36 protein-coding genes, 1 tRNA gene and 1 pseudogene are annotated in these 46,120 nt (G+C 42.7%); 28 read left to right on the plus strand and 10 right to left on the minus strand.

The features are described from left to right. The first annotated feature begins 662 nt into the window (after positions 1-662). Positions 663-2,702, plus strand: coding sequence for a hypothetical protein (locus tag N5O98_RS22250; RefSeq protein ID WP_061448596.1), 2,040 nt, complete (start codon positions 663-665; stop codon positions 2,700-2,702). A gap of 81 nt (positions 2,703-2,783) precedes the next feature. Here the strand turns inward: N5O98_RS22250 and N5O98_RS22255 are convergent, their stop codons facing one another. Next, the gene (locus N5O98_RS22255) at positions 2,784-3,650 is read right to left on the minus strand and encodes a formylglycine-generating enzyme family protein (protein WP_061448597.1); all 867 of its coding nucleotides are present in this window, start codon (positions 3,648-3,650) and stop codon (positions 2,784-2,786) included. A 250-nt stretch (positions 3,651-3,900) separates the two neighbouring features. Here N5O98_RS22255 and N5O98_RS22260 point away from each other — a divergent pair, with 250 nt between their 5' ends. Further along, positions 3,901-4,959 carry a linear amide C-N hydrolase gene (locus N5O98_RS22260; RefSeq protein WP_022199491.1) on the plus strand — a complete coding sequence of 353 codons (1,059 nt, stop codon included), beginning with the start codon at positions 3,901-3,903 and terminating at the stop codon, positions 4,957-4,959. A 110-nt stretch (positions 4,960-5,069) separates the two neighbouring features. On the opposite strand, the gene N5O98_RS22265 is transcribed toward N5O98_RS22260, so the two are convergent. Both N5O98_RS22265 and aroC read right to left on the minus strand, forming a co-directional pair. Further along, positions 5,070-6,434: a dipeptidase gene (locus N5O98_RS22265; RefSeq protein ID WP_004299465.1), complete on the minus strand. Its 1,365-nt coding sequence runs from the start codon at positions 6,432-6,434 to the stop codon at positions 5,070-5,072. Continuing rightward, positions 6,434-7,510: a chorismate synthase gene (gene aroC / locus N5O98_RS22270; protein ID WP_004306728.1), complete on the minus strand. Its 1,077-nt coding sequence runs from the start codon at positions 7,508-7,510 to the stop codon at positions 6,434-6,436. The genes N5O98_RS22265 and aroC overlap by 1 nt, the downstream gene beginning before the upstream one ends. 161 nt (positions 7,511-7,671) lie before the next feature. Here aroC and N5O98_RS22275 point away from each other — a divergent pair, with 161 nt between their 5' ends. Further along, complete coding sequence (locus N5O98_RS22275) at positions 7,672-8,238, plus strand: calycin-like domain-containing protein (protein WP_004312410.1); 567 nt, start codon at positions 7,672-7,674, stop codon at positions 8,236-8,238. On the opposite strand, the gene N5O98_RS22280 is transcribed toward N5O98_RS22275, so the two are convergent. Further along, complete coding sequence (locus N5O98_RS22280) at positions 8,235-9,020, minus strand: porin family protein (protein WP_004312411.1); 786 nt, start codon at positions 9,018-9,020, stop codon at positions 8,235-8,237. The two genes, N5O98_RS22275 and N5O98_RS22280, sit on opposite strands and share 4 nt — an antisense overlap. A gap of 32 nt (positions 9,021-9,052) precedes the next feature. Further along, the gene (locus N5O98_RS22285) at positions 9,053-10,138 is read right to left on the minus strand and encodes a PCMD domain-containing protein (protein WP_022199492.1); all 1,086 of its coding nucleotides are present in this window, start codon (positions 10,136-10,138) and stop codon (positions 9,053-9,055) included. A 133-nt stretch (positions 10,139-10,271) separates the two neighbouring features. On the opposite strand from N5O98_RS22285, the gene N5O98_RS22290 reads away from it, so the two are divergent. Then, complete coding sequence (locus N5O98_RS22290) at positions 10,272-11,558, plus strand: L-cysteine desulfidase family protein (protein ID WP_004312413.1); 1,287 nt, start codon at positions 10,272-10,274, stop codon at positions 11,556-11,558. A 127-nt stretch (positions 11,559-11,685) separates the two neighbouring features. Here N5O98_RS22290 and N5O98_RS22295 read toward each other — a convergent pair whose 3' ends face one another. Next, positions 11,686-12,264 carry an FKBP-type peptidyl-prolyl cis-trans isomerase gene (locus tag N5O98_RS22295; RefSeq protein ID WP_004306740.1) on the minus strand — a complete coding sequence of 193 codons (579 nt, stop codon included), beginning with the start codon at positions 12,262-12,264 and terminating at the stop codon, positions 11,686-11,688. Positions 12,265-12,745: 481 nt separating this feature from the next. On the opposite strand from N5O98_RS22295, the gene ilvD reads away from it, so the two are divergent. The 6 genes from ilvD (at position 12,746) to N5O98_RS22325 (ending at position 20,999) form a co-directional block, all read left to right on the plus strand. Beyond that, on the plus strand, positions 12,746-14,545 hold the full coding sequence (gene ilvD, locus N5O98_RS22300; protein ID WP_004312414.1) for a dihydroxy-acid dehydratase: 1,800 nt from the start codon (positions 12,746-12,748) through the stop codon (positions 14,543-14,545). Positions 14,546-14,676: 131 nt separating this feature from the next. Continuing rightward, a complete protein-coding gene (gene ilvB / locus N5O98_RS22305; RefSeq protein ID WP_004299475.1) occupies positions 14,677-16,371 on the plus strand; it encodes a biosynthetic-type acetolactate synthase large subunit in 1,695 nt (564 codons plus the stop codon). A 57-nt stretch (positions 16,372-16,428) separates the two neighbouring features. Continuing rightward, entirely contained in the window at positions 16,429-16,986 is a 558-nt protein-coding gene (gene ilvN, locus N5O98_RS22310) for an acetolactate synthase small subunit (RefSeq protein ID WP_022199791.1), read from the plus strand. 5 nt (positions 16,987-16,991) lie between these two features. Then, positions 16,992-17,735: an acyl-[acyl-carrier-protein] thioesterase gene (locus N5O98_RS22315; RefSeq protein ID WP_004306752.1), complete on the plus strand. Its 744-nt coding sequence runs from the start codon at positions 16,992-16,994 to the stop codon at positions 17,733-17,735. 67 nt (positions 17,736-17,802) lie between these two features. Next, positions 17,803-18,846, plus strand: a complete 1,044-nt coding sequence (gene ilvC / locus N5O98_RS22320) for a ketol-acid reductoisomerase (RefSeq protein WP_004306754.1) — start codon at positions 17,803-17,805, stop codon at positions 18,844-18,846. Between the two features lie 191 nt (positions 18,847-19,037). Next, complete coding sequence (locus tag N5O98_RS22325; protein WP_004312415.1) at positions 19,038-20,999, plus strand: LruC domain-containing protein; 1,962 nt, start codon at positions 19,038-19,040, stop codon at positions 20,997-20,999. Between the two features lie 143 nt (positions 21,000-21,142). Here N5O98_RS22325 and N5O98_RS22330 read toward each other — a convergent pair whose 3' ends face one another. Then, the gene (locus tag N5O98_RS22330) at positions 21,143-23,080 is read right to left on the minus strand and encodes an AAA domain-containing protein (RefSeq protein ID WP_022200168.1); all 1,938 of its coding nucleotides are present in this window, start codon (positions 23,078-23,080) and stop codon (positions 21,143-21,145) included. Between the two features lie 66 nt (positions 23,081-23,146). Between N5O98_RS22330 and N5O98_RS22335 the strand changes: the two genes are divergently transcribed. From N5O98_RS22335 to N5O98_RS22375, 9 genes and pseudogenes are all read left to right on the plus strand, one after another. Beyond that, positions 23,147-25,390 carry an aconitate hydratase gene (locus N5O98_RS22335; RefSeq protein WP_004312417.1) on the plus strand — a complete coding sequence of 748 codons (2,244 nt, stop codon included), beginning with the start codon at positions 23,147-23,149 and terminating at the stop codon, positions 25,388-25,390. Between the two features lie 3 nt (positions 25,391-25,393). Next, a complete protein-coding gene (gene icd / locus N5O98_RS22340) occupies positions 25,394-26,590 on the plus strand; it encodes an NADP-dependent isocitrate dehydrogenase (RefSeq protein WP_004312418.1) in 1,197 nt (398 codons plus the stop codon). 20 nt (positions 26,591-26,610) lie between these two features. Continuing rightward, the gene (locus N5O98_RS22345) at positions 26,611-27,954 is read left to right on the plus strand and encodes a citrate/2-methylcitrate synthase (RefSeq protein WP_004299485.1); all 1,344 of its coding nucleotides are present in this window, start codon (positions 26,611-26,613) and stop codon (positions 27,952-27,954) included. A gap of 193 nt (positions 27,955-28,147) precedes the next feature. Continuing rightward, on the plus strand, positions 28,148-28,909 hold the full coding sequence (locus N5O98_RS22350; protein WP_004312419.1) for a DUF1295 domain-containing protein: 762 nt from the start codon (positions 28,148-28,150) through the stop codon (positions 28,907-28,909). A 51-nt stretch (positions 28,910-28,960) separates the two neighbouring features. Further along, positions 28,961-30,184, plus strand: a complete 1,224-nt coding sequence (locus tag N5O98_RS22355; protein WP_004312420.1) for an NADH:flavin oxidoreductase — start codon at positions 28,961-28,963, stop codon at positions 30,182-30,184. Then, positions 30,181-31,032 carry an SDR family oxidoreductase gene (locus tag N5O98_RS22360; RefSeq protein WP_022200166.1) on the plus strand — a complete coding sequence of 284 codons (852 nt, stop codon included), beginning with the start codon at positions 30,181-30,183 and terminating at the stop codon, positions 31,030-31,032. The genes N5O98_RS22355 and N5O98_RS22360 overlap by 4 nt, the downstream gene beginning before the upstream one ends. Before the next feature lie 192 nt (positions 31,033-31,224). Beyond that, positions 31,225-33,642 (plus strand): annotated as a pseudogene (locus N5O98_RS22365) (TonB-dependent receptor). A gap of 40 nt (positions 33,643-33,682) precedes the next feature. After that, positions 33,683-35,071: a DUF4374 domain-containing protein gene (locus tag N5O98_RS22370; RefSeq protein ID WP_022200164.1), complete on the plus strand. Its 1,389-nt coding sequence runs from the start codon at positions 33,683-33,685 to the stop codon at positions 35,069-35,071. An 89-nt stretch (positions 35,072-35,160) separates the two neighbouring features. Continuing rightward, positions 35,161-36,369, plus strand: coding sequence for a PepSY-associated TM helix domain-containing protein (locus N5O98_RS22375; protein WP_008650288.1), 1,209 nt, complete (start codon positions 35,161-35,163; stop codon positions 36,367-36,369). A gap of 745 nt (positions 36,370-37,114) precedes the next feature. Here the strand turns inward: N5O98_RS22375 and pfkA are convergent. The 3 genes from pfkA to cmk all read right to left on the minus strand — a co-directional run bounded on the left by pfkA (position 37,115) and on the right by cmk (position 39,859). Further along, positions 37,115-38,095: a 6-phosphofructokinase gene (pfkA, locus tag N5O98_RS22380; RefSeq protein ID WP_004297914.1), complete on the minus strand. Its 981-nt coding sequence runs from the start codon at positions 38,093-38,095 to the stop codon at positions 37,115-37,117. Positions 38,096-38,294: 199 nt separating this feature from the next. Continuing rightward, entirely contained in the window at positions 38,295-39,164 is an 870-nt protein-coding gene (locus tag N5O98_RS22385; protein ID WP_004312427.1) for a 4-hydroxy-3-methylbut-2-enyl diphosphate reductase, read from the minus strand. Positions 39,165-39,172: 8 nt separating this feature from the next. After that, positions 39,173-39,859: a (d)CMP kinase gene (gene cmk / locus N5O98_RS22390; RefSeq protein ID WP_085931522.1), complete on the minus strand. Its 687-nt coding sequence runs from the start codon at positions 39,857-39,859 to the stop codon at positions 39,173-39,175. Between the two features lie 216 nt (positions 39,860-40,075). On the opposite strand from cmk, the gene N5O98_RS22395 reads away from it, so the two are divergent. From N5O98_RS22395 to N5O98_RS22435, 9 genes are all read left to right on the plus strand, one after another. Further along, the gene (locus N5O98_RS22395) at positions 40,076-40,759 is read left to right on the plus strand and encodes an energy transducer TonB (RefSeq protein WP_004306792.1); all 684 of its coding nucleotides are present in this window, start codon (positions 40,076-40,078) and stop codon (positions 40,757-40,759) included. 69 nt (positions 40,760-40,828) lie between these two features. Beyond that, positions 40,829-41,803, plus strand: a complete 975-nt coding sequence (locus N5O98_RS22400) for a polyprenyl synthetase family protein (protein ID WP_004306794.1) — start codon at positions 40,829-40,831, stop codon at positions 41,801-41,803. A gap of 15 nt (positions 41,804-41,818) precedes the next feature. After that, positions 41,819-42,535, plus strand: coding sequence for a hypothetical protein (locus tag N5O98_RS22405; protein WP_004297925.1), 717 nt, complete (start codon positions 41,819-41,821; stop codon positions 42,533-42,535). Then, the gene (locus N5O98_RS22410; protein ID WP_004312431.1) at positions 42,529-43,305 is read left to right on the plus strand and encodes a TatD family hydrolase; all 777 of its coding nucleotides are present in this window, start codon (positions 42,529-42,531) and stop codon (positions 43,303-43,305) included. Before N5O98_RS22405 ends, N5O98_RS22410 begins: the two co-directional genes overlap by 7 nt. A 120-nt stretch (positions 43,306-43,425) precedes the next feature. Next, positions 43,426-43,513: transfer RNA gene (locus N5O98_RS22415), tRNA-Ser, on the plus strand. A 74-nt stretch (positions 43,514-43,587) separates the two neighbouring features. After that, positions 43,588-44,388 carry a MotA/TolQ/ExbB proton channel family protein gene (locus N5O98_RS22420; RefSeq protein WP_004312432.1) on the plus strand — a complete coding sequence of 267 codons (801 nt, stop codon included), beginning with the start codon at positions 43,588-43,590 and terminating at the stop codon, positions 44,386-44,388. 6 nt (positions 44,389-44,394) lie between these two features. Further along, the gene (locus N5O98_RS22425) at positions 44,395-44,880 is read left to right on the plus strand and encodes a hypothetical protein (protein WP_004297929.1); all 486 of its coding nucleotides are present in this window, start codon (positions 44,395-44,397) and stop codon (positions 44,878-44,880) included. A gap of 35 nt (positions 44,881-44,915) precedes the next feature. Further along, positions 44,916-45,509 (plus strand): ExbD/TolR family protein, encoded by a 594-nt coding sequence (locus N5O98_RS22430; protein ID WP_004297930.1) that lies wholly within the window; start codon positions 44,916-44,918, stop codon positions 45,507-45,509. A 3-nt stretch (positions 45,510-45,512) separates the two neighbouring features. After that, positions 45,513-45,983, plus strand: coding sequence for an ExbD/TolR family protein (locus N5O98_RS22435; RefSeq protein ID WP_004297931.1), 471 nt, complete (start codon positions 45,513-45,515; stop codon positions 45,981-45,983). The last annotated feature ends 137 nt before the right edge of the window (positions 45,984-46,120 follow it).

Consider the following 46,120-nt stretch of genomic DNA (forward strand, 5'->3'; position numbering starts at 1 on the left):
TATCTTATAAAGATAAGGAAAATAATCGACATTAGCAAATGATAACATGTTAATAACCAACAATATAGTAAGGAAATTACAAACGAGAATATAGTAAAAAATATAATGCGTCTGCCCTGCATCCTTTCAGAGATAGATGGTCACCTTATAAAGTGACATTAGTCATTCTATAAGGTGACCATTGTCCCGTTGTAACGTGACGACTACTCGAGTGCATAAAAGATTCTTAGTTTCTGCATAGAAAATCTTAAATCTATGCACTGAATAATCTTAGATACAATAAAGGTTATGGAGATATTATTTGATGGAAGTAGAATATCTTACTCCATTTTTATACGAATTTTACTTCGTTCCATAGCTGTTATCTTGCGATTAATGTCTTCTTGTACTGGTGAATTTCATTTTATATACTGCCATACGATAACAAGGTAAAGTACACTGCTGAAAATAGTTAAGTGAAAAACTATTTGATTTGTTGAAAAATACTATATTTGTACACAACTCTAAATATTCTATTTATGAAACACGACTGTCAACCAAATCCCATTGATACGGATTATATGGTATTGGTGCATGATATGGTACGATTATCAGAACAAATAGCTCGAAATGTACACAATATGGGCAGGACTTGTATGTTTTGCTATCAATAAGTTATAAGCATGAACCGTTTTATAAACTACTACAAGAAGATATTCTCACAAGAGTATATGGATCGCACCATTTCGGGAGGTATCAAGTCGCAGCTCACCCTGTTACTCGTTACTATTGCTACGGTGCTGGCTATCTTCTTTATCATCGTGATGTTCTTTTCTATCCAATTGTATGGACATGAGGAATGGGGCGAAAGGCTCTGGGTGGTGTACAACAACTTTGTGGATCCTGGTAACCAAATGAACGAGACAGCTTGGTCCAGCAGGCTATTGCTGGGAATTGTTAGCTTTTCGGGATCCATTTTATTGGGCGGTGTGCTCATCTCTACCATTTCCAACATTATAGAGCGGCGTGTGGATGTGGTAAACACGGGGCGAATGACTTACCGCAACATAACTCAACACTATGTATTGATAGGCTTCAATGAACTAACTATCAATATGATACGCGAACTATATAACGAATGTCCTTCGGCACGTATCTTGCTGATGAGCGGTATAGAGGCGGCAACGGTACGCCATCGCATACAGTCTGCCTTGCCCGTCGAAATAGAGCGGCAAGTGCTTGTTTACTTTGGCAACATTGAGTCGATCGAAGAACTTCAGCGGTTGAACATAGCGAGCGCGAGTGAAGTGTATGTACTGGGTGATGAAGAACGTTGCGGACGCGATGCTAAAAATATAGCGATTGTGCATTTGGTGAGTGCTCTGCGTGGCAAATGTTCCGATGGCAAGGTGATGCCTGTATATGTGCAGTTCGACAGTATCCCTTCGTACTCTAACATACAGAAAATGAATCTGCCGCCGGAGGTGTTTTGCATTGAGGGGAAACCTAATATTTTTTTCCGTCCCTTTAACCTCCACGAGAATTTGGCCCGGCAACTATGGAGTCTCTATGCTGCCGATAGTGAAAGATATTATGATCCGCTAGACTATCGCCCCATAAGCATAACGCAACAACCTGATGGAAACTGGACTGCTACTAGTCAAGACTATGTGCATCTGGTTATTGTGGGATTCAATCGGATGGGACGCTCGTTGCTGCTTGAAGCACTACGTATCTGCCATTATGCCAATTACGATGACCGTCTGCCGACAGATGAGCGCATACGTACCCACATCACTTTAGTAGATCGAGAGATGGAATCACAGAAAGACTACTTCAAAGCTCAATTTCCTTATATAGAGAGTCAGATAGGCGATATTGAGGTAGAATATTGCCATGACGACATTTGTAGTACTGCTATGCGCACCCGTCTACAACAATGGGCACAAAATAAACACTGTATGCTTACAGTGGCTATTTGCGTGCATGATCCCGATTTGAGTCTCTCATTAGGACTCAACTTGCCGCATGAGGTTTATCAGCATCAATGTCGTGTACTTATCCGTCAGGATTTCAATAACGATTTGTCGTCGATAGTGGACGATGAGCAAGGGCGTTATCGTTATGTCAAGGTGTTTGGTATGGTAGATAGGGGGATGAAGAAAAATATCTTGCAGGATAAACTGGCTTTGTATGTGAATTACCTCTACGATTGCTGCTATACAGATGAAAGCCTCAAGCAGAAAGAGGTGTTGAAGAAGATGTATGAATCTTATGGCAACCACTCTGCCGATTTCATTTTGATGAATCATCAGGCACAGTTTCTGTGGAACAAATTGAGCGAGCCGTTACGTTGGGCTAACCGCTATCAACTGGATGCCTATAGTGTATTTTGTCGTACGCTAGGCTACGGTATTAAGCGGAGCGACCGTTCGCCGGCACGCATATCCGGATCTATGTTCAATGAGAATCTACCGTCTCAAGTTTTGTATCTACTGGTGCGCATGGAGAAATACCGATGGAATGCCGAACGTACGGTAGCTGGTTGGAGACGTGCCGAGGTGAAAGATAAGGTTTTCTTGCAACATCCTCTCATTATGCCTTTCAACGAATTGCTGCAAAAGTACCCCGAAGAGGTAGAGAAGGATGCCGACGTTATTCTTAATCTGCCTTATGTACTGGCATTGGGAGGATATGAACTCTATAAACTGGCCGATCAATAAGTCGACTTGACATTTGTATATAATAACAGTATTTAGAACAATGAGGAGCTAAAATAATACAGTGAATAATATGCTCCTCTTTTAATTTGGTAGTGACATTACCAACCGTAATCCGTAATCAATATCCCATCGTTGCGGGTTAACTCCGTAGCGGCTGGTGACTTTACAATATTTCTCGAAGGTATAATAACTACCTCCACGCAACACTTTATGCGTATCTTTTTCGCTTATAACCGGAGCGATGTTTCCGGTAAAAGGAACCTTTCTGTCATACCAGTCCATGCACCATTCATATACGTTTCCACTCATGTCATAAAGTCCCAGTTCGTTGGGCTTCTTCGTTCCTGTTTCTTTGGATACGTAAGTATTGTAATATTTTTCTCTAAACCAGGCAACCTGTTCTGCATTATTGCTGCCGGCATAGATGAAATTCTTGGTTTTTAGTCCCCCACGTGCTGCATATTCCCATTCTGCTTCGAAGGGGAGACGGAAGGGTAGACCGCTTAATTGAGAAAGTTTTTGGGTAAATCGTTGAGCGTTGAACCAATTGACTTGGTCTACCGGATAGTTACGTCTGTGTTGGTTAGAAGGATTTTCTCCCATAATGACATACCATTCATCCTGACTAACTTCATATCGGTTGATGAAAAAAGAGGCTACATCCACGGGATAGTTGTTGTTGTCTCCGAGATTGGCTGTACCACCTTCCACATAAACCATATTCCATAGTATATAGCGTATAACCTCTTTTTGTTCTTTATTTATTGTCGGCGACCAATGCAAGGCTTTTTCCAATTTGGAGGGGAGAGTGTCAATAATACTTGCTTCTCTTCGACATTTATCGTGGTATCGTTGCCACATTTGTTGTTCTTGCGCTCTGCTTGATAATGCGATTCCTTGTAATAGAAAGCAAATGATTATAGTTTGTTTGGTGTACCCTTTTATCATGATAATTGTATGTTTATTTATTGGACGAACTAAAGTAGCAATGACTGCAATAGTAACACTTAAATTTATTTAATATTTTTCGCTAAGAAATGATCTTTGTGATGATAACCCTCATACGTTGAAAACCCAAAATTTCTTCCTGCATTGAATAAATGCCTTTTTTTCATTAAAATCCTCTTTCTTTTAGGCAATAATCGTGGCGCGTTTGTTATTTATAAATAAGAAGATCAATTATTTAAATAGAATGAACATGAAGAAAAAATTAGCAGGAGTTGCATTGGTGTTGGCTGCCGTCTCTTTGATGAGTATACAGCCTGTAGAAGCATGTACGCGTGCAGTGTATATAGGCCCTGACCAGATGGTGATAACAGGACGTACAATGGACTGGAAGGAAGATATCATGACGAATATCTATGTATTTCCGCGTGGTATCCAACGTATGGGACATAACAAAGAGAAAACTGTGAACTGGACTTCCAAATATGGAAGTGTGATTGCTACAGGATATGATATAGGTACTTGTGACGGAATGAACGAGAAAGGATTAGTGGCTAGCCTGCTTTTCTTGCCGGAATCCATTTACTCTCTTCCCGGCGATACCCGTCCGGCAATGGGCATCAGCATTTGGACACAGTATGTGCTTGATAACTTTGCCACGGTACGCGAAGCGGTGGATGAATTGAAAAAGGAGACTTTCCGCATTGATGCTCCCCGTATGCCGAATGGAGGACCGGAGTCTACCTTACATCTGGCCATAACCGATGAAACAGGCAATACGGCTGTATTGGAATATCTGGATGGGAAATTAAGTATTCACGAAGGAAAAGAATACCGGGTGATGACAAATTCTCCTCGATATGAACAGCAGTTGGCCATTAATGATTACTGGAAAGAAATCGGTGGCTTACAGATGTTACCCGGAACCAATCGGGCAAGCGACCGTTTTGTACGGGCTTCATTCTACATTCATGCCATTCCCCAAATTGCGGATGCAAAGATTGCAGTTTCCAGCGTATTGAGTGTGATGCGTAATGTTTCCGTGCCATTTGGTATTAATACACCGGAGAAGCCTTATATATCTTCTACCCGTTGGCGTTCCGTATCCGATCAGAAGAATAAGGTATATTATTTCGAATCTACCCTGACTCCGAATTTGTTTTGGCTGGATTTGAAGAAAATTGATTTTAGTCCGAAAGCCGGCATTAAGAAACTGTCTCTGACAAAGGGCGAAATTTATGCAGGTGATGCAGTGAAGGATTTGAAAGACAGCCAATCATTTACCTTCCTTTTCGAGACTCCGGTCATGTAATTTGTCAGTGTGATAGATATATAAAAGAGTGGTGGACAAATGCTTGTAATCAAGCTTGTTCACCACTCTTTTATATGTATCGTTTATAACTTGATTGTTATTTATCCGCTTTATCGTCTGGCATATTCCTGATGAAACTCTATGACTGCCTCTATCCCTTTCCGGAAGATATCCAATGAGCAGTTCTCGTTCGGAGAATGGATCGCATTCGATTCGAGTCCAAATCCCATCAATACGGTTTTGATTCCCAATACCTGTTCGAAAGTAGAGATGATGGGAATACTTCCGCCACGGCGTACCGCCAACGGCTTTTTCCCGAAAGCGATCTCGAAACCTTTCTCTGCTGCCTGATAGGCAGGAAGTGAAATCGGGCACACATATCCTTGTCCCCCGTGCATGGGAGTCACTTTTACCTGTACTGTATCAGGCGCGATACTAAGAATATAATCTGCGAACATTTGCGAAATCTTATGGTGATCCTGATGCGGTACTAACCGGCAAGATACTTTAGCATAAGCCTTTGAAGGCAGTACGGTTTTAGAACCTTCTCCTGTATATCCGCCCCAAATGCCACATACGTCAAAAGACGGACGGCAACTGTTACGTTCCAATGTGCTATATCCTTTTTCTCCGAAAAGCTCTTTTACACCGATTGCTTCTTTGTATTTCTTTTCGTCAAAAGGAATATGGGCTATCATTTCCCGTTCGGTTTGCGGCACTTCTTCCACATCATCGTAGAATCCGGGAACAGTGATACGTCCGTCGGCATCCGTTACTTTGCTAATAATCTGGCAAAGCGCGTTGATCGGATTGGCTACCGCACCCCCGAAATGTCCGGAATGCAAGTCACGATTCGGTCCCGTCACTTCTATTTCCCAATAAGCCAGCCCGCGCAGACCAGTAGTCAATGAGGGCAGTTCAGCTCCTAGCATACTCGTATCCGACACCAGAATAACGTCTGCTTTCAGCAATTCTTTATGTTCTTCGCAGAAAGCTTCCAGACTGGGTGAACCTATTTCTTCTTCACCCTCGAAGATGAACTTCACATTATTCTTCAGTAATCCGTTTTTGACGAGATATTCAAATGCTTTCACCTGAATGAACGATTGTCCTTTGTCATCATCCGCTCCACGTGCCCAGATATGTCCGTCACGTATTTCCGGTTCAAACGGTTCGCTTTTCCAGAGTTCCAATGGTTCGGCCGGCATCACATCGTAATGAGCGTAGATTAATACAGTCTTTGCATCCGGGTTCACGATCTTTTGAGCGAAAACAACCGGATTGCCCTGTGAGGGCATTACCAATGCTTCGTCCACACCTGCTTCCAATAACAGTTGTGCCCAGCGTTCCGCACAAGCCAGCATATCGTCGTGGTGCTCTGGCAGAGCACTGATACTGGGAATGCGAATAAGGCTGAACAAGTCATCCATCATCTTTGGTTCGTGTGCCGCTATGTATTTCTGAATCTCGTTCATTAGAGTTGCGTCGTTTTATCCAGTAAGTAATAATCGAGTATGGTCATGGCAGCCATTGCTTCTACGATAGGTACGGCACGAGGTAATACACAAGCGTCATGACGTCCGCGTGCTTTCAGAGTGGTGTCGACGCCATCAATGTTGACAGTTTCCTGTTCCATCAGCAGCGTGGCAATCGGTTTGAACACTACACGGAAATAGATATCCTGACCATTACTCAATCCTCCCTGAATACCTCCGGAGTGATTGGTGTGCGTCTCGATCCGTCCGTTATTGTTATAGAAAACATCGTTCTGTTCGGAACCTTTCATTTTCAATCCCTTGAATCCTTCACCGTATTCGAATGCTTTGGCAGCGTTGATGCTTAACATGGCGTTACCCAGGGCAGCATGAAGTTTACCGAAAACAGGTTGTCCCAATCCGATGGGGCATCCCTTAATGACACAGGTCAGTGTACCTCCGATGGTATCGCCTTCACCTTTTACCTTATATATAAGGTCTGCCATTTCTTTTGCTTTTTCAGGGTCCGGACAACGTACATCGTTGGTTTCTATCAGGTCGAAATTATAGTCCGAGTAAGTACCCTCAAGCTTGATAGGACCTACCTGTGAGGTATAGGCAGTGATATTGACTCCCAGTTGGCGGAGTGCCAGCTTAGCCAATGCACCGGCTACAACGCGCGAAATCGTTTCGCGTGCAGAGGAACGTCCGCCGCCGCGATGGTCACGGATTCCATACTTCACCGTGTATGTGTAATCAGCGTGTGAAGGACGATATACATTTTTCAGATTGTTGTAGTCATTGGGGTGTTGGTTTTCATTCCAAACGATAAAACCGATAGGACACCCGGTTGATTTCCCCTCAAAAATACCTGAAAGAAACTCTACTTTATCAGCTTCTTTGCGTGGGGTGGTAAGGATTGATTGTCCCGGACGACGGCGATTTAGTTCTTGTTGTACAAATTCTTCGTCGATGGTAATTCCTGATGGGAATCCGTCAATCACTCCTCCAATTCCTTTTCCATGAGACTCACCGAAACTTGTGAGTCGAAAGATATTGCCAAATGAATTAAACATAGTTGTGGCTTTTTTAAAATTACTATATGCAAATATAACAAAGTTTTCGGTAAGAAAGTTGCGAACTCGAAATAACTTCGAAAAAGGAAGCATATTGAACCTTTTTTCTTCTTTTTAGTTTATAAAGGACGAATTTATTGTAATAACTAAACCAAAGACGTATGAAAAAGAATCTATTGTATTTATTGGCATTGGTATGTTCTCTTACTCTCTTTGCTGCTTGTAGCAGTGATGACGACGACAGTGATAACAAGAATAATGAGAATCCTCCTGAAGAGGAAGCTGTGATAACGGCTCCGGATGTAATCGGAACGTATTGGGGAAATCTGGATATATCCATGATACCGGATGGCTCTGACCAGGAAATTGTCATCGGCGACGGAATAGAGAAGTTTATCACGCTCTCGCAGGTCAGCAATACGGAAGTGAAGATTGAACTGAAGGATTTTGAATTGTTCATCAACCAGCAGATATTAAAATTTGGAGATATTGTCATTGATAAATGTGAAGTGAAAAAGGGGGAAGGTGTGTCTACATTCACCGGACAGCAAGATCTTACATTTGAAGGAGATGCTGCCTCTTTGGGTACTTGTCCTGTAACAGTTACGGGAGCTGTAGAAGATGGAAATGCAGACATGACTATTAATGTGAAAGTGCCTGCATTGCAACAGACGGTGAAAGTAACCTACTCTGGAGTGAAGCAGGTGGCAGAGCCTAGCGGGACTTAAAAAGCATACCCGAAACCTATATTCAAGTAGATGGGGTACATGGCAAAAGTGACTGTATTAAAATTGTTTTTAAATATATCATTCAATCCCCAGGTAAGATCGGCATACACATTGAGGTGCTTGAAGGCTCGCCATCCGGCTCCTACCTGTAATCCCCACTGGAAATGTCTTAAATCGTCCGAGAAATCGTATGTTGCAATTTTGCCGTCGGTAAACTCTACTTTCGGACCGGTAGGATCATCTTCCCGCAAATATCCTTCATATACGTGTCCTGAAAATTCTCTTGAAAGTAGATAGGAGAAATAAGGCCCGGCTTTGATGTTCCACCGGTTGGTTAGTTTGTAGGTAGCCATCAGAGGTATTGTCAGTCCGGCAGTATGTACTTTGGTTTTTACTCCGCCTGTCCATACTCCGCTGATTCTTTCACCTCCCTGCCCGAGAATCTCCATATTGTAATTCTTCACGGTGGCTTCGGTAGTCATTGCTTTGTTTTCAAGTCGCAATCCGACTATAATTCCGAGCTTGTTCTGAACGGCAATCCATTTGGTCACTTCACCTCCTATACTGATAGCTAATGTCGGGTTATATCCGTCAATGGAACGGATTTCCACCGGAAGAGGAAGCGGGGCTGTGCCGCCAATGCTGAAACCTGCTTTTATCTCATATTCCAGTCCGTGAAGGGCGGAACGGATCAGTGTTTCATTTCGATCAACCTGTGCATAGCCGGGGAGGGCTATTCCTATACAGGTTAGTAAACTGAATATATACGGATAGATTTTCATCGTTTTTGTTGTTATAAAGTTATTTAGTTCCACTAATCTTCCGAGTGATAGATTAACTCGGCCTCGTCAATGAGCAACGTACTTCCGATTGCTCCGTTAAAATGATCTCCTTCCAGACTTGAGGTGAACACTATGGCTATATTATATTTTCCATCCATTAGCTTTTCCTTATCTATGAATTTGCCGGGGAGAGTGGTGAAAGGAAGCTTAAAGTAAGTCCATTCGTTCGTTTCTTTGGCATTATTAATCCGTGCTGTTGAAATCAGGTTTGGGCTGGTAAATGCGTTCGTTCCGTCAAGGGTTGGAACAGATTCGCTGGTTTCGTACATGATGGCATATATGTCACAGATATCCCGTTTCCCATTTACAGGTTTGCCTCCTTCTGTAAACTGATCTCCCGCTTTGTACTTATAATAGCCAGCCAGATAAGTAGGTACATGCCGGAAAGGAAGACCGAATTTAGTTGCTTTAAGCGGATTACTCATTGCATTGCTTACATCAAAGGAACCGATAAACAGATTTCCTGCCGCGATAGGCATTCCTGCTATTTGTCCAAAGAATCCGGTACTGCGTGTCACTAAAGAAAGGCATTTGCCGGCTTTTCCGTCCGTTATTTGGAAAGTGGGATAGTCATCAGCAGTTTTGGCTACGCCGGTCATGGCATAGCCCGCATTTCCGCTGGCCCATTCCATAACGACTTTACCTCCTTCGCGTTCTACAAATATGTAGTACTTCTTTCCGCCAAGCGTATCTTCGAAATTATAGTTCGTGGCAAGTTCCGTGTCGATAACGGATATGATATACGTTTTCTTCCAAACACCATCGGCAGCTGTAACAGTATATTCTTGTGGAGTATTGAAATTTCGTTCCGTACCGCTAAGAGGATTAATTGTAGCTCCCGGAGTCAATGTAAATTCAGGTGTAAGTTCTGAAATATCAGTTCCCGGACCGACGAAGATAGTGATGGAATTATTGTTAATAATAGGACTGGTTGTCATGGCTACTCCTGGTAGTGCGCAACTTAATATGTCTGCTTCTGCATTGAGAGCTTCTTCGCCGATACAGGAAAAGGAAACAATAGCCAGTAGCAAATAGAGAATCACGTGTTTTGCTTTCATTTTTCTATCAATTCTTTCTGTTAAAGTTTGGTGTATGGGAGATTTTATAACAATATGAGATTTTATTTGTTCATTATAGAATGTTGGAAAAGAAAGATTTTCCTATTTTTGTGGAACCAAAACTTATAAGTCCATGACTGAATCAGAAAGAAGGCAAATTATAGAGTTGATTAAGAAAGAAGTCATTCCGGCTATTGGATGTACGGAACCTATCGCAGTAGCGCTTTGTGTAGCTAAAGCTGCTGAAACGTTGGGAGTGAAACCGGAAAAGATAGACGTCTTGCTAAGTGCTAATATACTAAAGAATGCCATGGGAGTCGGAATCCCGGGAACGGGTATGGTAGGCCTTCCCATAGCTGTGGCTTTAGGTGCGTTGATTGGCAAATCAGACTATCAGTTGGAGGTGTTGAGGGACTGTACGCCGGAAGCAGTGGAACAGGGGAAACGGTTCATTGCAGAAAAACGGATTTGTATTTCTCTGAAAGAAGATATTACGGAAAAGCTTTATATCGAAGTGATTTGTAAAGCGAGAGATAAAACAGCTAAAGCTATCATTGCCGGTGGGCATACTACCTTTATATATATAGCCAAAGATGAACAGACATTGCTCGACAAGCAACATACAGTCAGCGAGGAAGAGGAAGATGCTTCGCTCGAATTAAACTTGCGTAAAGTCTATGACTTTGCACTGACTGCTCCGTTGGATGAGATTCGTTTCATTCTTGATACAGCCCGTTTGAATAAAGCTGCTGCCGAGCAAGCCTTTAAAGGTAATTACGGACATTCTTTAGGTAAAATGCTTCGGGGAACTTACGAACATAAAGTGATGGGTGACAGCGTATTTTCTCATATTCTCTCTTATACATCAGCTGCTTGCGACGCCCGGATGGCGGGTGCAATGATTCCTGTCATGAGTAATTCCGGCAGTGGTAATCAGGGGATATCCGCTACACTCCCTGTCGTTGTCTTTGCCGAAGAGAACGGAAAGAGCGAAGAAGAACTTATCCGTGCTTTAATGTTAAGCCATCTCACTGTTATATATATCAAACAAAGTTTAGGACGTCTGTCAGCTTTGTGTGGCTGCGTGGTAGCTGCTACCGGATCCAGTTGTGGAATCACCTGGTTGATGGGGGGAAACTACAATCAGGTTGCCTTCGCCGTTCAAAACATGATTGCTAATCTGACAGGAATGATTTGTGACGGTGCAAAACCGAGTTGTGCATTGAAAGTAACTACCGGAGTTTCGACAGCCGTATTATCTGCAATGATGGCAATGGAAGACCGTTGTGTGACTTCCGTAGAGGGAATTATCGACGAAGATGTAGATCAAAGTATCCGCAACCTGACAAGGATCGGCTCGCAAGCCATGAACGAAACGGATAAAATGGTGCTTGACATCATGACGCATAAAGGATGCTGATTTCAAGTATTAAGTATCAGGTATTAAGTATTAGCTCAAATAACGGCATAAAAAAAGTATTAAGTATTAAAGCCCGGCTGTGTCCGCACGGAATTAATACTTAATACTTTATAATTTAATACTTTATTTAGTGACAGTGTCCGCCTTCGCAACCGCAGTCGTCGCCACAGCCATCACCGCAGCTGTCGCATCCGCAACCACAGCCATCACCACCACTCATCATTTTCACAAGTTCCTGAATTTCTTCGTTCGTAGCAGGACGGCTTTCCAGTATTTCACCTTCAAAGATCAGGTCGGCACCAGCCAACGGGTGATTGAGGTCAACTACTACAATATCCGGTTTGATTTCTACTACGCTGGCATTTACGCGCTGACCGTCACCAGTCATCAAAGGTACGATGTTACCTTCTTTAATACGTTCGCTGTCAAACTTGCCATCTATTTCAAAAATATTTTTGGGGAGGTCAATAACGTGTTGTTCGTCATATTGTCCGTAAGCCTTATCTGCCGGAATGGTAAAATCAAATTTATCACCTTTAGAAAGAGCAGTTATCTGATTTTCGAAATCTTCGAGTGTTGTTCCTAATCCTGAAATGAATTGAAAGGGATGTTCTGCTTTTGCTTCTTCGAACAACTCTTTTTCACCATCTTCCATTGTATATAGTTTGTATGCAACGGTAATGTACTTGTTTTCTACTGTTTCCATCTGATCTTTTTTGTTTCTGATTAATAATTCCCGTAAATACGGGTCTACAAAGATACGAATTATTTGCTTGTACTCCGGTATAGGGAGGGTAAATTTCAGATTATTAAGTGCTTTTGTCAGAAAAAGAAAGTGAGGTGCGCAGTTAGATAATAGTTGCAAATTCAACCTTTAAGTGATAAAATAGAGAAATAATACCTCTCTTTTCTTACAATTATTCGCTTTTAAGTGATTTTTTTCTTCGATTTGTTTGGATATAATAAAAAAGCCCTTACCTTTGCAGCACGAAAATAAAGAAAAGAAGATATGAATATGTTACATACATCTATTAACCTAGCAGTCCTGCATATTATTCGCGTCGTGGTGGTCCCATCAAGAGCGTGAGAAAGGTTTTTGTGTTGTATGTGTTCGTACCATAAAAGATAGAATTTAGAGCCTTTCTCACTTGTGTGAGGAAGGCTCTTTAATTAAAAGATAGATTGAAATGAAAAAGCAATTACGCAGTTCGTTTAGTACACAAGGCCGTCGGATGGCGGGAGCCCGTGCATTGTGGGCAGCCAACGGCATGAAGAAGAATCAGATGGGTAAACCCATTATCGCTATCGTCAATTCGTTCACACAGTTTGTCCCGGGGCATGTACACCTACATGAAATCGGTCAGCTGGTGAAGGCAGAGATTGAGAAGCTGGGATGCTTCGCTGCGGAATTCAATACAATAGCTATCGACGACGGTATAGCAATGGGACATGACGGTATGCTTTATTCGCTTCCTTCACGTGACATCATTGCAGACAGCGTAGAATATATGGTTAATGCGCACAAAGCGGATGCAATGGTATGTATCAGTAATTGCGATAAGATCACTCCCGGAATGTTGATGGCGGCTATGCGTCTGAATATTCCTGCCGTATTTGTATCGGGTGGTCCGATGGAAGCGGGAGAATGGAATGGCCAGCACCTGGATTTGATCGATGCGATGATTAAATCGGCCGACGAAAGTGTTAGCGATCAGGAAGTAGCGAATATCGAGCAAAATGCTTGTCCTACTTGCGGATGCTGCTCCGGTATGTTTACCGCCAACTCGATGAACTGCCTGAATGAAGCAATCGGACTGGCTCTTCCCGGCAACGGAACCATTGTAGCGACACACGAAAACCGTACGCAACTTTTCAAAGACGCTGCGGAACTGATCGTGAAAAATGCAAAATTATATTATGAAGAAGGAGACGAAAGTGTACTTCCCCGTAGCATCGCTACCCGTCAGGCTTTCCTGAACGCCATGACGCTGGATATAGCAATGGGGGGATCTACCAATACGGTTCTTCACTTGTTGGCTGTTGCTCACGAAGCAGAGGTAGACTTCAAGATGGATGATATCGACATGCTTTCCCGCAAGGCTCCTTGTCTCTGCAAGGTGGCTCCCAATACACAGAAATATCATATTCAGGATGTAAACCGTGCCGGTGGTATCATTGCCATTATGGACGAACTGGCAAAGGGCGGTTTGATAGATACATCCGTTCGCCGGGTAGACGGAATGTCACTGGCAGAAGCCATTAACGAATATTCAATCACCAGCCCGAATGTGAGCGAAAAAGCAATTAAGAAATATTCGAGCGCAGCCGGAAATAAATTTAATCTCGTACTTGGTTCACAAGGTATGTACTATAAGGAACTGGATAAGGACCGTGCAAACGGATGTATCCGTGACTTGGAACATGCTTACAGCAAAGACGGCGGACTGGCCGTATTGAAAGGCAATATTGCTCAAGATGGTTGTGTAGTAAAAACAGCAGGTGTAGACGAAAGTATCTGGAAGTTTACCGGACCTGCCAAAGTATTTGATTCGCAAGAAGCAGCCTGTGAAGGTATCCTCGGAGGTCGAGTCGTCAGTGGCGACGTCGTCGTCATTACGCACGAAGGTCCGAAGGGTGGTCCCGGTATGCAGGAAATGCTTTATCCTACCTCTTATATAAAATCCCGTCATCTCGGAAAAGAATGTGCTTTGATTACCGACGGACGTTTCAGCGGTGGAACTTCCGGATTGAGTATCGGACATATTTCTCCTGAAGCGGCAGCTGGAGGCAATATCGGAAAAATTGTAGACGGAGACATTATCGAAATCGATATTCCGGCCCGGAAGATTAACGTGCGACTGACGGATGAAGAACTGGCGGCCCGTCCGATGACTCCTGTCACTCGTGACCGTTATGTACCGAAGAGCCTGAAGGCGTATGCCAGCATGGTAAGCTCTGCCGATAAGGGAGCAGTGAGAATTATATAATATAGTTGGTGATAGTTGATAGGTAATAGTTAGCTGCGCAGCACTTAGCGCAATGATTGTAAACCATTCATTTTCAACTGTCATTTCTCAACTATCATTTATCATTTATCATTTATCAACTATCAACTAATATGAAAGATTTAATAACAGGTGCAGAGGCTTTGATGCGCTCCTTGGAACATCAGGGAGTGACTACCATCTTTGGTTACCCCGGTGGTTCTATTATGCCGGTATTCGATGCCTTGTACGATCATCAAAATATATTGAACCATATCTTGGTTCGTCACGAGCAGGGAGCCGCCCATGCCGCACAAGGTTATGCCCGTGTATCGGGTGATGTAGGTGTTTGCCTGGTGACGAGCGGTCCCGGAGCAACCAATACGGTAACAGGCATTGCGGATGCGATGATCGATAGTACGCCTATCGTGGTGATTGCCGGACAGGTAGGAACAGGCTTTCTTGGGACGGATGCTTTTCAGGAAGTTGACTTGGTAGGTATCACCCAGCCAATCACTAAATGGAGTTATCAGATTCGCCGTGCGGAAGATGTAGCCTGGGCGGTAGCACGTGCGTTTTACATTGCTCGTAGTGGTCGTCCGGGGCCGGTGGTATTGGACTTTGCCAAAAATGCGCAAGTAGAGAAAACGAAATACGAACCGACGAAAGTCGATTTTATCCGTAGTTATGTTCCTGTTCCCGATACGGACGAGGAGACTGTACAGGCTGCTGCCGAACTGATTAATAACGCTGAACGTCCGCTTGTATTGGTTGGACAAGGTGTTGAACTGGGAAATGCACAGAGCGAATTGCGCGAGTTTATCGAAAAAGCGGATATGCCTGCGGGTTGTACGCTGCTCGGACTTTCGGCTTTGCCGACAGAACATCCGTTGAATAAAGGTATGTTGGGTATGCACGGCAATCTGGGACCGAATATCAATACCAATAAATGTGATGTGCTGATTGCTGTCGGTATGCGTTTTGACGACCGTGTGACCGGTAATTTGGCTACTTATGCCAAACAGGCAAAAGTGATTCATTTTGATATCGATCCTGCGGAAGTTAATAAGAATGTAAAGGTAGATGTAGCTGTATTGGGAGATTGCAAGGAAACACTGGCTTCTGTGACGAAACTTCTGAAAAAGAACACTCATACCGAATGGATTGATAGCTTCAAAGAATATGAGAAAGTAGAGGAGGAAAAAGTAATCCGTCCTGAACTTCATCCTGCCACAAACTCTTTGAGTATGGGGGAAGTGGTACGTGCGGTAAGTGACGCTACTCACCATGAAGCTGTTTTGGTAACAGATGTAGGTCAAAATCAGATGATATCTGCACGCTACTTTAAATATACGAAAGAACGCAGTATCATTACTTCCGGAGGACTTGGAACAATGGGCTTCGGGCTTCCCGCAGCTATCGGGGCAACTTTCGGAGCACCGGAACGTACCGTATGCGTATTTATGGGAGATGGCGGACTGCAAATGAATATTCAGGAACTGGGTACGATTATGGAGCAGAAGGCTCCGGTGAAGATTATCTGCTTGAACAATAATTACCTCGGAAACGTACGTCAGTGGCAAGCTATGTTTTTCAACCGTCGCTATTCGTTCACCCCGATGTTGAATCCGGATTATATGAAAGTGGCCTCGGCTTATGATATTCCTTCCAAGCGTGTTTTCACTCGTGAAGAACTGAAGGAAGCTATTGCTGAAATGCTGGCAACGGACGGTCCGTTCCTGCTCGAAGCCTGCGTGGTGGAAGAAGGCAATGTTTTGCCGATGACTCCTCCGGGTGGTTCGGTAAACCAGATGTTGCTGGAGTGCTAGGAGAAGTTGAGAGTTGAGAATGGAGAGTTGAGAGTTCGCATTTAAAAAATTAGAGTTATGAGTGATAAAACGTTATATACAATCATTGTTCATTCGGAGAATATAGCTGGGTTGCTGAATCAGGTAACTGCTGTATTTACCCGTCGGCAAATAAATATTGAGAGTCTGAATGTATCTGCTTCTTCTATTAAAGGTGTACATAAGTATACAATAACAGCCTGGACTGATAAGGACATCATTGAGGAGGTAGTGAAACAGATCGAAAAGAAGATCGACGTGATTCAGGCACATTATTTCACAGAGGATGAGATTTATTTCCACGAGATTGCATTATATAAGGTGTCTACTCCTGCTTTTCAGGAGAATCCGGAAGCATCCAAGCTGATTCGTAGATACAATGCACGTATAGTGGAAGTCAATCCGGTATTTTCTATTGTCGAGAAAAATGGAATGAGCGAAGATATAACTTCGCTCTATGGTGAACTGAAGGCTTTGAATTGTGTTTTGCAGTTTGTTCGTTCGGGACGTGTAGCGATTACTACCAGCTGCTTTGAACGGGTGAATGAGTTTCTCGATGGACGGGAAGCTATGTATAACCAAAGTAAAAACCAATAAGAATAATGAGTGAAGAAAATAGAATAGGGACTTATCAGTTTGTGGCAGAACCGTTCCATGTTGACTTCAACGGACGTCTGACTATGGGGGTACTGGGAAATCATCTGCTGAATTGTGCAGGTTTTCACGCCAATGACCGTGGTTTTGGTATTGCAACGCTGAATGAGGACAATTATACATGGGTGCTTTCACGTCTGGCTATTGAGTTGGATGAAATGCCTTATCAGTATGAGAATTTCTCGGTTCAGACGTGGGTGGAAAATGTCTACCGCTTGTTTACGGACCGTAATTTTGCTATTATTGATAAGGATGGGAAGAAGATTGGCTACGCACGTTCCGTATGGGCAATGATTAATCTTAATACCCGCAAGCCTGCCGACTTGTTGACTTTGCATGGGGGAAGTATCGTAGACTATGTCTGTGATGAGCCTTGCCCGATTGAAAAGCCTTCACGCATCAAAGTGACAAGCGATCAGCCGATAGCTACCCTGACGGCAAAATACAGTGATATAGATATCAACGGTCATGTAAACAGCATCCGTTACATCGAGCATATCCTTGATTTGTTCCCGATTGAATTGTATAAGACCAAACGTATCCGTCGTTTTGAAATGGCGTATGTGGCGGAAAGCTATTTTGGTGATGAACTCTCTTTCTTCTGCGATGAAGTGAACGCAAACGAGTTTCACGTAGAAGTGAAGAAGAATGGCAACGAAGTTGTTTGCCGCTCGAAAGTGATATTTGAATAAATGTGAGAATATAAAATCAATTAATAACAGATGGCGTAAGTCATCAAAAACTAAAAACAAAAAGAAAATGGCACAGTTGAATTTTGGAGGTACTACTGAAACTGTAGTAATCCGTGACGAATTTCCATTGGAAAAAGCTCGTGAAGTATTGAAAAATGAAACAATCGCTGTAATCGGTTATGGCGTACAGGGTCCTGGACAGGCACTGAACTTGCGTGATAACGGTTTCAATGTAATCGTTGGTCAACGTGAAGGAAAAACATACGATAAGGCAGTAGCAGACGGATGGGTTCCGGGTGAAACTTTGTTCGGTATCGAAGAAGCTTGTGAGAAAGGTACTATTGTAATGTGTCTGTTGTCTGACGCAGCAGTAATGTCAGTATGGCCTACTATCAAGCCTTACCTGACTGCCGGAAAAGCTCTTTATTTCTCACACGGTTTTGCTATCACTTGGAACGACCGTACAGGTGTAGTTCCTCCTGCTGATATCGACGTTATCATGGTTGCTCCTAAAGGTTCGGGTACATCTTTGCGTACTATGTTCCTCGAAGGACGTGGCTTGAACTCTTCTTATGCTATCTATCAGGATGCTACAGGCAAGGCTTACGAAAGAACTATCGCACTAGGTATCGGTATCGGTTCCGGTTATCTGTTCGAAACAACTTTCCAACGTGAAGCTACTTCTGACTTGACAGGTGAACGTGGTTCATTGATGGGTGCTATCCAAGGTTTGTTGCTGGCACAGTACGAAGTATTGCGTGAAAACGGTCATAGTCCTTCTGAAGCATTCAATGAAACAGTGGAAGAACTGACACAGTCGTTGATGCCGTTGTTTGCAAAGAACGGTATGGACTGGATGTACGCTAACTGCTCTACTACTGCTCAACGTGGTGCTCTCGATTGGATGGGCCCATTCCACGATGCTATCAAACCGGTAGTTGAAAAGTTGTATAACAGTGTGAAGACTGGTAATGAAGCACAGATTTCTATCGACAGTAATTCACAACCTGATTATCGTGAAAAATTGAACGAAGAACTCCGTCAATTACGCGAGAGCGAAATGTGGCAGACTGCTGTAACTGTTCGTAAACTTCGTCCGGAGAATAATTAAACTGGATAAATTATACAAGTTTTAAGAGGGGAGAGAGCAAATAGTTCTCTCCTTTTTTATTGGAAATACATTGTATAAAAGGAGGAGTGAATCCTTTAAATTGCTTTTTTTAGAAAAATATATCTATAATATGACTAAAATATGCAAGTTTATGTTTATATTTGCACCATCAAATAAAATAAACGAGAAGTATGATGTATTTTAACTTGCCCAAAAGAATGATTAACATTACTAAATTAGTATGTGTTATTGGTGTTGTTTCTGTTGCTTTCTCCAGCTGTTTGCAGAAAGATGTATATGATCCTGCTAATTCAGGAGATAAAGAAGAGGAGGTTACTTTAGATAACTATTTCGACTTTGCTACTACTAAAAATATTCAATTGAATATTGATTATGGAAAGGAATGTCCTAGAGCTTATTTTGAAGTTTATGCTGAAAATCCGCTTTCTTATGTGGCAGAAGGCGGTCAGATTATAAAGAAAGCAGGGGTTTCACACATTGCAACCGGATTTACTGATATACAAGGACGTTATATCAAGCCTGCTTCTTTCCCGACAACAGTTTCAGAAGTTTATATTTATTCTCCGGATTTTGGTGTGCCGACTTTGTATAAAACTAAAATAGTCGGTTCGGATGTCAGTGCGGAGATCACTTTTGAGAATGCTCTTGACGTTACTGCTGTGGATTCATCAACGAGAAGTGCACAAACACGATCTTCTTTGAAATTTATTACAAATGTAATTCCGAATGTATTAGGAACTTGGAATGTAAATACTGGTAGACCTAACTATCTGGATGCTTCTAAAAAAATTAATGTGGATGCAACGCTTAAGAGTTATATAACAGCATATTTCCCGGAAGGAAAGAATAATAAAGGAACATTGGTGTCCGATGATGCAGATATTCTGATAACAAAAGATGCCAATGTTGTTATTAACTATTTTGGAGGAAATACTGCTGCACAAAGTGTATTTGCTTATTATTGTTATCCTAAAGATGCTTCTGTTGATAAAATAAAGGAGGCTACAAAGCATGCCTGTGTCATATTTCCTAATGCACATGGAAATAGTTTGGGAAATTATAGTGGGGTTGCGGTTAATTTAAAATATATAAATGAGGCTGGTAATTTCCCGCAGGAGGACCCCGAACGTATTCCGGCAAATACAAAAATAGGTTTCTTGATTTGGAATAATGGTTGGAAAAACACCAAGGCTAATGGAAATATGTTCTATTCAACCAAATCTTTAAATAGTGATAAAATCTCACACACTGCAATCTTTGCAGCAAAAAATAAAGCAGGTGAAAGAGTGAATGTGATTACAATGGAAGACTGGAAAAATGATAACGACTATAATGACGTTGCTTTTGTAATATCTTCCAATCCTATTACTGCTATTGAGGTGCCGGAAGTTCCTAATCCGGGTGATCGACAAGGGACAGAAAACTATTCAGGAGTGCTTGGCTTTGAAGATAACTGGCCTGAACAAGGAGATTATGACTTGAATGATGTAGTCATGAAATATCAGTCAAGTGTTGATTATAATATAGATAATAAAGTTCTTAATATTATTGATAAGTTCACATTGGCTTGGACGGGAGCTAATTATAAAAACTCGTTTGCGTATGAGGTTCCTTTCGATTTGAGTAAAGCGTCCCAAGTAATAATCAATGGCGATGAAATTACTTCCTATTCAGGTAATGTGATAACATTATTCAAGGATGCTAAAGCTGAATTGGGAGTATCCAATGTGAATGCGGAGGATATGATTAATCAGAATATTCAAGAGAAGACATATACGGTATCCATACAATTTAATAACCCTACTCTTGATAAATCAGTAGTGGTAGCTCCTTATAACCCTTTTATAAAAGTATTCAACTCTGCCACAGAAGTCCATCTGACAGATCATAAGCCGACGACTGGTGCGAATAATCGTTTCCCTTCTGGAGCTGATATTTCTCGTGGTGATGTAGATGGTACCTATTTCATTTGCAAAGATGGTTTTCCGTTTGCAATTCATGTAGATGCTCGTTTGGACGCTTCTATTTTGAATTTAGATCTTAAAAAGGAGAATCAGCGCATTGATAAAACATATCCTAAATTTGCAGAATGGGCAAAAACGCGCGATCCGCAAATAAAATGGTGGAAATAGTTGGAGTGCATTGGAATAATCGACTATCTTTGAGGGTGAAAAATTAAGAATAGTACTGATGTAAAATATTGTTTGTTTTGTTTGTGTTAAAAAAAGTGTGGTTTCGGGAGAAAGTGTGCTTTGTTAAAAGGAGGATTAAGTATTTAATCCTCCTTTTTAATGAATAACATCAACCTTTTATAGAAAGGATGCTTGGCAAGGGTGGAAGCATCTCCTAATATAACAAGTTTCATTCGTGCCCGCGTAATCGCTACATTCATTCTTCGCAAGTCATTTAGAAACCCGATTTGTCCGTCCTCGTTGGCACGTACGAGACTGATGAAAATAACGTCTCGCTCCTGTCCCTGAAAGCCGTCTACCGTATTCACGGTGATGAGGCTGCGGAAAGGGCGTAAAAAGCTGCTTCCTTTTATTTTTCCTCTCAAATATTGCACTTGTGCCTTGTATGGCGAAATCAGACCGAAATCAATTCTTTCATCCAGTATTCGCTTTTTGCCGATACGTTCGATGTAAGTTTCCAGTTCTTGCAGTAGTAGGTTGGCTTCCTGCTTATTGATGCGTCCGAAGCTTTCTCCTACAAAATCTTCGTGAAAGTCCATCTCTGAAGTATCGATCCAATTCATGGGAGTGTCGAAATCAAGAATACCCCGATAGCGTACTTCCGGAGCAGCTTCCAGTTCTCCATGATAAAACCAGTCGGAGGGAAACTGCATGATGGCTTCATGCATTCTGTACTGTACTTTTAATAGAGAGACCGCGGAAGGTTTTTGTTGAACGACTTTTTCCATTAATGTATGATCCAATCCTCCACGGGAAGCTTCTATACATTTGATAGTCGGCGGAAGCTGACAATGATCTCCTGCGAGGATGACCCGGTCTGCTTTGCGGATAGCGATCCAGCAGGCAGCTTCGAGGGCTTGTGCAGCCTCGTCGATGAATAAAGTCGGAAAACGACGTCCGTTGAGCAGGCGGTGGTTGCTGCTGACAAGGGTAGAAGCAATCACGCGGGCACTGTCGAAAAGATCGGCATTGATTTGTATTTCCAACTCCGTGGCACGGTCGCGGAGACGACTCATGCGATTACGCATTCCTTCCCGTTCAGAATAACTACCCCGGCGCATCCGGCTACCCATTTCGCGGATAGATTTATGGATTCCCCAAAGCTCCGGGTAGGCAGGATGACTTTCAAACCGGCGTTCATAGGTGGATGAAAGCATTTTGTCATTGACCCGGGTTGGATTTCCAATGCGGAGCACGGGGACTCCCCGATCTACCAGTTTCTCACAAATCCAGTCGACAGCCGTGTTGCTTTGTGCACAGACAAGCACTTGTGGTTCCCGGTGTAACGTTTCGTAAATCGCTTCGACAAGAGTCGTTGTCTTTCCGGTTCCCGGAGGACCGTGAACAATAGATACGTCACGCGTACATAGCACCTTGTTGACTGCTGTTTCCTGTGTACTGTTCAGCCATGGGAAGCGGACAGGATATAATTCGCGGAATCCCGGCTTTTGGGTACCCAACAAAATGTCACGCAGTTCCGCCAGGCGGTTGTCCTTGGCACGTATCGTGTCTTCCAGTGCCTCGAACATGGCCCGGTACGATGTTTCGTCAAAATAAAGTTGTACCCCCAGTATACCGTCAGTTTGCAGTTCCGCTAAAGCTCCCGCTCCGGGGAGTACAACGACCATTCGTTCTTCGTCGGCAAAGCTGACGGTAGCGATGAAATCCATATACTTCACTTTTCCTTCGAATGACTGGTGGAAAAAGCAAACAGGGCGGCCGAACTCAAAGGAATGCTCTATTTCTTTATTTTCGGTCCGTGTAATATCTATTACAAGCTGATTCAGCGAATTGTAGTAACTTCGGCCAAGAGAGACAGGATACCAGCAGAGACCGCGCTTCACTTTACGGGCAACGCCCATTGTTTCGGTCTGCCGCTTAAATTCTTCCTTCTCATATTCATACTCCATCCGCAGGAGGAGTTGCTGTTGCTGAAGATCTATAATGGGACTTTTCGGATTATTACTCATAATAGGCGCAAAGGTAACAAATCTTCGTTCCGGGTAGAAAAAATATTTCATTTTGTTAAACATTACTCGAACGCCGTTCGTTATTTTAATAGATAGACTAAAAAAACAAAAAGCAATATGGTATATGATGTGACTATGTTAGAAGCTTTCTACGCTGCTTATAAAGGAAAGGTAGAACACGTACGGGCTATACTGAAACGCCCTTTGACGTTGGCCGAGAAGATTTTGTATGCTCATCTGTATGATGTAGCCGATTTGAAAGATTACAAACGGGGGGAGGATTATGTGAATTTCCGTCCCGACCGTGTGGCTATGCAGGATGCAACTGCGCAGATGGCTTTGCTTCAATTTATGAATGCAGGTAAGGATCAGGTGGCTGTGCCTTCGACAGTGCATTGCGATCACTTGATACAGGCGTATAAAGGTGCAAAGGCGGATATTGCTACGGCAAGACTGACTAATGAAGAAGTATACGATTTCCTCCGTGATGTATCTTCCCGTTATGGCATTGGCTTCTGGAAACCGGGAGCAGGAATTATCCATCAGGTAGTGCTCGAAAACTATGCTTTCCCCGGTGGTATGATGGTGGGAACAGACTCTCATACGCCTAATGCAGGCGGACTGGGCATGGTGGCTATCGGTGTTGGTGGCGCGGATGCCGTGGATGTGATGACAGGAATGGAATGGGAGCTGAAAATGCCGAAGATTATCGGTGTTCGTCTGACCGGAAAACTAAGCGGTTGGACCTCTCCGAAAGATGTAATCCTGAAATTGGCCGGCATCCTTACCGTAAAAGGAGGAACGAATGCTATTATCGAATATTTTGGTCCCGGAACCGAATCCCTTTCTGCTACCGGGAAAGCTACCATTTGCAATATGGGTGCCGAAGTTGGAGCTACTACCTCTTTATTCCCGTTTGACGGACGCATGGCTACTTATTTGAGAGCTACCGGAAGAGATTGTGTAGTCGATTGGGCTGAATCTGTTGGTGCAGACCTTCGTGCAGACGACATTGTGACCGACGAACCATCCAACTATTACGACCGTGTGATTGAAATTGACTTGTCAGAACTCGAACCTTATATAAACGGGCCGTTTACACCGGATGCCGCTACTCCCATCTCTGAATTTGCAGAAAAAGTGTTATTGAACGGCTATCCCCGTAAAATGGAGGTGGGCTTGATAGGTTCATGTACCAATTCTTCTTATCAGGATTTGAGCCGTGCAGCTTCTCTGGCAAAGCAGGTGACAGAAAAGAATTTGAGCGTCGCTTCTCCACTGATCGTCAATCCGGGTTCGGAGCAAATTCGGGCTACTGCCGAAAGAGACGGTATGATTGAGGCTTTTGAACGGCTGGGAGCCACGATTATGGCAAATGCTTGTGGACCTTGTATCGGTCAGTGGAAACGTGAGACGGACGATCCGACACGAAAGAACTCAATCGTCACCTCTTTCAATCGTAATTTTGCCAAACGCGCTGACGGTAATCCCAACACCTATGCATTTGTAGCTTCTCCGGAACTAACGATGGCGTTAACAATAGCCGGCGATCTCTGTTTCAACCCGTTGAAAGACAGACTGGTGAATCATAACGGAGAAAAAGTGAAACTCTCCGAGCCTGTAGGAGATGAACTTCCTTTGAAAGGTTTTGAACAGGGAAATGAAGGGTATATTGCTCCGCACGGAGCAAAAACGGAAATCAGGGTAAAACCGGATTCCCAACGTCTCCAGCTTCTGACTCCTTTCCCGGCATGGGACGGACAGGACTTGCTGAACATGCCTTTATTGATTAAAGCACAGGGAAAATGTACTACCGACCATATCTCTATGGCAGGTCCGTGGCTTCGTTTCCGGGGACATTTGGAGAATATTTCCGACAATATGCTGATGGGAGCTGTCAATGCTTTCAATGGTGAAACGAACCGTGTTTGGAATCGTTCGACAAATACTTATGGAACAGTTTCCGGTACGGCAAAGATGTATAAATCCGAAGGTATTCCGTCTATTGTTGTTGCCGAAGAGAATTATGGAGAAGGTTCCAGCCGTGAACATGCAGCCATGGAACCACGCTTCCTCAATGTACGTGTCATTTTGGCTAAGAGTTTTGCCCGTATCCACGAAACAAATCTGAAAAAACAAGGAATGCTTGCTCTTACTTTTGTAGATAAAGCAGACTATGATAAAATTCGGGAACACGATCTTCTGTCCGTATCAGGCTTAGTCCATTTCGCACCGGGGCGCAATCTGATGATTATTCTTCATCACGAAGACGGAACGAAAGAAAGTTTTGAAGTGCAACATACCTATAATGAACAGCAGATAGCCTGGTTTCGTGCCGGTTCTGCCTTAAATGCAAGATAAAAAATGAGCAAAATAACCATGCAAACAGATGGTACGTTGCTGGTGCCCGATGTGCCTACCGTACCTTATATTACCGGCGATGGAGTAGGAGCTGAAGTGACTCCTGCCATGCAAGCCGTAGTGGACGCAGCTATCCGGAAAGCATACGGTGGCAAACGTCGTATCGAATGGAAAGAAGTGTTGGCGGGAGAACGTGCCTTCAACGCGACTGGTTCCTGGTTGCCGGATGAAACAATGGAAACCTTTCAGGAATACCTAGTAGGAATCAAAGGCCCGTTGACAACTCCTGTCGGAGGTGGAATCCGTTCGTTGAATGTAGCACTGCGTCAGACACTTGATTTATACGTCTGTCTTCGTCCGGTTCGTTGGTATCAGGGAGTACAGTCGCCTGTCAAATCACCGGAAAAAGTGAACATGTGTGTGTTCCGTGAAAATACGGAAGATATTTATGCAGGTATCGAATGGGAAGCCGGAACTCCGGAGGCTGAAAAGTTCTATCAATTCCTGAAAGACGAAATGGGGGTGACAAAAGTCCGTTTCCCGAGAACCTCTTCTTTCGGTGTGAAACCTGTATCACGTGAGGGCACGGAGCGTCTTGTACGTGCTGCCTGCCAGTATGCGCTCGACCATCATTTGCCTTCCGTAACGCTGGTGCATAAAGGGAATATCATGAAGTTTACCGAAGGTGGTTTCAAAAAATGGGGCTACGAACTGGCGCAACGTGAATTTGGCGATGCTTTGGCAGATGGCAGACTGGTGATAAAAGATTGCATTGCAGATGCTTTCTTGCAAAATACACTCCTGATTCCCGAAGAATATTCCGTGATAGCCACCTTAAACCTCAACGGAGACTATGTTTCCGACCAACTGGCGGCCACGGTAGGCGGTATCGGCATCGCTCCGGGAGCAAATATCAACTACCAGACAGGTCATGCCATCTTTGAAGCGACTCACGGAACAGCCCCCAATATTGCGGGAAAAGATGTGGTGAACCCTTGTTCTATTATCCTTTCGGCAGTAATGATGCTCGAATATTTTGACTGGAAAGAAGCGGCTGCTCTGATAGAGAAAGCCTTGGAACAAAGCTTCTTGGACGCTCGTGCTACACACGATTTAGCCCGTTTTATGCCGAATGGAACCTCCCTCTCTACTTCCGCTTTCACTCGTGAGATCGTGGAAAGAATTGAAAAACAAAAGTAACGAATAAAAAACGAAGAAAGATGAAAAAAGAGTACTTGATTTACAAGCTTTCCGAGGAAATGAAGGAAGCTACCCGGATTGATACAGAATTGTTCTCCAAGTTTGATGTGAAGCGCGGATTGCGTAATGAAGACGGCACAGGTGTATTGGTAGGTTTAACCAGAATCGGTAATGTAGTAGGATATGAACGTGTTCCGGGTGGTGGACTGAAACCCATACCGGGAAAACTGTTCTATCGCGGTTATGATGTAGAAGATATTTCTCACGCTATAATCAAAGAGAAACGCTTTGGCTTCGAAGAAGTGGCTTACCTATTGCTTTCCGGACGTCTGCCGGATAAAGAAGAACTACTTTCTTTCCGTGAGTTGATTAACGACAATATGCCGTTGGAACAGAAAACGAAAATGAACATCATCGAGTTGGAAGGAAACAACATCATGAATATTCTTTCACGCAGCGTACTCGAAATGTATCGTTTTGACGCAAATGCGGATGATACCTCCCGGGATAACCTGATGCGTCAGAGTATTGAACTGATTTCAAAGTTCCCCACTATCATCGCTTATGCTTATAATATGCTTCGTCATGCTACTTTCGGACGTTCTCTGCATATCCGCCATCCGCAGGAAAAGCTCTCTATTGCCGAGAATTTCCTGTATATGCTGAAAAAAGACTATACCGAACTGGATGCACGCACCCTCGATTTGTTATTGATTCTTCAGGCGGAGCACGGTGGTGGTAATAACTCTACTTTCACCGTTCGCGTTACTTCTTCTACCGGAACAGATACTTATTCGGCCATCGCCGCAGGTATCGGTTCGCTGAAAGGTCCGCTTCACGGAGGTGCCAATATTCAGGTTGCTGACATGTTCCAGCACCTGAAGGAAAATATCAAAGACTGGACAAGTGTAGATGAGATAGACACTTACTACACCCGAATGTTGAACAAAGAAGTGTATAACAAAACCGGATTGATCTATGGTATCGGACATGCCGTTTATACCATCTCCGACCCTCGTGCTCTTCTATTGAAAGAACTGGCTCGCGACCTTGCCCGTGAAAAAGGCAGAGAAAGCGAATTTGCTTTCCTCGAACTGTTGGAAGAACGTGCCATCGCTACTTTCGGACGGGTTAAAAACAACGGAAAGACAGTGTCCAGCAATATCGACTTCTATTCGGGCTTCGTGTATGAAATGATCGGTTTGCCGCAGGAAATCTTCACTCCACTGTTTGCCATGGCACGTATCGTAGGCTGGTGTGCACACCGCAATGAAGAATTGACTTTCGACGGTAAACGGATTATCCGCCCGGCTTATAAAAATGTACTTGATGATTTGGCTTATATCCCAATTAAGAAACGCTGATAAGAACCAATCCTTTTATTGAATAGATAAGTAATCCCGGATGTGTGCCCGATCATTTCAGAAGCGCATCCGGGAAATTTTATATTTTCTCCTTTTTTATGTTCGTAAAAGAATGTACTTCAGATTCTTTCTATTTTTTGTATCGTCGTTTATCTCATTTTTGTTATTTTTGCGTGTTACAAAATAGATCGGTATGAGTATAGATACTTTTAATCTGTTTCTGGGGGTGATGAGCCTGATTGCTTTGTTTGTTTTTATCGCCCTTTACTTTGTGAAAGCCGGATATGGTATTTTCCGCACAGCATCGTGGGGCGTAGCTATCTCCAATAAACTAGCCTGGATATTGATGGAAGCTCCGGTTTTCGTGGTGATGTGCGTGATGTGGATCTATTCCGAACGTCGGTTCGAGCCGGTGATTTTCACTTTCTTCCTCTTCTTTCAAATTCACTATTTTCAGCGTGCTTTCATCTTCCCTTTGCTATTGAAAGGGAAAAGTAAGATGCCACTGGCAATCATGTCGATGGGAGTTCTTTTTAATTTGCTGAATGGCTATATGCAAGGGAAATGGATTTTCTATCTTGCTCCCGAAACGATGTATCAAGCCGGCTGGTTCACTTCACCGTGGTTTATTTTCGGCACATTGTTCTTTTTCGCAGGTATGCTGTTGAACTGGCAGTCGGATTATATCATCCGACATTTGCGCAAACCGGGAGACACCCGGCATTATCTGCCTCAAAAAGGAATGTACCGTTATGTCACTTCCGCCAACTATTTCGGTGAGATAGTAGAATGGGCAGGTTGGGCGATACTCACTTGTTCACTTTCCGGCCTGGTCTTCCTTTGGTGGACGATTGCTAACCTTGTTCCCCGTGCCAACGCTATTTGGTGCCGTTACCGCGAAGAATTCGGAGACGCAGTGGGAGAACGGAAACGAGTGTTCCCTTTCCTTTATTAGGGGCGTTTTTCATCATGATTTACGTATGACTTAAATAAAATATCAACTACTATGGAATCTAAACTTTTTAGCCCGGTCACCTTTGGCCCTTTGACGCTGCGGAATCGAACGATCCGTTCGGCAGCTTTTGAGAGCATGTGTCCGGAGAATACTCCCACGCAGATGTTGCTGGATTACCATCGGTCGGTAGCTGCGGGGGGAGTGGGTATGACAACAGTGGCTTATGCTGCCGTGACACAAAGCGGACTTTCTTTCGACCGTCAATTGTGGTTGCGTCCGTCCATTATTCCCCGTTTACATGAACTGACAAAAGCCGTGCACGATGAAGGTGCCGCAGTAGGTATACAAATCGGGCATTGTGGAAATATGTCCCATAAAAATATATGTGGTGTCACTCCTATATCCGCATCTTCAGGCTTCAACCTCTATTCTCCTACGTTTGTGCGTGGAATGGAAAAAGAGGAGCTTCCGGAAATGGCGAAAGCGTATGGAAATGCAGTCAATCTGGCGAGGAAAGCCGGGTTTGACGCCGTTGAAGTACATGCGGGGCACGGCTATTTGATTAGTCAATTCCTGTCTCCCTACACCAATCATCGGAAAGATGAATATGGCGGTTCGCTCGAAAACCGGATGCGTTTTATGGATATGGTGATGGAAGAAGTGATGAAAGCGGCGGGCAATGATATGGCAGTTTTCGTAAAAATGAATATGCGCGACGGCTTCAAAGGAGGAATGGAGATAGACGAATCCATACAAGTGGCCAAACGTCTGTTGGAACTTGGCGCTCATGGATTGGTGTTGAGTGGTGGTTTTGTCAGCAAAGCGCCGATGTATGTAATGAGAGGGGCCATGCCGATTCGTTCGATGTCTTACTATATGAATTGTTGGTGGCTGAAATACGGAGTCCGTATGTTTGGCAAATGGATGATCCCCTCTGTACCCTTCAAAGAGGCTTATTTCCTTGAAGATGCACTGAAATTCCGTGCGGCTCTTCCGGATGCGCCGTTGATTTATGTCGGTGGTCTTGTTTCCCGTCAGAAAATAGATGAAGTGCTCGATTCCGGTTTTGATGCCGTGCAGATGGCGAGAGCTTTGCTCAACGAACCGGGGTTCGTGAACCGGATGAAACAGGAAGAACAAGCACGCTGCAACTGTGGACACAGTAATTATTGCATAGGACGTATGTATACGATAGAAATGGCTTGTCATCAACATTTGAAAGAACAATTACCTTCCTCTTTACAAAAGGAAATTGATAAACTGGAGAAAAAATGAGTGAAATGAAATGGGCAATCATCACCGGTGCGGACGGAGGAATGGGAACAGAAATAACACGTGCCGTAGCCAAAGCCGGTTATCGAATCATTATGGCTTGTTATCATCCGAAGAAAGCGGAGGTTGTTCGTGAATGTTTGAGCAAGGAAACCGGAAACCCGGATTTGGAGGTTATGGCTATTGACTTATCTTCCATGCAATCCGTAGTTGCTTTTGCCAGTCAGATCTTAGAAAGGAATCTTCCCATCTCTTTGTTAATGAATAATGCCGGAACGATGGAGACAGGTTTTCATACTACTTCCGAAGGATTCGAACGAACGGTAAGTGTGAACTACATGGGACCTTATCTGCTTACCCGGAAATTAATTCCGCTGATGGTGCGTGGAGCGCGTATCGTAAATATGGTTTCCTGTACATACGCAATCGGCAAGCTCGACTTCCCGGATTTCTTTCATAGAGGGAAAACGGGAACGTTTTGGAGGATTCCTGTTTACAGTAACACGAAGCTGGCTTTATTATTGTTTACTTTCGAACTTTCCGAGCAACTTCGAGAGAAAGGGATTAGCGTCAATGCTGCGGATCCGGGAATTGTTTCTACTGATATCATCACTATGCACAAGTGGTTCGATCCGTTGACGGATATTTTTTTCCGTCCTTTTATCCGTAAACCCAAGAAAGGGGCTTCTACGGCAATCGGTTTACTGTTGGACGAAAAGGAAGCTGGTGTGACAGGACAACTGTATGTCAATAACCACCGGAAAAACTTGTCTGATAAATACACGAATCATGTGCAGAAAGAGCAGTTGTGGGAGATAACGGAACGTGCGTTGGCGAGTTGGCTGAAGTAGGTTTTCTTTTCTTTTTTTATTTAAATTATCTAGTATTTACTTATATATAGGTATTGTACATATCTATATACCTCATTTTTGTTGTCTTATTTTTACCAATAGATAGGGATTGTTTGGCATCCCTCTTTCTGCTTACCTTTGCATCGCTTTTAGAACAATGAAAAGGTTATAAAGTAAAAAGGTAAAAAGGAAATGAGCAATAAATGTTTTTTGGTTTTTCTGGCATTCTTGTTTTCCGTATCCGTATATTCACAACAGGGGCGTCACCGTAGTAGTTTAATTTCGGGCAGAGTGATGTCCACAGAGAAAGAAGTGGTGGATTTTGCGACAGTTTATCTGAAAGGAACCAACCAAGGATGCTATACAGATGAAAAAGGTATATATCATTTGAAAACGACAGCAGGTGAATAATATACACTCGTCGTTTCGGCTATCGGTTATCAAACGGTAGAAAAGAAAGTTAAATTAGCCAAGGGAGAAAGAATAAAAGTAAACGTCACTATCGCGCCGGCGGTAAAAGAACTGGGAGAGGTGCTGGTCACGACATCTGGAGTCGGCCGTGTGAATCAGTCTGCTTTTAATGCGGTAGCCATTGATGCGAAGAAATTGCATAACAGTACGCAGACTTTGGCAGGTGCACTGACTAAAGTGCCCGGTGTAAAACTCCGCGAATCAGGTGGAGTGGGGTCGGATATGCAATTGTATATCGATGGCTTTAGCGGAAAACATGTGAAAATCTTCATTGACGGCATACCACAGGAAGGAGCCGGTGCTGCATTCGATTTGAACAATGTTCCTATTAATTTTGCTGACCGTATAGAAGTCTATAAAGGAGTAGTTCCCGTAGGATTCGGAACCGATGCTATTGGGGGAGTGGTTAATATTGTCACCAACAAACAACCCGGAAAGTGGTTTATGGATGCTTCCTATTCTTACGGATCGTTTAATACTCATAAATCATACGTGCGCTTCGGACAAACGTTCAAAAATGGTTTCATGTATGAGGTCAATGCTTTTCAAAATTTCTCGGATAATGATTATTATGTGGACACTTATGTACGCGAATTTGAGATTAAAGAAGATGGAAGCGTACGTTTTCCGCCACTTGACAAAAATAAGATTTATCATCTGAAACGTTTTAATGACCAGTATCATAATGAAGCCGTGATTGGAAAAATCGGCTTGGTAGGAAAGAAATGGGCAGACCGTTTGGCGTTGAGTTTCAATTATTCCCATTTCTATAAAGAGATACAAACAGGCGTTTATCAAGATGTCGTGTTCGGTGAAAAATTCCGCAAAGGACATTCGTTGGTCCCTTCTTTAGAATATTACAAAAAGAACTTACTGGTGAAAAACCTGGATCTGCTGTTGACTGCCAATTATAATCATAATATCACCAATAATGTCGATACCGCTTCGCGGGCTTACAACTGGCGTGGAGATTTTTATGAAAAAGGCAGCCGGGGAGAACAGTCTTACCAGAACAGTGAATCTAAAAATAGAAACTGGAATGGGACGCTGAAGATGAATTATCATATCGGACAGGCACATACGTTTACTTTCAGTCATGTAATCAGTGATTTTGAACGTACGAGCCGCTCTACCATTGGTGCTTCTTCCAAATTCACGGACTTTTCTATTCCTAAAATCACCCGTAAAAACGTCAGCGGGCTTTCTTACCGTCTGATGCCGTCGGACAGATGGAATGTGTCGGCATTTGCCAAATATTACCGGCAATACAACAAGGGACCGGTATCGCAGAATACAGATGGAATAGGCAATTATATCAATCTGTCCAATACGGCAAGCGCTCTTGGATATGGAGCGGCAGATACCTATTTTATATGGAAAGATCTTCAGGTGAAACTTTCGTACGAAAAGGCTTTCCGCCTGCCGACCACGGACGAACTCTTTGGAGATGAAGACCTTGAAGCTGGTAAAATGAATCTGAAACCGGAGAAAAGTGATAATGTCAATTTGAGTTTCAGCTATAATCATCAGTTTGGCAAGCATGGATTGTATGCCGAGGCCGGTTTGATATATCGGGATACGAAAGATTACATAAAAAGAGGACTGGACGTATTGGGAGGAACAAGCTACGGATATTATGAGAACCACGGTCACGTAAGGACCAAAGGGTATAATTTGTCATTGCTTTATAGCTTCTCGCATTGGTTTGATATAGGAGGAACATTTAATAGCATCGATACTCGTGATTACGAAAAGTTTCTGGCGGGTTCCTCTTTGCAAGAAAGCATGCACTATAAAGTGCGTATGCCGAATCTGCCCTATCGTTATGCTAATATCAATGCAAATTTTTATTGGAATGACCTGTTTGTCAAAGGAAATGTATTGAGCATCGGCTATGATAGCTACTGGCAGCACGATTTTCCTCTTTACTGGGAGAATCTCGGAGATAAAGATTCAAAGAATATGGTGCCGGAACAGTTTTCTCATAATCTGTCTTTGTCCTACACCATGAAGAATGGACGTTATAATGTATCATTTGAATGTCGGAATTTCACCGATGCCCAACTGTTTGACAATTTTAGCCTGCAAAAAGCGGGGCGCGCATTCTATGGAAAGTTCAGAGTATTTTTCGGTAAATAATAAGAGTAAGTTTTTAGTATCAATCAATAATGAAGAATATATGAGGAAGTTTTTATTACAGGCTTTTGCCGTAGCTTTTTGCTTGAGTAGCGGTGTGTTTGTGGCATCTTGCGACGATGATAATCATCCGGTGGATAACCCGCCAATTGATGGAGAAACGACTTATGTGGTGGCTGCCACAACCGGTGAAGCAAGTTATTTGGTAGTAGCCAATTCTTTGGATGAAGGAACAGTGTCGACCCAAGGGAATGGAACCGAAGTGATTGGCGGTACCTATTGGGTATATAAAGGATTGGATTATGTGTTTGCTTTAGTTTATAATAAAGGTGGCGCAGGTACAGGAGCTTCCTATTATCTGGGGGCAGATGGTAAAATGAAAGAAAAGTACACATACACTTATAATCGTATCACGTCTTATGGAACCTGGAGGGATAAAGTGGTGACTGTTTCCACCGGGGACTCGAAAATAACAGATGAGGATCAGAATGTGGCTCAAGCATTGTTGTTCAACTATTTGGATGCGACCGATGGCAGTCAGGAAGAGGGTACCTTGCTTGCCGAAAATTACTTGGGTAATGGTGAAAAAGTTTCATGGGCAGGTCTGGTTGAAGCTAACAATAAGATTTATACATCTGTCATCCTAATGGGAATGAGTAAGTACGGTATTAAAAAATGGCCGGAAGCTGTGACAGATCAGGAACTTGTGACTAAGACTGACGGTGGTAGCGGCAGCGGTGCATATACAGCCGGTGTCATTCCTTCTACACAATACCCGGATAATGCTTATGTGGCAATTTATAGTGGCACGAACTTCAATGAGACTCCGGTGATTGCCAAGACTGATAAAATAGGCTATGCATGCGGTCGTATGCGTTCACAATATTATCAGACTATTTGGGCCGCTGATAATGGTGACGTCTATGTGTTCTCTCCCGGATATGGACGTACGGCAGTTTCATCTTCAGATTTGAAGAAGGTAACAGGACAGAAGCCTTCGGGCGCAATGCGTATCAAAGCAGGCGCAACAGATTTCGATCCGGATTACTATGTGAACTTTGAAGAGATAGGCACTAAACATCCTATTTTCCGTTGCTGGCACATCTCTGAAGATTACTTCCTGCTTCAATTGTATAAAAATGGAGCGGAAGATATGATTAATGGTGGTACAAGTGCAGATGTTAGCGAATTAGCTGTTTTCAAGGCGGAAGATCAGACGATTATGCCTGTTACAGGTCTGCCGGCTGACGGAAAGTTTGGTGGCGAGCCTTATGGAGAAAAAGGGTATGCTTATATGGCTGTCACTGTGACTACGGGCGAGAAACCGGCCTTCTATAAAATAGACGCAAAAACAGGCAAGGCAGTCAAAGGTTTAACGGTAGAGGCTGACGCTATCACTACGGTAGGTAAGATGGAATATCTTTCAAAATAATACAGTCGGTTAAATAGAGAATCTTTTGTAGATAAAAGCCTGCCGAGCGGAAAGCTTTGCAGGCTTTTTCAAGAAATAGTAATGAAAACATGAAAAAAATATTCAGAAAGATACATTTGTGGCTTTCCGTCCCTTTCGGACTGATAATAACTCTTGTCTGCTTCTCCGGTGCCATGCTGGTATTTGAAAATGAGGCGAATGAGTGGTTTCGACGCGACCTTTACTACGTAGAAACGGTAAAGGGGTCTCCTCTTCCTATGGATAAGTTGCTTGAAAAAGTGGCGACGACATTGCCTGACAGTGTAGCGGTGACCGGTGTCAGCATATCTTCTGATCCCGGACGTGCGTATCAGGTTAGTCTTTCCAAACCACGTCGTGCATCTTTGTATGTAGACCAGTATACGGGCGAAGTAAAAGGAAAAAGCGAGCGTAGCGGCTTTTTTATGTTTATGTTCCGAATGCATCGCTGGCTTCTGGATAGTATGAATCCGGGAAATGAAGGAATCTTTTGGGGCAAAATGATTGTAGGTGTCAGTACGCTTTTACTTGTTTTTGTACTGATTTCGGGAATTGTCATTTGGTGGCCGCGTACACGTAAAGCATTGAAGAATAGCCTGAAAATAACAGCAACAAAAGGTTGGAGAAGGTTTTGGTATGACTTGCATGTGGCAGGTGGAATGTATGCTCTGATCTTTCTACTGGCTATGGCACTGACGGGGTTGACCTGGTCTTTTCCGTGGTATCGGACGGCTTTCTATAAGGTCTTCGGGGTAGAAGTACAGCAACGTGCCGCCCAAGGACATGAACAGAAAAGTGATGCTCAAAAGAGAAATACCAAACTGGCAGCCCATCGGGAAAAGAAAAGAGAAGGAAATGAGGTTCGAAAGGGTGAAAGAAGCAGACGTCCGGAAAACAATCATAGTGATATGTACTCGGTAACTTCACCATTCGTTTATTGGCAAGAGATTTATGATAAACTAAGACGTCAGAATCCGGAGTATAAGCAAATCAGTATTTCTTCTGGTACGGCAAGCGTGTCTTTCAACCGTTTCGGTAATCAGCGGGCATCTGACCGTTATTCTTTCAATACGGATAATGGTGAATTTACAGAAACAAGTCTTTATCAACATCAAGACAAGTCGGGAAAGATTCGTGGTTGGATTTATTCTGTGCATGTTGGTAACTGGGGAGGAATGTTTACTCGCATACTTACCTTTATTGCTGCCTTATTGGGGTCTGCACTACCACTGACTGGATATTATTTATGGATAAAAAGACTCATAAAGGTACGGAAATGAATGAAATTTTTTCCTACTATAAAGTTGAAAAACATAAAAACATCTGCCACCTGCAACGAAAAGCGTGTAATACACTAGTTAATAGATAGTTGTAACGTTGCAGATACCTGTGGCAGATAGGTTGCAGATAAAGTATCTGCAACACGTTATATAATCAAAGAAAAAGCCTTGATCCCTTTGTGCAAAGCTATGGGATAATTGGGGGACCCTATGGAGAAATTGTGGTGTCTCTACGGGGAAACGACAGTATCCTTACGTAGAAACTGTAGTGTCCCGCCTTAGAAACTCTCGTTTCCTGCCGTGGAAACTGTAATTTCTAATGCCGGAAACGACAGTTCCCCGCCTGGAAACGGGAAGTTAATGTATACAATAAACTTTTGCACCCATGGAGAATTGGCTTTGCAAGGCTTATACTGTGTGGCAGATACTTTGATCTGCAACCTATCTGCAACAGTATCCGCAACGTTACAACTATCTATTAACTAGTGTATTACACGCGTTTGGTTGCAGGTGGCAGATGTTTTCATGTTTTTTCAACTTTATAGTAGGAGGATTACGCATCAAAATTAGGGTCGCAACCGTAAGTCATAAAACAAATTCACCTCTGTGTCCTCCGTGTCCTCTGTGGTGAAAAGAAGCATTGAATAAATGAAAGAAGAGCGGTGAATGATAAGGAAATCTCCCGTTCATCCACCGCTCTTTATCTTATATACTGATATAAGCTGAACTCCTAAAAATAAAAAGATTAGATTGAAAGCTCTTTCAATACAGTGACAAGATCTCTCTTGATTGGTTTGTCATTCTTAATAGCCTTGCTGAACGGTACGTAAACGATTTCATCATGTTCGATTCCGATCATTACGTTACGTTGATCTTCCATAATAGCATCGATAGCAGCAGCACCGAGGCGGCTTGCCAGGATACGGTCGTGGGCAGTTGGGCTACCGCCACGTTGCAGGTGACCTAAAATCGTCACACGTACATCATATTGCGGATATTCGTTTTTCACACGTTCGGCATAATGCATGGCTCCTCCTGTCAGTTCGCTTTCGGCTACCAATACAATGCTACTGTTTTTTGATTTGCGGAATCCGTTTTTGATAAACTCTTCCAGTTGGTCGACTTCCGTACTGAATTCCGGAATAATGGCAGCTTCCGCACCCGAAGCGATAGCTCCGTTCAACGCAAGGAAACCGGCATCACGTCCCATAACTTCAACGAAGAACAAACGTTCATGTGAAGTGGCTGTGTCGCGAATCTTATCTACGGCATCCAATATGGTATTCAATGCAGTATCATATCCGATGGTCGTATCTGTACCATAAAGGTCGTTGTCAATAGTTCCCGGCAGTCCGATACATGGAACATCAAATTCCTGTGCAAAGATACGCGCACCTGTCAGTGAGCCGTCTCCACCAATGATAACCAAAGCATCGATGCCTTCTTTTTTCATGTTGTCATAAGCCAACTGACGACCTTCCGGAGTCGTGAACTCTTTACAACGTGCCGTTTTCAGGATAGTACCACCCAACTGGATGATGTTACTCACATTCTGACTCTTGAATTCTTTGATTTCACCTGTAACCAGACCTTTATATCCTCTGTATATACCTTTAACTTGCAATCCATTGTAGATGGCTGCACGTGTCACTGCACGTATAGCAGCGTTCATTCCCGGAGCATCACCTCCGGAGGTCAAAATTCCGATACACTTAACTGTTCCCATATAACAATCTCTCATTAATTAGTTTGACGCGGCAAATGTACAACAAAAAGTTGAAAGCAGTGGTTATGAAGTTTTTTTTCGTAAGAAGAAAACATTAAAAATGTTCAAATGACCTTTTTTCGCTTTCCTTTTATTCGTTCATGTTACTTTGCCGTTTCCTTATGTTGCTTTGCTATTATTCTTTGTCAGAATAAAGCTGTTATTCTTTGATGAGCGTCCGAATGTGATTGTAAATCTTCTCCATCAACCATTTAGGAGTAGAAGTCGCACCACATACGCCAATTGAATTTACGTTTTGAAGGAGAGAAGGATCTATTTCTTTCTCGTTATCTATCAAATGTGAATTGGTGTTCACCTTCAAACACTCCTCGAACAGCATTTTTCCGTTTGAACTCTTTTTGCCGCTGACGAAAAATATCAAATCGTGTGTAGCCGCAAATTCCCGAAGCTTAGGCATCCGGTTGGCAACCTGACGACAGATAGTATCATAATATTCGAAAGTCGCCTCCGGTGAAATATGTTGCTTGAAGTATTCCACAATTTCCTGAAACTCGTCCAGTGACTTGGTAGTCTGTGAGAAAAGACGGATGCTTTTGTTTAAATCCAACTTTTTGGCTTCTTCTGCCTTTTCGATGACAATTGCTTTTCCATCTGTTTGACCCACCAATCCCAGCACTTCAGCATGACCGCTTTTGCCGTATATGACAATTTGTTTTTCTTTGTCACTGTCTGCCAGATACCCTTGTCTGATACGTTTTTGCAAACGTAATACTACCGGACAGGTCGCATCGATAATTTCTATATTATTTTCACGGGCAATCATGTAAGTTTCCGGTGGCTCTCCGTGTGCGCGAAGCAATACTTTGGCATTCTTCAGTTGTTTGAATTCTTCCCGGTTGATCGTGATTAATCCCATCGTTTTAAGCCTTTCCACTTCCCGGCTATTGTGTACAATATCTCCGAGACAATAGAGAGTCTCTCCCTTTGCCAACTCCTCTTCTGCCTTATGAATGGCTGTCACCACACCAAAGCAGAAGCCGGAATCTTCGTCTATCTCTACCTTGATCATAAAGCAAATTATTTACTTACCTTATTAAATTGTCCGAAAAGCCATTCCTTTTGCTCTTCAATCGATAAGTGGGTGTTATCCAGAAGCAGAGCATCTTCAGCTTTGCGAAGTGGACTTACTTCCCGGTTCTGGTCGATATAATCCCGTTGTTTCACGTTTTCCAGAATTTCGTCGAAGCTGGCTTCCTGTCCTTTTGCTTTCAGCTCGTCATAACGGCGTTGAGCACGGATTTCGGGAGTGGCGGTTACAAATATTTTCAGTTCCGCATCCGGGAAAACGGTAGTTCCTATATCCCGGCCATCCATGACGATGCCCTTTTCCTTTCCCATTGCTTGTTGCTGCGCCACCATTTCTTCACGTACGAAGTCAAGCGTACTGATAGGGCTCACTTTGGAAGAAACCTCCATTGAACGGATTTTATTCTCCACATTCACGCCGTTCAGATACGTGTCGGGACGTCCGGTTTCTTTATTCAGCTGGAAAGATATACGAATGTTCTTGATTTCTTTTTTCAGTTTCTCCGTATCGATCACGTCTCCATTGAAAATCCCGTTCTCTATACTATATAAAGTGACCGCACGATACATGGCTCCACTGTCAATGTAAATGTAACCCACTTCGCGGGCAAGATCTTTGGCCATTGTACTTTTTCCACAAGAGGAAAAGCCATCGATTGCAATTGTTATCTTTTTCATATTCAGTTCATCTGATTTGTTCGCCAAAGATACGGTAAATTTGAAAATCAACCATAAGTTTGCCGTTAAAAGGAGCAAGACAAGTACGAAAGAATTAAAAAAGTTAAAAAGCCGGATAAAAAGAGGCAAAGAGGGGAACGAATACATGAAAATGTACTATATTTGCCCGGAGACACATGAAAGGACACTTTTTTTAATCATTATATTAATAAATTTATGGAAGTAAAAAAATCACCCAAGGCAGACCTGGAAGGCAAGAAGTCTACATGGTTGCTCGTTGGTTACGTGGTAGTTCTAGCTTTCATGTTCGTGGCGTTCGAATGGACCCAGCGTGACGTGAAGATAGATACAAGCCAGGCAGTAGCCGATGTCGTGTTTGAAGAGGAAATTATTCCTATTACCGAAACCCCTGAACAAGCAGCTCCACCACCACCTGAAGCTCCAAAGGTAGCAGAATTGCTGGAGATTGTGGATGATAAAGCTGATATTGAGGAAACAACAACTATTATCAATGAAGATAATCAAGCTCGTGTAGAAGTAAAATATGTGCCTGTACAAGTGGTTGAAGAAGAACCGGAAGAACAGACTATTTTCGAGGTTGTAGAAAATATGCCGGACTTCCCGGGCGGACAAGCAGCTTTGATGCAGTATCTGGCAAAAAATATTAAATATCCGACTATCGCACAGGAAAACGGAACTCAAGGACGTGTTATCGTACAGTTCGTTGTTAACAGAGACGGTAGTATCGTAGATGCGAAGGTTGTACGTAGCGTCGACCCGTATCTGGATAAAGAAGCCCTCCGTGTGATTAATACCATGCCGAAGTGGAAACCAGGTATGCAGCGCGGAAAACCGGTACGTGTTAAATTTACAGTTCCTGTGATGTTTAGATTGCAGTAATTTGTAACACTATAAATGGAGAGGCTGCTTTCGGCAGCCTCTTTTTATTCATTAATTTTTTTATTCATCATGTTTACAGCTTCTCAATTACTCGATAAGATAAATAATCATATTTCTGAAATCCAGTTTACCCGGACGCCGAAAGGACTTTATGAACCGATTGAATATATCCTTTCTCTGGGTGGGAAGCGGATACGTCCTGTATTAATGTTGATGGGATATAACTTGTATCGGGAGGATGTTGCGTCTATATACGATCCTGCCACTGCGATTGAAGTTTACCACAATCACACCTTGTTGCATGATGATTTGATGGATCGTTCGGATGTGCGCAGAGGGAAACCTACCGTGCACAAGGTCTGGAATGATAATACTGCTGTACTTTCGGGAGATGCTATGTTGATTCTGGCATTTCGGTATATGACGGGTTGTCCACCGGAACACCTGAAAGAAGTGATGGATTTATTCAGTTTGACTACACTCGAAATCTGTGAAGGACAGCAACTGGATATGGAATTTGAATCTCGCTGTGACGTTACAGAAGACGAATACATTGAAATGATTCGTTTGAAAACAGCCGTGTTGCTTGCGGGTAGTCTTAAAATAGGTGCAATTCTGGCAGGAGCGACTGCTGAAGATGCAGAAAATCTATATAATTTTGGAATGCATATTGGAGTAGCATTCCAGTTACAGGATGATTTGTTGGATGTATATGGTGATCCGGAAGTGTTCGGGAAGAAGATAGGTGGAGACATCCTCTGCAATAAAAAAACATATATGCTTATCAAAGCACTGAACCGTGCGGATGAAAAGCAGCATGCTGAATTGAATCGTTGGTTGAATGCGGAGGCTTTTCAACCTTCTGAAAAAATCGAAGCGGTAACTGAAATCTATAATCAGTTGAATATCCGCAATATTTGTGAAAGCAAAATGCGTGAATATTATACGTTCGCTATGGAAAGTCTAGCGGCGGTAGCTGTTGCGGAAGACAGAAAAAAAGAACTGAAGAATCTGGTGAAATTATTAATGTATCGTGAAATGTAGTTAAGTATCGGAGATATGCCTTATAGACGACTACCAAATACAGATCAAGCAAGAGTTCGGGCGCTGAAAGCGGCTGTCGAAAAGGGAGAGATGTATAATGTGCGTGACTTGGCTATTACATTGAAGACATTATTTGAAGCGCGTAACTTTTTGCATCGGTTTGAGGCAGCGCAAATTTATTATACCCAGTGCTACGATAATCAGTCGCGTGCCAGCCGTAAACACCAGATGAATGTGAAGACTGCCCGGCTGTATATCTCTCATTTTATTCAGGTGCTCAATTTGGCAGTGCTTCGTGATGAAATCAAGGTGGCACATAAAGAGTTATATGGCTTGCCTGCTTCCAATACCGTACCGGACCTGTTGAGTGAAGCCTCTCTGGTAGAGTGGGGGAAGAAAATAATCGAAGGCGAACAATTAAGGACCACTCAAGGTGGCATACCTATTTATAATCCGACTATTGCACGCGTAAAAGTGCATTATGATATTTTTCTGGAAAGCTATGAACGGCAGAAGAACTATCAGGCATTAACCAATCGTAGTCTTGATGAACTGGCGTCTATGCGTGACCGTGCCGATGAATTGATTTTGGATATCTGGAATCAGGTAGAAGCCAAATACCAGGATGTCACTCCCAATGATACCCGATTAGAAAAATGCCGCGACTATGGACTGATATATTATTATCGCTCCAGCGAAAAAATAAAAGAAGAAAAAGAAATATCATGTTGATCGATACTCATTCTCATCTTTTTGTTGAAGAATTTACCGAAGACCTGCCATTGGTGATGGAACGTGCGCAGAAAGCGGGAGTTTCCTATATTTTTATGCCCAATATAGACAGTACGACCATTGATGCTATGTTGTCGGTTTGTAGGGATTATCCGGGATTTTGCTATCCGATGATCGGACTGCACCCTACTTCTGTCAATGAATCGTATGAACAGGAATTAGCGATTGTTCACAAATACTTGTCGACTTCCCGTGAGTTTGTGGCTATCGGAGAAATAGGTCTTGATCTTTATTGGGACAAGACTTTTCTGAAAGAGCAAATCTTGGTTTTTGAAAAGCAAATAGAATGGGCGCTGGAATATGGTCTTCCCATTGTAATCCATTCAAGAGAAGCGTTTGAATATATATATAAGGTAATGGAACCCTATAAAAATACCCCATTAACCGGCATTTTTCATAGTTTTACCGGGACATCGGAAGAAGCGGCGAAATTGTTGGAATTTGAAGGATTTATGTTAGGTATCAATGGAGTTGTAACTTTCAAGAAATCGACTTTGCCGGAGGCATTGACGACTGTTCCTTTAGAGCGCATTGTGCTTGAAACCGATTCTCCCTATTTGGCTCCCGTGCCGAACAGGGGAAAGAGGAATGAAAGTGCCAATGTGAGAGACACACTCATGAAGGTGGCGGATATTTATCAGAGGGATCCGGAGTATGTGGCACAGGTCACTTCTGTGAATGCGTTAAAAGTGTTCGGAATCCGCAAATAAGGTTCGAAAGGTTTTAAATTATATTAATTTGCAGTATTTATTCAAGATAAAAGGGGGAGAATGCTTCTTGAAAAGAAAAAAAAGAATACATTTGTAGCTGAAAATGCTGAAAACACAGAGGGAGAGATGCTCGAGTGGTTGAAGAGGCACGCCTGGAAAGCGTGTATACGCCAAAAGCGTATCCGGGGTTCGAATCCCCGTCTCTCCGCAGAAATGAAAGAGAGATGAGAAGTAAATACAATAATAATAATCAATTAATTAATCTTAAAAATTAGACACACAATGAAAAAGTTATTTGCAATTGTTGCTGTGATTGGGGCCTTCACTTTTGGCTCAATTCAACTTGCTCAGGCTCAAGACGCTCCTGCAGCAGAACAAACTGAACAACAAGCTGCTCCTGCCGCTGAAGCTACTACAGCTGCTGCTCCTGCTGCAGAAGAGGGTGGTATTCACAAGGAAATCAAAGTTAAATTCATCGAAGGTACTGCATCTTTCATGAGTTTGGTAGCTATCGCTTTAGTGATCGGTTTGGCTTTCTGTATTGAACGTATCATTTATTTGAGTTTGGCTGAAATCAACACAAAAAAATTCATGGCATCTATCGAAGCTGCTTTGGAAAAAGGTGATGTTGAAGCTGCTAAAGACATTGCTCGTAACACCAGAGGCCCGGTTGCTTCTATCTACTACCAAGGTTTGATGAGAATCGATCAAGGTATTGACGTAGTTGAGAAGTCAGTTGTATCTTATGGTGGTGTACAGGCAGGTTACCTTGAAAAAGGATGTTCTTGGATCACACTGTTTATCGCAATGGCTCCGTCACTCGGATTCTTGGGTACTGTAATCGGTATGGTGCAGGCATTTGATAAAATCCAGCAGGTAGGTGATATCTCTCCGACGGTTGTTGCAGGTGGTATGAAAGTAGCCTTGATTACAACTATCTTCGGTTTGATTGTAGCATTGATCCTTCAGGTATTCTACAACTACGTACTTTCTAAAATTGAGGCTCTTACAAGTGAAATGGAAGATTCTTCTATCTCTTTGCTTGATATGGTAATCAAATATAACTTGAAATACAAAAAATAATCTAAAATGAGTAAGTTAACATATAGAATATCGTATTACGCACTGTATGCGATGTTTGCTATTATTCTGATCGTTATTGGCTTGTTCTTCTTAGGAGGAGATGCCTCGGGCGATGCCTTAATTCCGGGAGTAGATCCCGAAATGTGGCAACCGGCTCAAACAGACGCCTTACTCTATCTGATGTACGTTTTGTTTGGCTTAGCCATTGCAGCCACTGTTATTGCTGCTGTATTCCAATTTGGTGCAGCTTTGAAGGATAACCCGGCAAATGCCATCAAGTCTTTACTTGGTTTGGTTCTTTTAGCTGTTGTTCTTATTGTAGCTTGGGCAATGGGTGATGGTACACCAATGCAGATTCCTGGCTATAGTGGTACAGACAATGTTCCTTTTTGGCTGAAAGTAACTGATATGTTCCTTTATTCTATTTACATATTGTTGTTTGTGACAGTTGTTGCAATCATTGCGAGTGGTATAAAGAAAAAATTGTCGTAATCAATTGAGGATACTCGATTAAATAAGTTATTAAAATGGCAAAAGGAAAAAGAAAAGTTCCTGATATAAACTCAAGTTCTACGGCGGATATTGCTTTCTTGTTGCTGATCTTCTTCTTGATTACAACATCAATGGATACGGACCGTGGTTTGGCAAGACTTTTGCCTCCACCACCCGAAGATGAAAAGAATGAGAATACCGATAAAATTAAAGAACGTAACATCCTGCAGGTTTATCTGAATAAAGATGATGCTTTGATGTGCGGGAATGATTATATTGGTGTTGATCAGTTGAGGCAGAAAGCCAAAGAGTTTATTGCTAACATCAATAACGCTGAGAATATGCCGGAAAAGACACAAAAAAATGTCGATTTCTTTGGTACTACTCTTGTTAATGATAAGCATGTAATTTCTTTGCAGAATGACCGCGGGTCTTCTTATCAGGCATATATAAGTGTGCAGAACGAATTGGTAGCTGCATACAATGAATTGAGAGATGAGTTAGCTCAAGAAAAGTTTGGGGTTACTTACGCTGAACTGAATGATGCACAGCAGAAAGCTGTTCGTGAAGTTTATCCGCAACGAATTTCTGAAGCAGAACCTAAAAAATACGGAGAAAAAAAGAAGTAAGTAATGGGAAAATTTAATAAGACTGGTAAACGTGAAATGCCGGCATTGAATACTTCTTCGTTGCCTGACCTTATCTTTACCTTGTTGTTCTTCTTTATGATTGTAACAACGATGCGTGAGGTAACATTAAAGGTGCAGTTTACACTTCCGCAAGGTACTGAACTCGAAAAACTGGAGAAGAAATCACTGGTAACATTCATTTATGTAGGGGAACCTACACAAGAATATCGCGCGAAAATGGGTACTGAAAGTCGTATTCAGTTGAATGACAGTTATGCTGAAGTGGGTGAAGTACAAGACTTCATTTTTCAGGAACGTGCGAGTATGAATGAAGGCGATGCTGCTAAGATGACTGTGTCTCTGAAAGTAGATCAGAAGACAAAGATGGGTATTGTTACTGATGTAAAAAATGCTCTTAGAAAATCTTATGCTTTGAAGATTAACTATTCGGCTACGAAACGTGGTGAGAAGTAATTAGTTAATTCAATATATATAAAAGAGGTTGTGTCAAAACGTTGGCACAACCTCTTTTATATTTTACAGTTCTGCTATATTTTCTTTTGGCTATGCTGCTTTTTCCTCATGCATTTGGCAACAAGTTGCTATATTCC

Origin of the sequence: Bacteroides sp. LFL-34, from assembly GCF_027257075.1 — a bacterium.
In the GTDB taxonomy this organism is placed as follows: domain Bacteria; phylum Bacteroidota; class Bacteroidia; order Bacteroidales; family Bacteroidaceae; genus Bacteroides; species Bacteroides ovatus.

Coding starts and splice junctions, on each gene's coding strand:
- N5O98_RS22400 (WP_004306794.1), top strand. CDS start 40,829: ATGTTTACAGCTTCTCAATTACTCGATAAGATAAATAATCATATTTCT.
- ilvN (WP_022199791.1), top strand. CDS start 16,429: ATGAGTGATAAAACGTTATATACAATCATTGTTCATTCGGAGAATATA.
- N5O98_RS22425 (WP_004297929.1), top strand. CDS start 44,395: ATGAGTAAGTTAACATATAGAATATCGTATTACGCACTGTATGCGATG.
- N5O98_RS22260 (WP_022199491.1), top strand. CDS start 3,901: ATGAAGAAAAAATTAGCAGGAGTTGCATTGGTGTTGGCTGCCGTCTCT.
- N5O98_RS22295 (WP_004306740.1), bottom strand. CDS start 12,264: ATGGAAACAGTAGAAAACAAGTACATTACCGTTGCATACAAACTATAT.
- ilvC (WP_004306754.1), top strand. CDS start 17,803: ATGGCACAGTTGAATTTTGGAGGTACTACTGAAACTGTAGTAATCCGT.
- pfkA (WP_004297914.1), bottom strand. CDS start 38,095: ATGGGAACAGTTAAGTGTATCGGAATTTTGACCTCCGGAGGTGATGCT.
- aroC (WP_004306728.1), bottom strand. CDS start 7,510: ATGTTTAATTCATTTGGCAATATCTTTCGACTCACAAGTTTCGGTGAG.
- N5O98_RS22345 (WP_004299485.1), top strand. CDS start 26,611: ATGAAAAAAGAGTACTTGATTTACAAGCTTTCCGAGGAAATGAAGGAA.
- N5O98_RS22430 (WP_004297930.1), top strand. CDS start 44,916: ATGGCAAAAGGAAAAAGAAAAGTTCCTGATATAAACTCAAGTTCTACG.
- N5O98_RS22290 (WP_004312413.1), top strand. CDS start 10,272: ATGACTGAATCAGAAAGAAGGCAAATTATAGAGTTGATTAAGAAAGAA.
- N5O98_RS22280 (WP_004312411.1), bottom strand. CDS start 9,020: ATGAAAATCTATCCGTATATATTCAGTTTACTAACCTGTATAGGAATA.
- N5O98_RS22370 (WP_022200164.1), top strand. CDS start 33,683: ATGAGGAAGTTTTTATTACAGGCTTTTGCCGTAGCTTTTTGCTTGAGT.
- N5O98_RS22385 (WP_004312427.1), bottom strand. CDS start 39,164: ATGATCAAGGTAGAGATAGACGAAGATTCCGGCTTCTGCTTTGGTGTG.
- N5O98_RS22355 (WP_004312420.1), top strand. CDS start 28,961: ATGGAATCTAAACTTTTTAGCCCGGTCACCTTTGGCCCTTTGACGCTG.
- N5O98_RS22420 (WP_004312432.1), top strand. CDS start 43,588: ATGAAAAAGTTATTTGCAATTGTTGCTGTGATTGGGGCCTTCACTTTT.
- N5O98_RS22435 (WP_004297931.1), top strand. CDS start 45,513: ATGGGAAAATTTAATAAGACTGGTAAACGTGAAATGCCGGCATTGAAT.
- N5O98_RS22325 (WP_004312415.1), top strand. CDS start 19,038: ATGATGTATTTTAACTTGCCCAAAAGAATGATTAACATTACTAAATTA.
- N5O98_RS22360 (WP_022200166.1), top strand. CDS start 30,181: ATGAGTGAAATGAAATGGGCAATCATCACCGGTGCGGACGGAGGAATG.
- N5O98_RS22410 (WP_004312431.1), top strand. CDS start 42,529: ATGTTGATCGATACTCATTCTCATCTTTTTGTTGAAGAATTTACCGAA.
- N5O98_RS22375 (WP_008650288.1), top strand. CDS start 35,161: ATGAAAAAAATATTCAGAAAGATACATTTGTGGCTTTCCGTCCCTTTC.
- N5O98_RS22350 (WP_004312419.1), top strand. CDS start 28,148: ATGAGTATAGATACTTTTAATCTGTTTCTGGGGGTGATGAGCCTGATT.
- N5O98_RS22250 (WP_061448596.1), top strand. CDS start 663: ATGAACCGTTTTATAAACTACTACAAGAAGATATTCTCACAAGAGTAT.
- N5O98_RS22395 (WP_004306792.1), top strand. CDS start 40,076: ATGGAAGTAAAAAAATCACCCAAGGCAGACCTGGAAGGCAAGAAGTCT.
- N5O98_RS22275 (WP_004312410.1), top strand. CDS start 7,672: ATGAAAAAGAATCTATTGTATTTATTGGCATTGGTATGTTCTCTTACT.
- N5O98_RS22255 (WP_061448597.1), bottom strand. CDS start 3,650: ATGATAAAAGGGTACACCAAACAAACTATAATCATTTGCTTTCTATTA.
- icd (WP_004312418.1), top strand. CDS start 25,394: ATGAGCAAAATAACCATGCAAACAGATGGTACGTTGCTGGTGCCCGAT.
- N5O98_RS22335 (WP_004312417.1), top strand. CDS start 23,147: ATGGTATATGATGTGACTATGTTAGAAGCTTTCTACGCTGCTTATAAA.
- ilvD (WP_004312414.1), top strand. CDS start 12,746: ATGAAAAAGCAATTACGCAGTTCGTTTAGTACACAAGGCCGTCGGATG.
- N5O98_RS22285 (WP_022199492.1), bottom strand. CDS start 10,138: ATGAAAGCAAAACACGTGATTCTCTATTTGCTACTGGCTATTGTTTCC.
- N5O98_RS22330 (WP_022200168.1), bottom strand. CDS start 23,080: ATGAAATATTTTTTCTACCCGGAACGAAGATTTGTTACCTTTGCGCCT.
- N5O98_RS22315 (WP_004306752.1), top strand. CDS start 16,992: ATGAGTGAAGAAAATAGAATAGGGACTTATCAGTTTGTGGCAGAACCG.
- N5O98_RS22405 (WP_004297925.1), top strand. CDS start 41,819: ATGCCTTATAGACGACTACCAAATACAGATCAAGCAAGAGTTCGGGCG.
- N5O98_RS22265 (WP_004299465.1), bottom strand. CDS start 6,434: ATGAACGAGATTCAGAAATACATAGCGGCACACGAACCAAAGATGATG.
- ilvB (WP_004299475.1), top strand. CDS start 14,677: ATGAAAGATTTAATAACAGGTGCAGAGGCTTTGATGCGCTCCTTGGAA.
- cmk (WP_085931522.1), bottom strand. CDS start 39,859: ATGAAAAAGATAACAATTGCAATCGATGGCTTTTCCTCTTGTGGAAAA.